Source organism: Pseudoalteromonas sp. MMG013 (assembly GCF_018100885.1).
Classification (GTDB): domain Bacteria; phylum Pseudomonadota; class Gammaproteobacteria; order Enterobacterales; family Alteromonadaceae; genus Pseudoalteromonas; species Pseudoalteromonas aurantia.
The window spans coordinates 1-48,927 of sequence record NZ_JAGJEE010000040.1 but is presented as its reverse complement, the minus strand read 5'-3'; the positions used below and the strand labels follow the sequence as shown (position 1 = coordinate 48,927).

At 42.7% G+C, this 48,927-nt stretch carries 55 protein-coding genes and 1 pseudogene; 32 read left to right on the top strand and 24 right to left on the bottom strand.

Annotated features, from left to right (window positions below; all coding sequences use genetic code 11):
* Window positions 1–283 precede the first annotated feature (283 nt).
* Both J8L98_RS22270 and J8L98_RS22265 read left to right on the top strand, forming a co-directional pair.
* Entirely contained in the window at window positions 284–487 is a 204-nt protein-coding gene (locus tag J8L98_RS22270; RefSeq protein ID WP_348771923.1) for a transposase, read from the top strand.
* Window positions 488–940: 453 nt separating this feature from the next.
* Window positions 941–1,405: pseudogene (locus J8L98_RS22265) on the top strand (extracellular solute-binding protein); the annotation flags it as partial.
* 436 nt (window positions 1,406–1,841) lie between these two features.
* On the opposite strand, the gene J8L98_RS22260 reads toward J8L98_RS22265, so the two are convergent.
* The 9 genes from J8L98_RS22260 to J8L98_RS22220 all read right to left on the bottom strand — a co-directional run bounded on the left by J8L98_RS22260 (window position 1,842) and on the right by J8L98_RS22220 (window position 8,681).
* A complete protein-coding gene (locus J8L98_RS22260) occupies window positions 1,842–2,978 on the bottom strand; it encodes a phage minor head protein (RefSeq protein ID WP_210998275.1) in 1,137 nt (378 codons plus the stop codon).
* 7 nt (window positions 2,979–2,985) lie between these two features.
* Window positions 2,986–3,516, bottom strand: a complete 531-nt coding sequence (locus J8L98_RS22255) for a hypothetical protein (protein ID WP_210998274.1) — start codon at window positions 3,514–3,516, stop codon at window positions 2,986–2,988.
* Window positions 3,517–3,607: 91 nt separating this feature from the next.
* Window positions 3,608–4,072 (bottom strand): hypothetical protein, encoded by a 465-nt coding sequence (locus J8L98_RS22250; RefSeq protein ID WP_210998273.1) that lies wholly within the window; start codon window positions 4,070–4,072, stop codon window positions 3,608–3,610.
* Window positions 4,065–5,552 (bottom strand): DUF935 family protein, encoded by a 1,488-nt coding sequence (locus J8L98_RS22245; RefSeq protein WP_210998272.1) that lies wholly within the window; start codon window positions 5,550–5,552, stop codon window positions 4,065–4,067. The genes J8L98_RS22250 and J8L98_RS22245 overlap by 8 nt, the downstream gene beginning before the upstream one ends.
* Window positions 5,545–7,284 carry a hypothetical protein gene (locus tag J8L98_RS22240; protein ID WP_210998271.1) on the bottom strand — a complete coding sequence of 580 codons (1,740 nt, stop codon included), beginning with the start codon at window positions 7,282–7,284 and terminating at the stop codon, window positions 5,545–5,547. The genes J8L98_RS22245 and J8L98_RS22240 overlap by 8 nt, the downstream gene beginning before the upstream one ends.
* Entirely contained in the window at window positions 7,284–7,787 is a 504-nt protein-coding gene (locus J8L98_RS22235; protein WP_210998270.1) for a DUF1804 family protein, read from the bottom strand. Before J8L98_RS22235 ends, J8L98_RS22240 begins: the two co-directional genes overlap by 1 nt.
* A gap of 5 nt (window positions 7,788–7,792) precedes the next feature.
* On the bottom strand, window positions 7,793–8,041 hold the full coding sequence (locus J8L98_RS22230; protein WP_210998269.1) for a hypothetical protein: 249 nt from the start codon (window positions 8,039–8,041) through the stop codon (window positions 7,793–7,795).
* Window positions 8,038–8,454 (bottom strand): glycoside hydrolase family protein, encoded by a 417-nt coding sequence (locus J8L98_RS22225; protein WP_247682667.1) that lies wholly within the window; start codon window positions 8,452–8,454, stop codon window positions 8,038–8,040. Before J8L98_RS22225 ends, J8L98_RS22230 begins: the two co-directional genes overlap by 4 nt.
* Entirely contained in the window at window positions 8,451–8,681 is a 231-nt protein-coding gene (locus tag J8L98_RS22220; protein WP_210998268.1) for a hypothetical protein, read from the bottom strand. The genes J8L98_RS22225 and J8L98_RS22220 overlap by 4 nt, the downstream gene beginning before the upstream one ends.
* A 388-nt stretch (window positions 8,682–9,069) precedes the next feature.
* Here J8L98_RS22220 and J8L98_RS22215 point away from each other — a divergent pair, with 388 nt between their 5' ends.
* Window positions 9,070–9,468 carry a hypothetical protein gene (locus J8L98_RS22215; RefSeq protein ID WP_210998267.1) on the top strand — a complete coding sequence of 133 codons (399 nt, stop codon included), beginning with the start codon at window positions 9,070–9,072 and terminating at the stop codon, window positions 9,466–9,468.
* A gap of 116 nt (window positions 9,469–9,584) precedes the next feature.
* Window positions 9,585–10,760 carry a DUF4062 domain-containing protein gene (locus tag J8L98_RS22210; RefSeq protein WP_210998266.1) on the top strand — a complete coding sequence of 392 codons (1,176 nt, stop codon included), beginning with the start codon at window positions 9,585–9,587 and terminating at the stop codon, window positions 10,758–10,760.
* An 81-nt stretch (window positions 10,761–10,841) separates the two neighbouring features.
* Here the strand turns inward: J8L98_RS22210 and J8L98_RS22205 are convergent, their stop codons facing one another.
* The 12 genes from J8L98_RS22205 to J8L98_RS22150 are packed head-to-tail and all read right to left on the bottom strand — an operon-like array spanning window position 10,842 to window position 17,515.
* Window positions 10,842–11,042 carry a hypothetical protein gene (locus tag J8L98_RS22205; RefSeq protein WP_210998265.1) on the bottom strand — a complete coding sequence of 67 codons (201 nt, stop codon included), beginning with the start codon at window positions 11,040–11,042 and terminating at the stop codon, window positions 10,842–10,844.
* A gap of 14 nt (window positions 11,043–11,056) precedes the next feature.
* Window positions 11,057–11,284 (bottom strand): hypothetical protein, encoded by a 228-nt coding sequence (locus J8L98_RS22200; protein WP_210998264.1) that lies wholly within the window; start codon window positions 11,282–11,284, stop codon window positions 11,057–11,059.
* Window positions 11,285–11,306: 22 nt separating this feature from the next.
* Window positions 11,307–11,510 (bottom strand): hypothetical protein, encoded by a 204-nt coding sequence (locus J8L98_RS22195; RefSeq protein ID WP_210998263.1) that lies wholly within the window; start codon window positions 11,508–11,510, stop codon window positions 11,307–11,309.
* Window positions 11,507–11,929: a Mor transcription activator family protein gene (locus J8L98_RS22190; protein ID WP_210998262.1), complete on the bottom strand. Its 423-nt coding sequence runs from the start codon at window positions 11,927–11,929 to the stop codon at window positions 11,507–11,509. Before J8L98_RS22190 ends, J8L98_RS22195 begins: the two co-directional genes overlap by 4 nt.
* Window positions 11,922–12,107: a hypothetical protein gene (locus J8L98_RS22185; RefSeq protein WP_210998261.1), complete on the bottom strand. Its 186-nt coding sequence runs from the start codon at window positions 12,105–12,107 to the stop codon at window positions 11,922–11,924. Before J8L98_RS22185 ends, J8L98_RS22190 begins: the two co-directional genes overlap by 8 nt.
* A complete protein-coding gene (locus J8L98_RS22180; protein WP_210998260.1) occupies window positions 12,097–12,504 on the bottom strand; it encodes a phage protein GemA/Gp16 family protein in 408 nt (135 codons plus the stop codon). Before J8L98_RS22180 ends, J8L98_RS22185 begins: the two co-directional genes overlap by 11 nt.
* A 1-nt stretch (window position 12,505) precedes the next feature.
* Window positions 12,506–12,853, bottom strand: coding sequence for a hypothetical protein (locus tag J8L98_RS22175; RefSeq protein ID WP_210998259.1), 348 nt, complete (start codon window positions 12,851–12,853; stop codon window positions 12,506–12,508).
* 46 nt (window positions 12,854–12,899) lie between these two features.
* A complete protein-coding gene (locus tag J8L98_RS22170; protein ID WP_210998258.1) occupies window positions 12,900–14,135 on the bottom strand; it encodes an AAA family ATPase in 1,236 nt (411 codons plus the stop codon).
* Window positions 14,122–15,777: a Mu transposase C-terminal domain-containing protein gene (locus tag J8L98_RS22165; protein ID WP_210998257.1), complete on the bottom strand. Its 1,656-nt coding sequence runs from the start codon at window positions 15,775–15,777 to the stop codon at window positions 14,122–14,124. The genes J8L98_RS22170 and J8L98_RS22165 overlap by 14 nt, the downstream gene beginning before the upstream one ends.
* Window positions 15,777–16,682 carry a hypothetical protein gene (locus J8L98_RS22160; RefSeq protein WP_210998256.1) on the bottom strand — a complete coding sequence of 302 codons (906 nt, stop codon included), beginning with the start codon at window positions 16,680–16,682 and terminating at the stop codon, window positions 15,777–15,779. The genes J8L98_RS22165 and J8L98_RS22160 overlap by 1 nt, the downstream gene beginning before the upstream one ends.
* Window positions 16,683–16,739: 57 nt before the next feature.
* Window positions 16,740–17,168 (bottom strand): hypothetical protein, encoded by a 429-nt coding sequence (locus J8L98_RS22155; RefSeq protein ID WP_210998255.1) that lies wholly within the window; start codon window positions 17,166–17,168, stop codon window positions 16,740–16,742.
* 29 nt (window positions 17,169–17,197) lie between these two features.
* On the bottom strand, window positions 17,198–17,515 hold the full coding sequence (locus J8L98_RS22150) for a hypothetical protein (RefSeq protein ID WP_210998254.1): 318 nt from the start codon (window positions 17,513–17,515) through the stop codon (window positions 17,198–17,200).
* Window positions 17,516–17,646: 131 nt separating this feature from the next.
* On the opposite strand from J8L98_RS22150, the gene J8L98_RS22145 reads away from it, so the two are divergent.
* From J8L98_RS22145 to J8L98_RS22010, 28 genes are all read left to right on the top strand, one after another.
* A complete protein-coding gene (locus J8L98_RS22145; protein WP_210998253.1) occupies window positions 17,647–18,126 on the top strand; it encodes a hypothetical protein in 480 nt (159 codons plus the stop codon).
* A gap of 10 nt (window positions 18,127–18,136) precedes the next feature.
* On the top strand, window positions 18,137–18,661 hold the full coding sequence (locus J8L98_RS22140; RefSeq protein ID WP_210998252.1) for a hypothetical protein: 525 nt from the start codon (window positions 18,137–18,139) through the stop codon (window positions 18,659–18,661).
* A gap of 60 nt (window positions 18,662–18,721) precedes the next feature.
* Window positions 18,722–21,412, top strand: coding sequence for an ATP-binding protein (locus J8L98_RS22135; protein ID WP_210998251.1), 2,691 nt, complete (start codon window positions 18,722–18,724; stop codon window positions 21,410–21,412).
* Window positions 21,413–21,869: 457 nt separating this feature from the next.
* Entirely contained in the window at window positions 21,870–22,088 is a 219-nt protein-coding gene (locus tag J8L98_RS22130) for a hypothetical protein (protein ID WP_210998250.1), read from the top strand.
* 67 nt (window positions 22,089–22,155) lie between these two features.
* Window positions 22,156–22,389, top strand: coding sequence for a hypothetical protein (locus J8L98_RS22125; protein ID WP_210998249.1), 234 nt, complete (start codon window positions 22,156–22,158; stop codon window positions 22,387–22,389).
* Between the two features lie 375 nt (window positions 22,390–22,764).
* On the top strand, window positions 22,765–23,082 hold the full coding sequence (locus tag J8L98_RS22120; protein WP_210998248.1) for a hypothetical protein: 318 nt from the start codon (window positions 22,765–22,767) through the stop codon (window positions 23,080–23,082).
* Between the two features lie 157 nt (window positions 23,083–23,239).
* Window positions 23,240–23,908: an HNH endonuclease signature motif containing protein gene (locus tag J8L98_RS22115; protein ID WP_210998247.1), complete on the top strand. Its 669-nt coding sequence runs from the start codon at window positions 23,240–23,242 to the stop codon at window positions 23,906–23,908.
* The gene (locus J8L98_RS22110; RefSeq protein ID WP_210998246.1) at window positions 23,905–24,315 is read left to right on the top strand and encodes a hypothetical protein; all 411 of its coding nucleotides are present in this window, start codon (window positions 23,905–23,907) and stop codon (window positions 24,313–24,315) included. Before J8L98_RS22115 ends, J8L98_RS22110 begins: the two co-directional genes overlap by 4 nt.
* Complete coding sequence (locus J8L98_RS22105) at window positions 24,278–24,568, top strand: hypothetical protein (protein WP_210998245.1); 291 nt, start codon at window positions 24,278–24,280, stop codon at window positions 24,566–24,568. The genes J8L98_RS22110 and J8L98_RS22105 overlap by 38 nt, the downstream gene beginning before the upstream one ends.
* Before the next feature lie 240 nt (window positions 24,569–24,808).
* Window positions 24,809–25,969, top strand: a complete 1,161-nt coding sequence (locus J8L98_RS22100) for a hypothetical protein (protein ID WP_210998244.1) — start codon at window positions 24,809–24,811, stop codon at window positions 25,967–25,969.
* Complete coding sequence (locus tag J8L98_RS22095; protein ID WP_210998243.1) at window positions 25,969–26,349, top strand: hypothetical protein; 381 nt, start codon at window positions 25,969–25,971, stop codon at window positions 26,347–26,349. Before J8L98_RS22100 ends, J8L98_RS22095 begins: the two co-directional genes overlap by 1 nt.
* A gap of 12 nt (window positions 26,350–26,361) precedes the next feature.
* Complete coding sequence (locus J8L98_RS22090) at window positions 26,362–27,303, top strand: capsid protein (RefSeq protein WP_210998242.1); 942 nt, start codon at window positions 26,362–26,364, stop codon at window positions 27,301–27,303.
* A gap of 103 nt (window positions 27,304–27,406) precedes the next feature.
* Window positions 27,407–27,880 carry a phage protein Gp36 family protein gene (locus J8L98_RS22085; protein WP_210998241.1) on the top strand — a complete coding sequence of 158 codons (474 nt, stop codon included), beginning with the start codon at window positions 27,407–27,409 and terminating at the stop codon, window positions 27,878–27,880.
* The gene (locus tag J8L98_RS22080; RefSeq protein ID WP_210998240.1) at window positions 27,880–28,323 is read left to right on the top strand and encodes a phage virion morphogenesis protein; all 444 of its coding nucleotides are present in this window, start codon (window positions 27,880–27,882) and stop codon (window positions 28,321–28,323) included. The genes J8L98_RS22085 and J8L98_RS22080 overlap by 1 nt, the downstream gene beginning before the upstream one ends.
* A gap of 37 nt (window positions 28,324–28,360) precedes the next feature.
* Complete coding sequence (locus J8L98_RS22075; protein ID WP_210998239.1) at window positions 28,361–28,798, top strand: hypothetical protein; 438 nt, start codon at window positions 28,361–28,363, stop codon at window positions 28,796–28,798.
* Entirely contained in the window at window positions 28,795–28,965 is a 171-nt protein-coding gene (locus J8L98_RS22070) for a hypothetical protein (protein ID WP_210998238.1), read from the top strand. Before J8L98_RS22075 ends, J8L98_RS22070 begins: the two co-directional genes overlap by 4 nt.
* Window positions 28,965–29,864, top strand: coding sequence for a hypothetical protein (locus J8L98_RS22065; protein WP_210998237.1), 900 nt, complete (start codon window positions 28,965–28,967; stop codon window positions 29,862–29,864). Before J8L98_RS22070 ends, J8L98_RS22065 begins: the two co-directional genes overlap by 1 nt.
* Before the next feature lie 4 nt (window positions 29,865–29,868).
* Window positions 29,869–30,195, top strand: a complete 327-nt coding sequence (locus J8L98_RS22060) for a hypothetical protein (protein ID WP_210998236.1) — start codon at window positions 29,869–29,871, stop codon at window positions 30,193–30,195.
* A gap of 20 nt (window positions 30,196–30,215) precedes the next feature.
* Window positions 30,216–30,566, top strand: a complete 351-nt coding sequence (locus J8L98_RS22055; protein ID WP_210998235.1) for a DUF1799 domain-containing protein — start codon at window positions 30,216–30,218, stop codon at window positions 30,564–30,566.
* Window positions 30,523–33,996, top strand: a complete 3,474-nt coding sequence (locus tag J8L98_RS22050; RefSeq protein WP_210998234.1) for a tape measure protein — start codon at window positions 30,523–30,525, stop codon at window positions 33,994–33,996. Before J8L98_RS22055 ends, J8L98_RS22050 begins: the two co-directional genes overlap by 44 nt.
* Before the next feature lie 20 nt (window positions 33,997–34,016).
* A complete protein-coding gene (locus tag J8L98_RS22045; protein WP_210998233.1) occupies window positions 34,017–34,964 on the top strand; it encodes a hypothetical protein in 948 nt (315 codons plus the stop codon).
* 85 nt (window positions 34,965–35,049) lie between these two features.
* Window positions 35,050–35,655 carry a hypothetical protein gene (locus J8L98_RS22040; protein WP_210998232.1) on the top strand — a complete coding sequence of 202 codons (606 nt, stop codon included), beginning with the start codon at window positions 35,050–35,052 and terminating at the stop codon, window positions 35,653–35,655.
* The gene (locus J8L98_RS22035; protein WP_210998231.1) at window positions 35,655–36,242 is read left to right on the top strand and encodes a hypothetical protein; all 588 of its coding nucleotides are present in this window, start codon (window positions 35,655–35,657) and stop codon (window positions 36,240–36,242) included. Before J8L98_RS22040 ends, J8L98_RS22035 begins: the two co-directional genes overlap by 1 nt.
* A complete protein-coding gene (locus J8L98_RS22030; protein ID WP_210998230.1) occupies window positions 36,223–36,624 on the top strand; it encodes a hypothetical protein in 402 nt (133 codons plus the stop codon). The genes J8L98_RS22035 and J8L98_RS22030 overlap by 20 nt, the downstream gene beginning before the upstream one ends.
* A complete protein-coding gene (locus J8L98_RS22025; RefSeq protein WP_210998229.1) occupies window positions 36,617–40,933 on the top strand; it encodes a hypothetical protein in 4,317 nt (1,438 codons plus the stop codon). The genes J8L98_RS22030 and J8L98_RS22025 overlap by 8 nt, the downstream gene beginning before the upstream one ends.
* A 2-nt stretch (window positions 40,934–40,935) precedes the next feature.
* Complete coding sequence (locus J8L98_RS22020; protein WP_210998228.1) at window positions 40,936–42,303, top strand: hypothetical protein; 1,368 nt, start codon at window positions 40,936–40,938, stop codon at window positions 42,301–42,303.
* 45 nt (window positions 42,304–42,348) lie between these two features.
* Entirely contained in the window at window positions 42,349–45,057 is a 2,709-nt protein-coding gene (locus J8L98_RS22015) for a hypothetical protein (protein ID WP_210998227.1), read from the top strand.
* Window positions 45,058–45,066: 9 nt separating this feature from the next.
* A complete protein-coding gene (locus tag J8L98_RS22010; RefSeq protein ID WP_210998226.1) occupies window positions 45,067–45,771 on the top strand; it encodes a hypothetical protein in 705 nt (234 codons plus the stop codon).
* A gap of 357 nt (window positions 45,772–46,128) precedes the next feature.
* On the opposite strand, the gene J8L98_RS22005 is transcribed toward J8L98_RS22010, so the two are convergent.
* From J8L98_RS22005 to J8L98_RS21995, 3 genes are all read right to left on the bottom strand, one after another.
* Complete coding sequence (locus J8L98_RS22005) at window positions 46,129–47,265, bottom strand: phage minor head protein (protein ID WP_210998225.1); 1,137 nt, start codon at window positions 47,263–47,265, stop codon at window positions 46,129–46,131.
* A gap of 321 nt (window positions 47,266–47,586) precedes the next feature.
* The gene (locus tag J8L98_RS22000) at window positions 47,587–47,817 is read right to left on the bottom strand and encodes a hypothetical protein (RefSeq protein ID WP_210998224.1); all 231 of its coding nucleotides are present in this window, start codon (window positions 47,815–47,817) and stop codon (window positions 47,587–47,589) included.
* A gap of 277 nt (window positions 47,818–48,094) precedes the next feature.
* Entirely contained in the window at window positions 48,095–48,892 is a 798-nt protein-coding gene (locus J8L98_RS21995; protein WP_210998223.1) for a hypothetical protein, read from the bottom strand.
* Window positions 48,893–48,927 lie beyond the last annotated feature (35 nt).

Below are 48,927 nucleotides of genomic sequence, written 5' to 3'. Positions count from 1 at the left end.
AATAAATTTTCGAGTTTTTTCAGTGAATTTACTCAAAATTAGAGAACTCGGGCTGGTTCGCGATAAGTACACCTTAAATAGACTGGTCATTGCTTCAGCTGTTGTTCAACATCCATATTCTTATAAATGACTCGAACTATATTGATTCTGTAACTCCCCCAAAAAATGAAACAGTTCATAAGTAGAACTTTCCATTAACTAAAATAGGAAGATTTACGATGAGAAAAAGCAAGTTCACCGAAACTCAAATTGTCAGTATGATCAAAGAAGCTGAGGCGCGGGTATTCCTGTACCTGAAATTTGCCGTAAACAGGGTATCGGCCAAAGTACATTTTACAAATGGCGCTCAAAGTATAGTGGTATGGAAGCGTCTGATGTTAAACGCCTCAAAGAGCTTGAAGAAGAAAACCGTAAGCTAAAAGATATGTTTGCAACGCTTAGCCTAAAGCACTCGGTGCTTGAGGATATCATCGCAAAAAAGCTGTAAAAACAAGTAGGGCAGAGCTTGGGGAGAGCATTTAAGAGCACAATTTAACGTCAGCGTCGCATTTGCTTGTGAAGTGGCAGAGCTAAGCCGCTCAGTTTTTTATTACAAACATAAACGGCCGTTAGATGATGAAGTTATCGATGCATTATTTGCGCTAGTAGAGCGCCATCAAAGGTTGGGGGTTGCCTAAACTATTCAAAAGGCTTCGCAATAAGGGTAAGCCTCGGAACAACGCGTTTACAACATGCTAAAACTAAGCTTGAGACGCAGGGGAAAGCGCTGTGTTCCAACAAGAACACCTGAACCATTAAGTGCACCGACACAACATAATGAATCGTGGTCAATGGATTTTATGAGTAAGGAAAGGTCATTTTAACCTATCCACATACTGATAATGCTGTGCTATATCAATTTTGGAATCTAAAAGAGCAGTATGGATGAGAGTATTTAGAAAAGCTGGTTGCGACAAACCGGACTTGGGTGCGTGGAACTTCTATGCCGTACGTCGCGATCAATAATGGTTGGTACGGTGCCAGCTTTACAACATCTTGGGCGTTTGTACCTTGGCCAAACAGTGATACGCGCCTTATTTTACCTAAAGAAGACTATTTTTTAACTTGGTTTCAAGTTGCTGCAATTCCGAGAAATGCGAAGAATAAAGCGGCTGCAAAATTATACCTAAACTGGATGATATCTAAAGAGTTTCAAAGTAAATGGTTACAATTTCCAGTACGTATGGATGTTAAATCTCCAGGCGGTTATAAATCGGTTCAGCACTACAATACATCACCGGCTGACTTTCATCGATTTATGCTAAAGCGTGACATGGTGGAGCGTTTCCGGTTACAACTAGAACAGTTGATCGGACCATATAAAGGACCAGCACCATTAGAGATGGATTACACTAAGAAGCCATAAAGAATATAAATTGTGTACCTTACAGCAATGTCCGATACTGTCTAGTATTGGACATTTAATGCGTAAATCATTCGCTTAATACAAATCAAAATACCAGCATATTACAATAACTATTAACATCCTATAATTTATATTATGTTAAATAACCTTATTTCCCGCATATTGATGTAAGGGGTCGTTCATTTCTAGATTTAATGATGAAGTGATATTTTAGAATTGATTGCTCTGAAGCCCCTATTAACTAAGGACTTCGCCTAGACTAACTCTAAAATCACCACAAATCAAATTACGTTTGTTTTTAGACAAAACCCGCTCATTTTGACTCATTCCACGATCATTCCTGCTCATTATACGTTTAGAATTAGATCACAATCGTTCACTTTAAAACGTGTTTAAAGCGAGTTTAAATAACGTTTAAACCCAGTTTTAACACCGTTTAAAGTTTCTCTACGGCAACCACACGATTAAAATCAGCCATCACTTGAATTGTGATCAGCGCACTGTCAGTTGTTAGCTTTAATACGCTTTGATTGTATGCCGCTGAACTTGCTTGCTGAATTAGCTGCATTAAATTCGCTGTTTGTTCAAACCCAATTGCCGCCAACGACACACTTATCATCGCGTCATCAATGACCACCAAGGTACTGTGATCTAAAGCTGACTTCGCAATAACTTTATCAACCGCATTGTTATTCAAGTGCCCGACTATCAATTTTGCACCATCATCTAACTGTCGTCCTAATGCTTGTTTAGCAGCTGTTGTTGCTATGTGCTTTTTAAACTGTGACTCACCAGCATTCACCGCATCATTAAACTTTGGGATCAACATCTCTCTAATGTGTTTGTCTTGCTTATAGAGTATTTTGCCTACTGATATGTCACCACCAAGCCATGCTTTGCCTGGATTATAGTCCCAACCCAAATCAATGCCTGGCAAACGTTGTAATTCTTCACCTGTGTTAGCGTCAACTTCTGTGAAGTACTTAGTGTGTTCTTTTAATGTATTTTCAGGCGTGACCGTTAAACCTTGCCGTTTTATCTCGGCTTCACTCAGGTTTACGACCTTGCACCGGCACAGCCAGCCATTTGGCGGATAATGGGTATGCCAGAAATTATGTTCAATTGGCAATAAAATGTAATTCCACTTGCCATGTTGCGGCCTTACGCGTTGATCACCAGCCGTCAAATACAATAAATATGGCCTACGCGCTTTTACCCGTTGCTGTTGTTCCCAACGGCCAGCTGCTCGTGCTGTATTTTTGTTATTACGATAAATCGTTTTAGTTCGCCAGCCTCGTTTGCCATTGTATGACCAACCATGCTTAGCAACGATGTCATCAAAGCGTTTTCTAAATGCTGCTAATGTTTCTCCATCTTCTATGGCATGCGTCACAGCCTTGTGTAAATCACCAAGTAATTCGGTATTTGTTGCTCCTGCAACGGTAAATGCACGCGCATGAATATGGCCCCGCAAATCTTTGTATGACTCAGTGGGTATTTGGATCTTTTGCTTAAAGTGGGAAATGGCCTCGTCAAACTGAATGAGTTGGCCATACTTGGGAGAAATTGGCATAAGCGCCCTACTTAAATTTGCTTAATAAACTGTTGGTTTTATGCTTTGACCCTTGGCTTGACCCATAGAAAAAGTTAAACATGCCACCCAGTGCCGTAGCTAAAATAAAGCCCAGTGCAGTATCTGCAAATCGTTCTGATCCTGCAGGTATTTCTATAAACGTTACCGCTGCTATATATAAAGACGAACTGACCGCCCAAAACCACGAAAATTTATAGATAAAGCGCTTTGACTCGGTATCATCTTGTTCAAGTGCCGCTTTTTGCATATCACGAGCACTGTTTACATTCTTAAAAGCGATTTCTTCTAAATGCTGTTCTTTATTAAGCAGCGCTGTACGAAATTGATATTGCAGCTCGGTGCTTTTACTCATTTTATCAATCACGGTTTCGGTATCTTGAACACCAGTGAGCGTTTGCGCCATATCAACCAGTTTTGTGGCCACATCTGCGCCATTGTCGCCACCAATCCAACGACCAATTTTATTGTCTAAGCCCGTGAGTTTTGCTATTCCAAGGGCTATGGTTATTGGGTCCATTATGCGCACTCCATACAGTGGTTTTCATTACTTATTGCCATATTCCCCCCTAAACGCGGGGTTTGCCCGCGTATACATGTGGTTTAAATCATTACGCGGCTTTGCTGTCTTTTTTGGTTTTTTCACCTGTCCAACGTGCACTTAAAGACTGTGAAATACTAAAACAGGCTTGTAGTTCTGCGTGTTTTGCATAGTCCGCGTCACAAACCATTTCTTTGAGCTTTGCGCTCGCAGTATATGAAACAGATTGTGTTGTTAGGTCTTTAAAGCGTGGGCCAAGGAGTGTTTTCAGTTCTTCTAAGTCAGAGATTGAATACCGCTCGGCTTGCGTGGGTGTGCAGCGCCCTACACCTTCAATGACGAGTGCTTGACCAACCTCTAATTTCTTTAAAATCTCACTGTTAATTTGCTTTACTTGTTTTTGCGCATTCTCAATCTGTGTTTTATATTCCCAGCCCTTTAACGCAAGCGCAGCCAATGCTGCACTGGCTTTGCGCTTGGTTTCGTCTTTACCTTTTTTTGTGATCACAACAATGCTTTTTTGTTCGTTAGTCATTTTGATTTTCCTGTTGGTTGGCTTCACTCATCCCTTTTAAAAACTCAAGCTCAAACGCTGAAGCTGCAACTTCGGCGAGTGCGTTATCGGTTATGCCAGGGAATGTGTTTTTAATGCTGTTTTTTAACTCTGTAAGTGAGTCTGCTTGCTGTGCAAACTGCCAAATCTGTTCGATTTGGTCGCTAGTTGCTTGGTCGAATTCATCGAATGTAGACACGTCTGTATCGGTATTATCATTAGCCGAAAAATCCTGTTTTGCAGCGCTGGCAATACCTGCGCCATCGTCCTGTACTTCTAATATTTTTTGGCCATCTTGAGGTTTCGGAATACCCAGCGTGTTATAAGCGTGATCCTCGGTGACTGGTACCAGCTTTGCGCTTTCACGAACAACGCTTACGGCATCTAAGTTGATGTCTTTTTTGTCACGCCAAATGTATTTCGCGGGTTCACCGCCATCAAAGTTTATTTGGTGAATGGCTTCTAATATTTGATTTCTATACCCAGACACAAGCGCCCTATCTGCTCGTTGATTTTCACCTGCGCGTTTAGCATGGGTTTCACTGGCAGCCCTAGCCCCGCCTTGCTTTTGTTCGGTTGCTAAGGTTTGGCTAGTGAGCGCTTTGCTCATTTCTGAATTACATAAATTGATAAGCTGTAGCTGTACAGGCTCACCGCTCATTTTGCTTTCTAATATTTCCATAGATGTGTCGTCAGGAATAACCGCCACACCGTCACTAATGAGCTTTACCAGCCCGCTCATTAGCTCTTCTATTTGCCCTTCAGGTGTGCCAACGGGGTGTTTACCGATGGGAAATGGCACCCCAAAACGCTCACACAACTGCACAAAAAACTTAAAACCGCCATGCTTAAACGTCCATGGCCAAAAGCAACTACTTAACAGCGGAATACCATATGGGTTTTTGCTGCTGGGCATATGTCGAACGCACGTCCAACGGGCATGATAAGTGCGTTCGCCTTGTGGGTTTTCTTTGGTTTTAACAAGTAGTTCGTGGTCACTGTTAAACACAAAACGACTGGCAGGCCAGCTGTCGATGCTCGATGGCAACCATTGATTATTGGTCTTTTCATACTTGCCCAAATGCGTGACTGAATAACCGTGTAAAATGGCGCTATAGTTGTGCCAATCTAGGTCTAACCACTGAGTATTAACACGGGGCTTACGCGCAAACAGTTGCTTTGCTAACTCATAGCTTTTCTGGCTTGCTGCGTCGTCACCGCCTGGTACCAGCTCTGCATTGAATGCAAACATACCTGAGCGCAGTGAACGTAGCTCACCAATAACATGGGGGTCGCGCGTTATCTCATCATAAATCAGCGCGCTTTTACCTGCTTTGCGTAGTACTGGATCAGGGTTGGGCAACTCCGTCATCATCGCAAACATGTTCGGGTCTGTTGCGCTCATGTTGAATAGCTTTTGTAGCTTTCTATAGTTCTTGTAGCTTAAATGCGGCTTAGACATGGTAGCCCTCAATATTCTGAATAACCTTTGTGCTGCGCGGTTTAGGTACGCCTCCAGCCCCTTTACTTGCTGCCTCCCATAAAAGCGATAGCGCACAACTCAAGTCATAATGGTGGGCACTTTGTTTCGCGGGCCAGTTTTCAAGTTCATCCGTTAACAACGTGCACTTGGAATGAAACGCAATTTGGGCTGGCTCGTTAGTCACATAAGGTTCAAGGGCTTCTATCCGTTCTTCTTGGCTAACCGTTGCGGTGACTCCTCGTAATGGCAATGCGATTTGCTGGTCTAAGCCGCGCTTTATATAGTCATGGCGCATGTACTCAAACGCGGTATTATTCTCAAAGGCCCATACAATGCAGTTGTATTCTTTCTGGGCTCTAATTAGGTCGTTGAGCAATTTGCTGGTACCGCGTACTTTGCGGCTTTCGTACTCAACATGTAACTTGCCAAGTTCCAGTGAATAAAAGCCAACAAGTAACGCACTCGGGTCGGCTTTTTGCGTTTTTCCCATACTTGGATCGCAAGCGCCGTAGGGCTTCCATAAATTTAATCGGTTGATCCATGTTTCAAATTGATAGAAAATTTGCTCTTCATCTGACTTGGCAATACCTTGCATTTCTCGGTTGAACTCTTTCTTATTCGAGGCCCACATTTCCATGGTTTTATACAAAGAGCGCACGCTAGGCCAACTTGTTTTAGCCCCTTTACTCATCTTGCGTTTGTTCTTCAGCCAAAATTTAAAACTGGGTTTATCTTGTGTTCTAACAGCTTCCCCCTTTTTAGCCGCACGTTTTTCAAAGTCTTTGTCGTCATAGAGCATCAATTCACGGCATTGTTTCCAAAGCTCCATGTCTTCTGGATATTCAGAGATGGCTTTGAATCTATGAACAATATGGCCAGGTGCATTTTCGGCACGAGAAATAGGGTCATCGTTGTTAAGTACCGTGTTAATACCTAGAAACTTAACTGAGCCGTCAGGTGGGCCAAGATATTGAACCGCAGCTTCAAGAAATCCCCAACGGTTGTCTCGCTCAGTCGGTGATTTGGCCTCTTTATCTGTGATAATGTCGTCAGACAGTAATAGCTTAGGGCGGCTTGCGCCGTGGAATGTTCCCCTTACGCCTTGTTCAGCCCCTCGGCTTTCAAAACGGACCCCTTGCGGCGTAACAAACTCGCCGATTTTCCAAACGTTTGAGGGAGTGCATATTTCAGGAAAATCTAAAGATAGGTTGTTGTTATTCAGCAGTTCAGTTTTAACCACCTCTAAGGTTTTGGCGGGCATTTTAGCCTCTGCACCAAACAAAATAACATTGTCGATAAACACACTCGGACGCGTTAAGTTAAGTTCGTTGCATATGTCTTCATCTTGTCTGAGCGCTTGTATACAAACGTATATTGGAGCAAGCTTGGCTGCAAGGGTACTTTTACCCTCGCCTCGCGGGGCCACAAACCAATTCTTCCAACCGTTATCAAGGTCAAGCGCTTTAGGAAACCACTTCATAAAGTAATCTTGAAACTCACTGGCCTTTTGGTCGTCATCCAACCACATATGGTGGGGAAAGTACGTATACACAAAAAACGTAAAATCACCGTCAAGCACCCGTTTCCTGCGTGCTGAAATCGCCTTTGGGCTTGGGTCAATATTGCGCTCTTTGGCTTCTATATCGCGGCGTAGAGTGCCAGCTATACTCTCGAGTTCGGTTAAGAACTCTTTAGAATTCATATCGGCCATTAGTCATCCAGTTCTTTGTCTAAACGTGGGCCGAAGGCTTGCAGTATGTCAACAAGTGCGGGGGCAAAATCGGGGTGATGGGTTGAAACAAACTGCGCCAGCTTTTTTATTACCTCAGCTGCAATGGCACGCTTTTCTAGTCGCTTATTCCCGCCACTGACCTTCATAACTTTGCTCATCATATCGGTGAGTGAGTTCAGTGTTTTGGTACGCTGCTCAAGCGTAAGCTCATCGCTTTGTTGTTTAAGCAAAGTGAATGTTTCGTTGACTTGTATCGTGAACTCTTCGATGAAATCTTGAGTAAACTCGCCAGCAGGCCCTTCTGATTTGCGTGATGCTGCGCGAGCTAAATCCCAGTCGTCGCCATCAGCTTTGGCCTCTGCTTTCCAGCGTCGCGCGGTGCCTTCAGACACGTTATTTTTTATTGCCGCGACAGTCAGCGCTAACAGCTCGTTTACGTAGCTGTCGCGTACCGCATGTTTTATATCGGGTGAATGGGCCATACTTACTACCCTCCGCCTGTTTTTAACAGTTCTACCGCCATGGCAACAAGTAGCCCTGCGCCACCGCCAAACCCCGCTATTTTGATGCGGTTATTGGTTACATGGGTTTCAACTTTTTCAACGCGGGCCTCTAAACCATCTACGCGTTTAGTTAGGTCGGTTTTAATGTCGGTCACTTCTTTTAAAATCGCGGTTTGTGTCGCTTGAATTTGGCCGATACTCTGAAACAGTTGGTTCTCTTGCTCTGGTGTCATAGCTGCCACTCCCCGCTTGCCATTTGTTCGGCCAGTTCGTCAGCGCGTGCGCCAACTTGTGAGGCCCAACGGCTATTGAGCATTTCAACTGCGGCGGTTTCCCATTTGCCAGCTTCAATCGCTGCGATGGTTTTTTTGAAATTAAGAAGCCCAGCAATACCAAGGTTAAACGCCATATTGATCAGTACAGCTTTGCGAGCGGGGTTACATTTCGATGTGTCGATATTGCTTTTTACTTGCTCTGTAAACGCACTTATATCATTGCGCAGTAAATACAGGGCTTCGTCTTCTGTAATGCCTCTGTCTTCTAAGTTGCGGCCATAGCCAATGGTTTGTTTATTCTCGGAGCAAAGATAAACCGTGGTCACACACCCTTCGTGCTGTTTTAATTGTTGTTCTAGTTTTTCCATCATTCAGACCTGTGCTTAAGTTTGTTTTTAACTTGCACAAAGCAATCAGGCACAGTTTTGGGTGGTTTCTCAGCACGCTTTTTGGCTAACAGCGCTTTCACACTATTACGTAGCAGCTGTAAATATCGTGGCTCACACAATGCCGCAATCGCTTGTTTTTCTTCTCGCGTATTTGCAGCAACAATGTATTCAGCCAACACCCACACAGGCAATGATTTTGCTTTGCTCATGGGGCTATTTTGGCGTGCTAACTATATGAGGGGTATATGTAAACTAGTTTGCAAAGGTGGGAGTGAATTCACTAAAATAGGCTAAATTAAAAATGGCTGATATGCAAGAACTGGTGATTGAAACTAGAAGAACATACAGAACTTCAAAAGCAGTTATATCCGAATATTTGTCTGATTAAATGATTAAATGATTAAATGATTAAATGATTAAATGATTAATCACCGTTTTGGCGAAAAATAACAGCATTTGAACTTTTCAACGATTTTAGATACTTGTTTACAAAATTAATGATTAGTGAAATTATCAGACTACGTTACATACTCCGTTTTGGTGCGTTTTGAATCACCAGAATGAGATAAAGTAAGGTCTTATACCTAAAAGGAAATAATGGATATTAAACTAATTGTGGCATTAATCGGCATTACTGGGGTTGGGATTAGTGCCTTAATCCAGTATTATTTAGGCCGTCGAAATGAGAAAATTAAAAAGGCCATTGATATACGCGCTCAGGCTTATGTTGACTTGACTAATATAGTTGCTGAAATTGCCTCTTCTAAGGAAAGGAGTTCAGAGCAGTTTCAGCAACTAACTAAAGCCAAGTCCAGAGTGATTCTCATTGGTAGTGAGAATGTAATCCACGAAATGCACTCCTTTTTTACGAATTACGGTATATTAGATTCTGAGGACGCGCATACTTCCTTTGCTAAAATTATAGCAGCTATGCGAACCGATCTATCGGGTGATAATAAATTATCACTTAACATACTCACCGAATCATTATTTTGAAAAGGCGGTGCACAACAATCGCAGGAATTAGGTATGATTAAAAGCCACTCTCGTTTCACAACCAACTTCCATCCGACCGTTGCTGCTGGCGTTTGGATAATTAATAAGGACAGTCGATGCCATTAGGTTATAAACCATCAATTTTTGTTAGTTCTACTTGTTATGATTTGGGGCAAGTCAGGTTGAATATTAGAAGCTTAATTGAGAATCTAGGACTAACACCTGTTCTTTCGGAACATGCGTCTTTCCCTGTAAATGCATCTAACGATACGATTTCAAACTGCTTAGAAAATGTTAGAAACAAAGCTGATATCTTGATTTTAATAGTTGGGGGGAGGTATGGCTTTCAAACCGCGAATGGCAAGTCCGTAACAAATTTGGAATATCTAGAAGCTAAAAAGAAAGGCATTCCTGTATTTGTTTTTATTGATAAAAAAATACTCGATATTTTACCTTTGTGGAAAAAGAACCCAGGAAGTAATTTTTCAGATTACGTTGATAATAATGTACTGTTCGAGTTTGTAGAAAAGTTAAAGCACTATAATGCGAATTGGGTGTTTGGCTTCAATTCTTCTGAAGATATAGAATTAGTAATAAAACATCAAATTCCGTATCTGTTTATGGAATCACTGCTAATTAAGCAAAAATATGATTCAAAAAAGCTAGATTTACCTAGCGATAAATTTTCACCCAAAGCGACTCAAATTGTATTAGATGAAGAAGTTGGTTGGGAATACAGGTTGTTTGCTGAACTTCTAAAGGATTATATAGGCGATCTTTCGGAAAAACGCATGGATTTTAAATATGGTATTTCCTTCGTCAGTAGCATTGATCTCGAAACACCAGCTGAAGTTATTTCATACATTCAAGGTAAGCATCGAGAGCTTGCTCCTTTAGCGCCAATGTTAACTCGCCTTTTAAATGAGGCTTCTAAAGATTCTTTCGGACTGCCTGGTGAGCCTGGTGATTATCATCAAATCCAATATGTCTGCCAAAGGTTTGCTGAAATTTATGGAAAGTTTATCGATTGGCGTCTTTCATTCGTAAATCTAAACGCAGGGCCAGATTTTAATAAGCTATTAGAACACCTTTCTCGTTTTGCCAAAAACGCTATCGAAGAAATTGAAGACTTTGTTGAACAAGCGTATACGGATATTAACGCTGCGCTGGACGATTTACCTTCTGAATCAGAAGAAAAAAGAATTGTGAAGCTGGTTCTTACATTGACTTTGGATGGTGTTGATGAATTTGCACAAGAGCTGGATATACTGGCAGTTAAGTATTTTGAGTAACCCCCCCAACAAATCAATTATAATGTAAAGAAGTTAGCACTAAAGCGGCTGTCATAGCAAGAGAATAAAACCCAATTAACATCAATCAGGTTTAATTCTCTTAGCCTCTTCAAGCTCTTCTTCAAGCTCTTCTTCTAACTCTAAAAGCGGTAGTCCAAGGCGTTTACGTTGTTTGATATGGTTGCTCAGCAAAGCAATACCAGCTTTGAGCATCCACAGTTTTGGTTTGCTGCCACCGCTTAATTGTAAAGCGGTGAGCAGCGCAAAGTTGTTTTTACGCATCCCAATACAACACGTTATTGCTCCTCACTGAATTGATCTAAAAGAACCCGATACAATGGCTTTGAGTCGGGTTTAATTGGGGGCATTGAAGGGTGACCATTTCTCCCTACTCGCTTACATTCAGTTGCTTTAACTTCATCTTGTTCAGGTGAGCTAATGACCGCAATCATATAAACGATTGCTAACAACCCCACTACCGCAAATTGTTTCACTGCTAAATTCATCGCTGAAGTGCACTTCATGCTCTCTTTAAAATTACACATTTTAGGCTCCCGCATACGTCAAATGGTCAACCGAAAAACACCCACTTTTACCACGTAACTTAACAACAACTTCACCGCTACACATCGTCCAGGCTTCACTGGTGGTGTATACCGCTTCACCGCCTCTAAAAGCCATAACAGACTGATAAATGAAGCCGCTACCAATTGTATATTTGGCGTTAAATTGGTCTGCTGTCATTTTCATAACTTAAACTCCATTTGCTGCTCTCGGTAAACTTCGCTTGCTTCATACGCGTTGTACTCATGTAGAATTTTGTTTATCCACTGGCGCGTAATTTTAAAGCGTTTTACCAACTCTTGAATGGTGGTGCCTTTGGCCACTTCATTTACAATGGTTTGGTTACGTACTTGAGCGAGTACTTTGTTGAGCATCGGCACTTGGTATTGCTGCTCTGAATAGCGTGATAATGCCATGCACATATCCATACCAAACACCTTTACAAACTCACACGTTGGCGTGGGGTGCTTGGGAATATAAAACACCTGACCGCCCTGTTCTGTTAGTGCGCCAATGGCTTTTTCAACGCCTAACACGTTTACAAATGCGCGAATGCCTGCGGGTAGCGCTCTTAAGTCGACTTTTAACTCATTTAGCTCACTCATCGATTAAGCCCTCAATGCTATACGCGCGTTCAATGGCCCGTTCTTCTAAAAGTGCTTCGACTGTTCTGCGCTGACGACACCGCACAACATCTTTAGCACTTGGCTTTCTATATCCTTGGTTTTCAGTGAACATTTCTCGGTTCGGGTTTACCGTAATGCGCTGGTGATTAAACTGCATGATTGTCTCCTCGACTCAACCACGCCTTTAGTATTTCAATTAGTCGGCTCCAATGGGCTTTAGCGGTGTTCAGCGGTAATCCGTCGGTGTGTTTTTGGCAAAACGTATCGCATGCTTGTTTACTATCAACGTTTACCAGCCCTGCTTTGGCCAGTAAGCCCCACAGTCTGTAAATGTGCTTAAGCTCTGGCGGCAATGGGTTCTTTTTAAGTGCTTGATTAAGTGATTGAGTGTTCATGCTTCTGTAGCGTCTAAGCAGTTGGTTTTGCTCTTCAACGGTAAGCTTGGTACAGGTTGATACACGGTAGTTACTCACTTGCAGTACATTCTTGCGGTGCGAGTCGTCACAAATGTGTGCGTATTTTTGTGCGGCTTTAATTTGCTGAATTAAGTTCATGCTAAGCCACCTCAATTTTGAATTGGGGTAACACTTCAAATTGCACTAGCTTAAAGTCCCACTTTTGCGCGTTGGGTTTATACATACGCCCATATTTATTACATTGTTTGGTAAATTCTTCGGTAATTTTTACCAGCGATTTAACCTGTAGTTTTTTCGCAATTGCGTATATCTTGGTGCACAGTAAAACCGTGAAAGCAGCTTGTACATTACCGTTGTAGTCATCGAGTAAACGGCCTGTTTTGTCGTGCTCAGCAAGTGTTGCCATCATTCGTGGTTTGCTAATGTTGTCGTTAAATGCCAGTCGCGCATTAAAAAACGACTCATGTATTGTGATTGAAAATGCCATAGTTATTATTCCTGTCGATTTAGACCCCGCTGCAACGGGGTGTGAGTTAAATAGCGGGCTTATTCAGCACGGTAGAAAAAATAGAGTTAACGGTGAGTCGATCGAGTTTTTTGTTTTTGTTTTTACGCGACCAGCTCAAAATGTGTGGTAATAGGTTTTCAACCAGCAAGCGGGCATTGCCCTCTACGCGTTTGTGTAACCATTGCCACCATTTTTCATCGTCTTCACTGAGTGACACGGTGTTTTGCGTGAGTTCAAAAAACAGGGTTTTAATGTCATCAACGGGCATTTCGCCATAGGGCCGAGGCCAAAAACACACGCGGCTTGCTATAAGCTCAAAGCGTTCTTGGCTTTGTAGTTTGTCAATCAGCTGTATGTTACCCACGAGCGTAATGCCTATGCGGGCTTTGTCAGATATGGTTCTAAGGGGGTCTAACGCATTGGGCTTACATTTGTCAGACTCGTCTAAAATAATTAAACGCTCGCTGTCGGCCAGCGCATTAATTATTTTGTTCATGTTTTTATAAGCACTGCCGTTTTTAGGCAAACCCAACTTAACGCAAATTTCTTCTAATACTTGGGTGCTGGATGTTTGCTCGCTCCCGTCAATTAAAATGGTGTCGGGGTGCTTTTCACAATACGCCTTAATGCCTTTGCTTTTACCCAGCCCAGCTTGTCCTGCAAACACACTAAAACGGCGGCGTTCTTTGGCGTGCTCACACGCCAGCTCTATCATTTTTGCCACGCTAGTATTCACAAAAGGCACTTCGCCATAGCGAATACGTATGTGCTTTTGCTCATTCGGTTTGGCTTCTTTTGTTACTTCTATTGATGCGGGCTCTACTAAAGCCCATATATCGTGTAAGTGCTTTTCAGGGCTAGCAGCGTATTTGCCATTAATAATTTGGCTAATTGCACCGGGTGTTTTGTTTAGCTTACGCGCAATATCAGCCGAACTTATACCCTGCTCTTTTATATCCGTTTGCTTTAAGCGCGCCCGTATTTTGGCTGCTAGCTGTAAATCAGTATTTGAGTAAATGCTGCCGTTCGCCTCTGTTGTGAGTGCTGTTGGGTTTAAATCATCAAAAAAGTGCAACCACAATGCATCAACCACTTTTTTAGGATTGATGGGCGAGCGCCCTGCCAGTACTTTTTTAACCGACTCTAAATCCCAGCCTTGTGCATAATCAAACGGGCTTAATTCATAGGTGTGTATTTCTTCGTTAATACGCTGAATTTGTAGTATCTGCTGCTCACTGTAGTGTTCGTTAAATGTCGTCATCATCATTCTCCAGTTCTAGAAAATCAGCGTTCAAAACACGCTTCGTGCTTGGCTCAACGCTAAAATCGGTAATATCAAAATCGAGGGTTTCAGGGGCTTTTTCTTCAAGTACATGCGGGGTGTCTGCAGCCAGTTGTTCTACTTCAGCCACATTTACAACGCGGTCTAACGCAGCGCGTGCTTGTTTTTCAGCTAAATGCCCTTGCAGTCGTTTTGTTTGGTTTGCTAACCGCTTGGTTTGTCGCTCTTCAATACGGCTTGCGGGTATCGCGTTTGATTTGTTTTTAAGCTGGCAAACAGCAATAAACTCCCCTGTTTTTTCATACAAGTTAATGAAGCTGTCGTCGTTCATGTCGTAGCCGGCAACCAACTCTTGGCCATTAAACTGATGAAGGTACTCAGTTGAATACACTCGGTTGTGTAGGCGTACTCGGCCACGTAACACGTTTACTTTTTCGCGAGGCAAAATCACAAAATCAATACATGGTGGTTTGTCTTGTATTAAGCCGTCTTCCCATACTTGCTTACGGGTTTTGTGTTTAATTTCAGGGTGGGCGCTGTTGTGGTAATCCTCTAAAAACGTTTTAAATTCGTTTATCCACATCTCTAAGCTGGGCAGAGTTCGCTTACCTTGCTTTACGTCATTGAGCATAAGCTGCTTATGGCGTTCGTTATGGTCGCGGCCGCAATAGGTTTCAAAGCGTTTGCCTACACGGTCTTCCATATGTAAAAAGAACCGCTCAATCCATTTTGCTCTTGCGTTACCTGGTATCGCAAAAATCACTTCAATATCAAACTGGGCATAAACACCACAGCATTCATCTGTCATCATTTTTGCTTTATAGCCAGAGCCGTTATCAACATAAAGCATTGAGGGGATGTGTTGATGTATGCCAATGGCCCGGGTTAACGCAGTGAGTGTGCTTACAGCACTTTCGGCTTCACTTATCTCCCAGCCGACAATGCAGCGGCTTGCCACATCTTGAAAAGCCGTTAACTCAGCACGCCATGCCTTACCTGTTTTTGGGTGTGCCAAATACACATCAAGCGTATGACCATCGCCGTTGTATATAAAACCAGGCGGTATATGTTCAGTTGAGCGTATTAAATGGTCTTTGTGTTTTTCACGATACAGCTTGTTACCCATTCTATGAGGGCTTTGTGGGCCAAGTTCGTGGGGCAACTCATTAATAAAGCGGCGCACTTGAAACGCCTGAGCATCAAAGCCTTGCTTTTTTAGCTCGTCGGCCACTTGTGCAAAGCTCGGTGAATTAACCGCATGGTAAAGCTCCAGCGCCCGCGTAGCCCAAGGTTTGGTACTTGCCACTTTACCTTTGTGGTTAGGTAACAACCCTTCTAAACCCAAATCTTTATAGGCTTTGCACCAGTTATATAAGGTGGCACGGCTAGGCAGTTTACCAATTGCGGCTATGGCTTGGTTAATGCTCGGGGCTAATAACCCCGTGTTTAAACGCTCTTTTAACTGCGTTAAAGCACTGTCTAAACTGCCATTTAACAGCAAGTGTTTAACTATCGTGGCGCGGTGTTGGGCTAACCTTCGTGCTTTATCAGTCGCTTTTTTCCAATCTTGTACATTAGAAAGCGCGGGTAGCTGGTTGTATTTCGCAACGGCTGGGTGCATTATTTATCTCCCTTGTTTAAGTTGAGTTTGAAGCTTTCAAGCAAACGCTCACGCTCTGTGTCTACGTATTGCCATTCAGCATCGTCAAATTGTGGTAAGTTGCCTATGCCCTGCACTTGCTCACCAAACTCCATATGGAGTTGGCTTAGCATCGTGCCTATCTGCATATAAATACTTGCATAGCTATGGTGTACAACTTGGGCAGCGCTAATGCGGTCATTCAAGTCAAGCGTGCGCAGTTCGCACAGTTGCCTAACGCCGGCTTGGGCTTGTTGCAGTGCTTCATTTAAAAGTTCGGTATGTACAATCGCGTCTTTACGTATTTCGCTAATGAAAATAGGCATATCAAAACGCGAGGTAGGTGCTTTGCGTAAACGCTCGTTTTCAAGCTCGTTGATCGTGTGAGCGAGTGTGTCTTCTAGGTCAGTTTTGCTTTCAAGTAGCTCAGCGACTTGTTGCTTAATAGAACTACCCGCTGTTTCAGCCAACACTTCGTAATCTTGATCATCTAGTTCTTTAAGTGTTTCAATCGGAACTTTGGTGAGTTCGCTTAGTTGATGTTGATTCATATTCAAAAGCGACAATTTGTCGCTTTTGGACTTTGGTAACGAGACCAACATTTTTGCTACAGCAATTGTCCGCTGCGCAGAACGACGATGAATCCCTCTTTCATCAAGTAATTGAATAAACCGGCCATGCTGAACTTGTGCTTTTACGTGTAGCAAGATAAACCCCATTTCCGCAGCATCACTAAATTGCCTATTAGCTAAGAAGGTGGCTCTATCCATACAGTCGTCTATCGAGTCAGGCATAATAATGTTTATAGGGAGCGTGTTACCCTCTATATGGCTTAAAAGCTCTTCAGCCGACTCTTCACCAACCATGGCTGTTAGTTCTTTATTCATAGCAAACCCAAATTTTAAATAGATCTTGGTCTTTGATTGTCATTGCTTAAACCTCGATTATTCTTCGCTGGGTAGCGAGATTGAGTTGATAATGTCTTGCTGGGTTCTTTCTATTTGCTGCTTTCTCATTTCCATTTCAGCATGCTTTTGTAGTAGCTGTGCTCGCTGATCAAAAGCTTTGAACATTAGCGGGTTCAACAATAGATTGATGGGCTCTATGCTTCTTATTGCCCAGCAAAGTGCAGGTAAGTAATGAATGGGCATATGAGCAGTTTGACTTGGGGCAAACCATTTATTTAATTTTGTTTCATCTACTTCGACTTCTAACACTTTTAACGCTTGATTCATACGAGTAGAAAGCCCTGCCCTTGTATACCCACATCGCCTCATACTTGCATTAACACAGTGAACAAATTGATGGTATACATCACAATCCGGTGGAACATCAGCTTCTAAGATATTAATTTTTAAGTCATCGGTATTCATGGTAAAAATCTCCTCAAATTAACCTAGCGTTATCTAACAGTACCGTGCATGCTTATTGGGTCTGGTACGTTTTCCCCAGCCCTAAGCGCTTCAACTATCTGATTTCGTCTTTCTTTTCTGTTGGATCTGCGTTCTGTGTATTCAGTGCCAAACACTTGATTTACTGATAGCTGTAAGGCTTGAGATATTCCTAGGGCTACACGCTGTGAACGACCTTTTCGTTTAGCTATTTGTGTTACATGACTAACAGTTACATCTAGAGCAATAGCAATATCGGTGAAGAAAATATCTTTGCTTTTAAGCTTTTCTTGTATCTCTGGGAATGTTAAGTTTTCAGGTTGACTCATTTGTATGACCTCTAATGTACATATGTATGTTTAACTTATTAAATTAATACATATGTATTTTAAAGAGTCAAATAAAATACAAATATATTTTAAATTAAGATTTAATCATACATATGTATTGACGGTGGATTATGGTTCTTGATACAGTTCGGTTTGTTGATGTTGAAAAAGTGTACGAACAACTGTTTAAGCTATTTAATGTAGACAGCGATGCAGCACTTTCGAAAGCTTTAGGGCTATCTGCTTCAGCGGTCAGAAACGCTAAGAATAGGAATAGCTTACCGTGGGAAGGAGTGATCAACGGGTGCATTTCTAGTGGTATTGACCTTAATGAAGTGTTTACAGGCAGCGCTATAAAGGTCGACAATAACGACGAGGAAGTATCTGCTTCAAATGATACGGGCTCATTAGCTGTTACAGATGTATTAGCAGCTAATAAGTTAGTCGTAGAAATTTTAGATGAAATCCTCGCTAATAAACGCTTAACTGCTGAGCGTGAACTCCTTATACGGAATAAGTTAACACCATTACTGTTAGAAAAAGTTTTCGAATATAACTTTAACGAAGTCATGGTTAAAACCGTTGCAGAGGGTGCGCTTTATATGACTTAAGGAAACTTAGATGTTTAAAAAAATATTACTCCCTCTTGCTGCTGTATTTAGTATTAACGCAGCAAATGCGCTTACCCCTCTTGAAGATCGTGCTCGTGTATCACATATGAATGCTGATTTACTCTTGCCTGATGGTTCTACGCTTAATGTTGATGTGTCGTTTGATTGCGGAAGCGACTACAAAAACACCGCCCTTATGGTTATGAGTGACTCAGGTGCTCAAATACTTGCAGCCGGCTATACGCACTTATACGGCGAAGCGGCAGGTAAAGCGGTAATGCATGCTTGGAACAACAAAAAGCAAGCGTCTGATCCGCGTAAACCTACGTACTTGTTTGTTTTGGCAGATAGAGAAAAGAGCTTTAACTGGCAAAGCGCACAACAATCTTCTAAAAAACTTAACAATAAAGCAAAGTCTGTTACAATTAGTGGGACTCGCACTGAAATGAAACACTCAATTCAAGGTGAGTTTGATGTTCCAGTTGTTTTAGCAGGATGTGGGGTTAGAGACCACAACGCCTACGAAGTTAACTAAAACAAGACTAGGAAGTAAGGGCCAGCTTGATTAGCTGGCCAATTTTGAACGGATTATCTTATGCGCTTTTTTATATTAATAGTTGTTTTGTTTTATGCATGTTTTGCAACAGCATTTCAATTTGAGAACCTAAACAGTATTGAACAAGACGATAACAAGAATTTTTACTTGTCGTCACACGACGGTGTTTATCGATACGATGGACAACACTTTGTAGCATTAAGCGCAGTTACAAGCTTGCCCCGTGGTTTAGTACGCGACATTGAGTACAATCAAAACACCCTATTTACCCTGTATGCTAGCGGTGACATTTGGCGTACAGACTTGCATACCCTTCAGTCAGAAAAAATGACCGCGATTGCAGCAACAAAAATTGCGTTAACGAATACATCATTACTTACCCTTGCAACTGATCAAGTTAAACAAATTGACCTAAGCACCAACGTTATAAGTACGGTTTACAACGGTGCAGGTAAAGTGCTTGATATAGACGCTTTCGGCTCTGACGCATACTTAATGACAAAAGAAGGTGTGTTTTTAATTCAAAACGAAGCCGTTACTACAATAGAAGCTGGTGAAATTCAAAGTGGTGATATAGCAGCAACGCCGCATGGTGTGGTGTATTTTGCTAATGAAAAGCTGAGTTACTATTCAACCATTCAGCAACATGTGATCAGCAATACTGAAATAAAAAACGCAGATAACATTATTTTTGCTGCACCCTACTTTATATATTTTACAGAAAACGAACACGTACATGAGCTAACACTTGCTGATTTAAAGGTGACGCGCCGCTCAATAAACCCAACGAAAAAGAATTACAGTGAGCTATTTGCTGATAGTAACAACAGAATATGGGGCATTGGCTTAAATAAGTTTGAACCCGTTGAAGTTGGCTTAAAATCCACCAGCATTACTTTAGGCTCAAAATATAATGTAATTGAGTCGGTTGATGGCGCTATGTGGCTTGGCACAACAAAGGGCTTGTACAAAAAAGTAGGCCAATCATATACAGCAATAGACTGGGTAAACGAAAAGGTATCACCCAGCAACTATGAAGTAACTGCAATGCAGCACTTTAAAAGTGGTATTGCTCTGGGCACTAGTGTAGGCGCGTTTTATGTTGATACACATTCGAATACGGTAACCAAGTTACATAACGACTATGTAATTAACTTTGCGGTTGATCACAACACTTTAAACATTGCAACAAACGACAGCGGCGTAATAAACGTTGATGAAAATTTAAAAGTTACTGTGAATAAGCGTATAAAGTCATTGATGACGACTTTAGAAGTACTTGATGTAAATGTGAGTGGGCAATCGACTTACATTGCGTCAGAGCACGGTTTATTACACGTAAAAACAGATAACTGGTCAGAAGTTACTTTAGACATAGATACCTTAGTAACCGACAGCTATGTATTAAATTCAACGTTATTTGCAGCCACCTACGGCATGGGTCTATGGCGAAAAGCGGAAGCTGGCGAGTGGGAGCAGCTCAGCTCGCCGCACTTTATTAAAGAGCTTGTGCAGTTTAATAACAATTTGTACTTAGCCACAAACAACGGCGTTCATATTTTAGAGAACGGCGCAGACTACACTAAGTTGATAACCGGAACTGAAGCAGAAGCATTTACCATTGGTAGCTTAAAAGCTTTGGGAGATCGTTTGTATGCAAGCAGCGCTGATCACATATTTGAGCTTACAACGGCAAAGTCAGTGGAGCTATTTGCACCAAAACTTACCAGCGTAACGGTAAACGGGGTAACAAGCTTTGATGTTACAAACTTTGAGACGAACAATTCGTCTATTGACGTAACAATAAGCGACTACAACTTTGTAGGCGACAATAACAATACATTTGAATTTAAGTTGAACAACGGCGAGTGGCAAACATTATTGGCACCTGGCATTCAATTACAAAACTTAAAAGCTGGCACATATAACGCGGTATTTAGAATTGAAAACCAAGGCCGCTACAGCGCAGAAACTAAACTTGAGTTTAAAGTGCTAACATTGTGGTACACCTCCCCTGCTGCGGTATCTGCCTATATAGCAGCGGCTATTTTGCTCGTACTGGCCGTGTTTGCCTTTTGTTATTTTTGGGTGCAGAGCTTTCATAAAGTATATAGGAAGAACCAACAACGTTTTCAACGTGAAGAACTCAGCGATGCAGTGCTTAAAGTACACGAAGCAAAAGCATTATGCGGCGGCGATGCAACTATGGTTACTGAAGGTTTAGTACGATTAGACGATGCGCTGGCAAAGCTAGATCCAATTGCACGAGACCAAGCAGCGCTTGGCAAAGAGCGCTTAACAGTTGCTATTGATATGTTACACGTACACTGCTCATATCAAAGTGACATGGAGCTAAACTTTGATGTATCACTCGGTGACGCTAAGTTAGACCGTCAGCTTGAGAAAGACATATACAGTGTGCTCTATCATTCAGTAAACAATGCACTAAAGCACTCACAAGCCGAGCATTTAAAGGTGAACATTAACAAGTATGTTGATCATATATTGGTATGTATTGAAGATGACGGTAAAGGTATGTCGTTATACTCACGTTTACACTTTGGCGTAGGTATTTACTCAATAAAGCAAATAGCCAAAACATACAAAGCCAGTTTGCAGATCAGCAGCTCAAAAACAGGCACTAAAGTGACTATGTTGTTTCCGTTCACCGACTCGCGCAGACCAACGAAAGAAGAGATAAGACGCGACGTAATGGCAAGAATGGATTGATTTTAAAGTACGTTTGAGTGATAAAAAGCGCCCAATTAAGGGCGTTTTTTGTGAGTATTCAAAAATAAGCTACGCTTAGTGCTCGTCTCATAAAACAAAGGATTTGTTATGAACATAAAAACTATTGGATGGACTGCAAGTGCTCTATTTCTTTTTCTCTCGATGTGGTTGTTATCACTGGACCAAGTAGCAGCGGCACTTGGCTATGTTATTTGTATAGCATTCACTCTGCCGACAGCCAATCAGATCATCAGATCATCAGATCATCAGATCATCAGATCATCAGATCATCAACCATATTAAACAAAATCATAAAGCTAAGAACTCAAACAACATTGATAGAGACATAGCGCTTACAGAAGAAACGGCATTATTTGCTGGCTTAGTACTTAGCTTAATTTTAACTATGCTTGTTTTTAATTAAAATAGTTTTATTAAATTACATTTAAGGATACATATGTATACTGGTTTTTATATTGATAATGGCCAAGTGTTTGGCCCTAATGGCTACACCCAGTCATGGATAGATGAGGGGCAAATCTTCAAATCTAACAGTGGTTACACTAAATGTTGGGTAGACGCAGGTTCAATATTCAGTTTAAACGGTGGTTACACTAAATTCTATATCGACGGAAATGATATATTCGGACCATCAAAAAACTTACCCTGGTTATAAGAGCATTCTCCAGAGACCGAACGAGTACAATGTAATCATTAATTAAATAAATATTTTAAGGAAAATAATGAGCAAAAAATTTGAATGCGAAGTGTACTCAATACATGACAAAGGCCTACATTGTGAATTTGGTCAAAGCTTTACTTTTGACTATTTACCAAGAATCGGTGATCTAATCGGTTTAGAAGGCTTCTACTATCGAGCAAAAGATGTTGCTATTAATCAACAATCTCAGTATGAACCCACGTTGATTGTTACTGCCGTTGGTGATTGGTCAAAAATAGAGACCGGAAACTACTAAACTTAATAATAAGTAATTCACTCGCTCAGCTTTACCGATAATTTTTAAATAACGCATCAGACGCGCTCTAAGCGCTTAAAATGTGTTTGCAGTAGACTGATTCATCTAAAAGGCGTTTAAACAAATTTAAACGCCGTTTAAACACGTTTTAAACATGGTTGCGTTTGATGTTCGGGGCTGGTTTTGGAATTGAATGGTAAAAATCGTGGTAAAAGTTACCGCGCGTAGTTATTTATATCTTTTATTCAGACTTGTTTTTTACATAGCGAGCCAAATTACTTCTCGTTTTCTCCAAGTCAAAGAGTCGTTGAGTGTTTAATTTAAAGTTGATAACCTACTAATATTTAAACAAAACGTATTAGTTAAGGAAAGAAAATGAACGTAGTATCGAATATTGCAGAAATTCAGAAGTGCATGAGTGACCTAGGTATATCACTTGTTCAGAATTTACAAAACCCAGTTAATGCAGGCCTATTTAACAATAAAACTTTAGCGTCGGGTGATATTGTTGTTAACTTTAACAACAACTTTCAGTCGGGAGATGGGCCATTTATTGAGCTCGATGACGTAATTCGAAGTTTTGGAATTCAGTACCAAGTCTTCAAACCACAATTCCAAACATTTTCATATGATCCCAACCAAAGAGAATTAACTGTAAGCGGTGATTGTTACGAGTTTTCGCTTACCTTTTAGTCGCCAGAAAACATAACAAAAGCTTCAAACCGACAAACAATGCGTGGCACTTTTGGCTTGCAGCTATTTAGTGTTTAAGGCGTAGTGCAACGGCTTGTTTTGTGCGTTGTCTGCGGTTTAAGCTAGCGTTAAGTGTAATCATAAATTAGGAGGTAAAATGGCAATATCAGATGGAGATGCGAAGCTCCTATGGGGACGGGCAGCCGGTATTTGCTCGAATCCAGGTTGTAGAACTGATTTAACACAAGTGTTGGAAAAGGCTAGAAGCTACAATGTTGGAGAAATGGCTCATATAATTGCAAGAAGTGAGCAGGGGCCAAGAGGAATAACTGGCGGTGGCGCTGATACGTATGAAAATTTAGTTTTGTTGTGCCCAACTTGCCATCGACACATTGATAAGTCCCCTGAGGGAACTTTTACAGTAGAACAGCTCCACGGTTGGAAAAATGACCACGAGCAGGCAATACGATCTTTATTTAGTGACAAAACATTTGATACATTTGAAGAGTTAAAGCATCAAGTAGCAATGCTTTTAATTGATAACAAGTCAGCATGGGAAAGTTTTGGTCCTCAGTCAGGAGCTGCTGAAGATCCTGGCTCAAATACACATAAGGCATGGGAGTTTCGTAAACTAGATTTAATTATTCCAAATAATCGAAAAATCGTTAACATGATCGAAGCGAATAAACTCTTACTTGACGTCTCTGTTTTAAAGGTTTTTGCAACCTTTAAAAGTCATGTGAGTTCATTTGAGCAGAATCAATATGAACGACTCGATCAATATGTAACATTTCCCAGTGCATTTTCAGAGGTGTTTGAGTTATGAGTAATGGTAATAATGATTGGGGTGTGCCTTTTAGCCAAATTACATGGTTTGATAAGTTATTAAACAATCATAGCAATGTTCAAAGTGTTAACCGTAGTAAAGATATACTCTTCGAAATCACAAGGAAAGCACAGGGCGACACTCTTAAGATTCTTTGTTTGCGTCAATATACTATGGGTCTAACAATGGTTCAAAGAGCTCTAGAAGAGTTTGGGGATCTTGATATTATTTATATTGGTGGTGGTTGGAATGCAAGTACAACGGATGCCAAACAATACGGTATAGGCGATAATATTGGTATTTACGTGTCTGATGAAATGGCTGGAGCACTATGGAAAGATGATTTCTGGAATTACGTCAAGAAAGATCGTGACGGAAATAAGGTTCGCTTTATCCGCGAAGAATGAGCTTTGGGGTGTGTATGGCTTCGGTTCATTTTTTCGTGGAGGAGGCTATAATGACATTGATATCTTATTAGTTTCTACGCTGGATGCAACTTCACCTTTGAGCACATACAAAAGCTGTAGAGAAACATTGAAAAAGCTGTCAAAAAAATGGAATGTTGAAATTGATATTACATTTTTGACATATGGTGAGTATCTACAAAAACCTTTACGTGAACATGACTCATTATTTGAAATATGGCGTCTAGGAACTTAATGCTGCGTTATCAACTTCTGAGTTTGGCACATATGCAACTGTCAGATTTAATTGCACCCAATTAATTACATCTGACAGTCTAAGTTCAGCCTTATTCACTTAAATACTTGTTGATCGTTTTGCTTGAGGTGTTTAGTCTATTTAAATGCTGCAATAGCACAGTATGTAAACCACTTTCCAACTCCTCATCTTTTTTCAAATCGCTAATCTAGCTGCATGTTTTAAACATGAGCAAATGCAATGGCTAACCCCACAAATAAACCAAACACGCAATTTAAATGGTTCGAAATATTCAGAGCTGGTAAACATACCGACTCAAAAGGCAATGAGGCTGAGTTCAGTCAAAGTGACTTACAAAGCGTTGTAAGTAGCTTTGCACCAAAAACCGCCCCGCTCGTTATTGGTCACCCTAAAACCGACGACCCTGCTTGGGGTTGGGCCAGTGAGCTAAAAATTGAAAACGATACGCTCTATGCAAAAGCCGAAGAAGTGAGTGCCGATTTTGCTGAAGCAGTCGAAAACAAGCGTTACCCCAATCGCTCTGTGCGTTTAACCAAAACAGACGACGGTTACAAACTGGCGCACATTGGCTTTTTAGGGGGTAAGCCCCCCGCTGTTGACGGTTTAGCATGGCAGTTTAATGAAGCTGAAGACCAAGCCGCTGTTGAGTTTGAATTTGCTGCGAGTGAGCGCATTGAAAGCGTTGCACTCGATGCCAGCAATGTACTCGTGAATTTAATTAATAACCTCAAAACCTTTATTACAGACCGATTTGGTGCAGATGAAGCCCGAAAAGTCGTGCCTGAATATGATGCCGATTGGTTAAACGAGCAAGCCATTTTAGCCCGCCATGAAAAACGCACTGAACAAGAACAACCAGGCGCGGAGTTTTCTGCGCACTCAAATCAAGATGAGGACAACACCGTGACTGAAGAACAAAGAAAGGCAGAAAGAAAAGCCCTTGAAGACAAACTCGCTGCGTCGGAAGCAGCTAACGCCACCCTGCAATTTAATCAGCGCAAGTTTGATGCGCAAACCTTCATAGACACCAAAGTAAACGGTGGCAAAGCGCCCCGCTTAACTAACACAGAAGGAATCGCTGAATTTATGGCGCACCTCGAAAGCGGTGAAGCCCAAACCTTTGAGTTTGCTGCAGCGGATGGCGAGCAAAACAAAACCGTTGCACCAGGTGAATGGTTTAAGTCGTTCTTAGAAGCCCTACCCGAACAGAAAGGTTTAACAAAAGACTTCAGTCAAGATGATGGTAACGAGACCGACATTGATAATTCGGCTGAAGCACTTGCCGCCAAAGCCATTGATTTTCAAAAGTCGCTCGCTGAAAAAGGTATTACGGTGAGTATTTCCTCTGCCCTTGAACAAGTTCAAAAGGAGGCAAGCTAATGGCGATCCCAGGACTCATACGTAACTTTGAAGCAACCAATGAGATTTTGCCAAACCGAATCGTTGTGGTTGATACCGGTGACTTTATGGCAGCACAAGCTACAGGTGTCGCAGATAATGCCCTTGGTGTAACCGAACAAGGCACTGATAACCACTTACGCGTTGATGTGGTGATGGACCGAATTGCCCCTGTCGAATTAGGTGGAGTGTTCTTTGGTGGCGAGTGGGCGGTAAGTGACGCCGAAGGCCGTGCAATCCCATTTGATAAAGCCACGTTCGCCGAAGACGACACCATCAATATTGTCGGCAAAGTGTTAGAGACAGGTGATGCAGGCACGATTGTCGATATACACCTCACCCCTTTTATTATTGTTAAGTAGTAAGGAATTGTTATGAGTGATGGTATGCCTTTTACCCCCAGTGTAGAACAAACAGCAGTCGCGATTGCGTATAAAAATAAACGCCTAATCGCTGACAGTGTTTTACCCTACGCCCCCGTTGGAAAGCGTCTGTATGAGTGGACTGAATACAAAACAGAAGAGCTTTTCACTGTTCCAGACACAAAAATAGGCCGAAAATCAGAGGCTAATCAGGTTGAGTTTACGTCGGAAAGTAGAACGGGTTCTGTTGAAGATTATGGTTTGTCTGATGTAGTACCAAATGATGATATTAACAACGCACCTGAAAATTATAACCCGCTTACACATGCAGCTGAAAATGTAACAGATTTAGTGTTGCTTGACCGCGAAGTGCGTGTTGCCAAATTCTACAACACCACAACCAATTTCGGTAAAAACCATAAGCTAGTGGGCACTGGTGACTTCAGACATATAGATGATCCAGAACACAACGTTTTAAAGTTCTTATTAGAAATCATTAATGAACCTTTAATGCGGCCAAACTGTTTAACCATGTCTCGCAATGTCGCAACAGCTTTAGTCACACACCCTAGACTAATTAAAGCGTATAACGGGACGTTGGGTGACGATGGTTTGCTCCCTATGTCGTGGTTAAAAGACAAGCTTGAAATTGAATATATAAATATTGGTGAGGCCAGAGTCAATATAAAGAAAAAAGGCCAAGGCATGAAGCTTGAGCGTGCTTGGAAAGATTCAATGTCACTGACGTACCATGACCCGTTAGCTAATTTTCAAAATAGTCGAATGACGTTTGCACTTACTGCACGGTACGGAAGTCGCGTATCGAGTAACAAACCAGTTGCAGCTGGCTTACGTGGTGGTGTGAAAGTGCTGGTAGGTGAATCTGTTCAAGAACAATTGATAGCTAAAGATTGCGGCATATTGCTAACCGATGTTTTAACGCCAAAAGCTTAGGCTTATTTGTATAAAAATTTCTCCCTTGTTTCATAGGGTATTGCGCTTGCGCTTTTATTCGTGAGTAGCGCCCTATTTTCTTTTGCACGTTGTGAGATGAGTTATGTATGTAAGTACGCAGCACACGGTAAATACTATCGGCCTACATTCGCTATTGCTGTTTGCACAAGCGCAATTTAACCCGGGCTTTAGTCATGATGTTGAGTTAACAAGCGACGATATCGCCCAAGCATTATTAAACGCACCTGAAACCGAGTTACAGCAACAGATTTACGACTGGTTTGATACAGCCAAAACAAACGTAGATGCGTTGATATTCGGCTACGTTGCCCGTTTTAGCTTGTCTGTAGATGAGACAGAAAAAAGCGTATTGCCAGGACTGGCTGCAGATTTGATGCGTTACGAGCTGTGCACCAACGATGGTGATGAAAGCATTGTGAAGCGTCGAGACGATGCAATCAAAACGCTCGATAAAATTGACAAAGGCGTTATTCAGCTAAAAGCCCCTACAGCAAAGAGCAGTACCACGATTAAAACCGCTAAACCGATTTCGCAATTTAATTGGGAACGCTACTAATGGCGGGTGTTTACATCAATATATCTGGCGATGCGCTTGAGTCACTGCAGCTCATCAATAAAAAGAGCATTGCACCGAAAGATGTGCTGGATGACATAGGCGCGTATTTAGACAGTGATGTAGTGCAGCGCTTTGTTGATGAACTCGCGCCTGATGGTACACGCTGGCAGCAATCAGAAGCAGCTAGAACAGGCAAAGGCCGTGACCCAGAAAAGCCAGGGCTGACACTCACTGATTCTCGCGACTTGGCTGACTCAGTTACACACCGCGCTGATAACGGCGAACTTGAGCATGGCTTAGGGGAAATATACGGCGCAATACACCACTTTGGGGGTAAAGCGGGCCGTAACCACTCGGTCACGCTACCCGCTCGCCCAATCCTTGGTATTGAGCAAAAGCAAGCCAAAGAAATTATTGAAATGGTGACAGGTTGGCTTATTTAAAAGCCATTCGTACAAACGTTTAAACGGGGTTTAAAGCATGTTTAATTTTGATTTAAACAAAGTCGAAGTTGTATTAAAAGCCGCAAAAATTGCAAAGGTTGGGTTTTCAGCTGACTTCAGCGAAGCCCGAAAACGTGCCGTGCAAGGCCCTGTACTTTATGTATTGCCACTAGACGAAGACTACGAACTGGCTCAAAGCGTTACTGGCCAAGATGAATATACAATCACAGAGATATTTGCTGTGATGATAGTGATCCCCTGTAAAAGCGGTAACAAGCCAAGTGATGACCATATTAAACACCTACGCGATAAAGTGAAAACCGCTGTTGCTGGTATGACGTTTAAACCATGGGAGCCTATTCAACTACACCGAGGCCGTATCGTTGAGCTAAGCCGCGACACCAATAACCTTATTTACCAGTGCCAGTTTAAAGTCACTGGCTTTACAACCGTAACCCCCAAGGCAGCATCATGAAAAACCCTGATAAAGAGCCGATAAAACCAAAGTTAACCCCTACACAAATAGCCGAACAAGCACGTGCTGCTTTGTCAGAGCATGCAGCATTAGAAAAAACAGAGCGCCAGAGTTTAGCTGGTGCCTTTACGCTCGATGACAACACACTAATTTCAGGAGGTAAGTAATGAGCGGATGGCGATATAAAGACAAAATACTGTTGGCTGACTCCCTCGGTACAACACTCTCAGGGCTGCATGCGATTTATGCCTCCGACATTGAATTTAACATTGAAAGCGAAACAGACACAGACGAAGTTGAAACAGCACACAGTGGCGCAAGCCTGCAAGTGTATTACGGTCAACATGTGTCGCTTAACTTTAAAACGCCCTTGGCCATGTGTGGCACGGCTGGCAGTTCTCCCGCTATTGCGCCGTTGCTTTTAGCGTGTGGCATGGTGCAGGTTTCGACGGCTTCAAGCGTGACGTTTACCAAAGGTGCAGCCACAAAAGCAAAGTGTATGCTGCGTTTTGGCAGCAATACCCACGAAATCAGCGAAATGCTTGGCAATGTCAGTATGAGCCTTGAAAAAGGAATACCCAAACTTAATTGGCAGTTTAAAGGTTTGTTTAGCCCCCCTATTCATTCAATTACTGCCCCAACGGTTGATTGGGCGCGTTGGAAGCGGCCAGAGGTACTGGGCGTTGCCTGTAATTCTGCTTTTAAGCTTAACAACACCGCACGTACATTACACAAGCTCACCATTGATGTTGGTAATAATGTGATCTTCGACCGTGCGATAAACCACGAAGAAATAATGTTAACGGGCCATGAGTCGAAAGCGCAGATGACACTCAGCGCCGACACTATTGCAAATTTTAACCCGTTTGATGCCACGGGCGACATACAAAACTTTGAGTTTAGCCACGGCACAAGCGCAGGTAATAAGTTTACCGTGCTAGGTCGCTTTCAAATGCCCGTTCCAAAATATGCATCATTAGAAAGTGAGTTAGCTGGCTATGAACTAGATGGAAGCCTCGTGCCAAGCGGTGCAGGCTATGACGAATTAACCTTAGTATTTGAGTGATCTTATGAAACTAAAATTATTAAACGCACTACAAGACGCCGTAATTAAAGCCCCGCTTCACTTTGAATTCGGCGGTGTTACCTTCAAGTTTACCGCCCATATTAAGCTGCTTAATACGCAGCAAATTGACGAATTGACATCGAACAACACAAAAACAGATCAACAAATTGCCCGAGAGTTATTAGTGGGCTGGGATGGCTTCATAGACGAAGGTCAACCCGTAACATTTTCAAGCGATGTATTGGATCAACTGTTAATTTATGGCGGTATCGCTGGGCGCATTACCGCTGAGTGTATTAACGCGCAATATAGGGTTCAAGAAAAAAACTAATCGATGTTGCTAGGTGGTTCATGGGGGGCCTAGCAACACAAAGCAAAACACTCGATGACGACTTAGCCCACTTTGGTGGACCTGTTACTAAACAAGAGCAGTCAGCGCAAAGTGATTTGTATGTACTGCCGCAGAACTGGCCCGCTGTGAATGCATTAACGCTTGCCAGCTCACAGTGGCAGTACTGCAAAGACGGCATAGAAATCGCGCTTGATTATGCTCGTGCTGAAATTGCTTGGCGCTATGCAGAGCTAAAATTAACCCCTACCGACTTTAATAAACTGCAGTTTTTAGAGCGCACAATTATAACAATAGCGAGACAACGCGATGAAAGATTTGAATCTAGCATTACGCTTGAAGTACGACGGTAAAGCAGTCACTACAGGCACCGCAAAAAATGTGCGCGATTTAAAAGCAATTCATCAAGCTGTTAGCACCCAAACCAAAGCGCATAATGCAGCTCAAAAGCCCATTGCCAAGCAAACAACCGCTCTTAAAGCGGTAGTAAGTGAGACTCAGCAAGCGTCAGTAGTATCTAAACAACTTGCTACTGTTACGCAAAAACAAACCACAGCCAATAAAACCGCAGAAGCTGCACAAACAAGTCATACCGCGTCATTAAAGCAACAAGTTAATAAATCTGCAGATGCAGCTAAAGCAACAACGGCTGCAAAACAAGCAGTTGAAAAGCAGACTATTGCCACTCAAAAAGCCGCGAAAGCACACAAAACAGTAGCGGCAGCTGTTAGCGCTTCAGCCAAAGAGAACGCAAAGTCACGCGCTGCAATCAATAAACATGTTGATGCAAACAAACGACTGGGCGCTAGCAATAAAAAAGTTGTTACCGAGCAGTTAAAAGTGAACGCTGCTTCCGCTCAAGCGGCAAACACTATTCAAAAAGTCCCAATCGCAATTACACAACAAGTTGCAGCCAACTCAAGGCTTGTATCTAGTAATAATCGAGTACAGCAGTCACAAGCGTCGGTTGTGCGCAGTAGTAGAGTCATGAGTAATGCATACGCAAGCATTACCGCTGCCATGGCGGGTGTTGTTGGTATTGGCTCAGGTGCGATGTTTGTGCGCGATACCGGCAATGCGCAATTGCTCGATACCCGCTTAAAAGGGTTAACTGGCTCTGCGCGTGAATACAATGCAGTGCAAAATTATCTGTTTACCACTGCAGACAAGCTCAATACCAGCTATACAACCCTCGCCGACTCGTATTCCAAAATCTTAAACTTGCAAGAAGCAGGCGTTGTTACCCAAAGCCAAGGCGTTCAAATATTAGAGGGCTTTGCGAACGCTGCAGCTAAAACAGGCGCAGGTAACGAGCAGTTAAAACAAAGCTTGTTCGGGATGACACAAGGCATGACTGCAGGTGTACTGCGTGCTGAAGAACTCAACCAAGTAACCGAGCCGCTACCTGGCCTAATGCAAAAACTTGATAAAGCAGCCGGCACTGCAGCGGGTGGATTCAGGCAACTTGTGAATGATGGCCGCATTACCAGCCAAATGTTTAAGCGCTATTTAATAAAAGCACTGAACGACTATGCGGGTGCCGCTGAAGCCACCGAGGGTAAAATCAACGCGTCATTCGCTGAAATGGGTAACGAGTACCAGCGTTTAATTCGTGAGTATGAAAAGCCGGTTAATTTTGCTGTAACAAGTGTTGTGAGCAGTATCACAAGCGCTATGAGCGAATTGCGCGAGAATAAAGAGTTAGTGAGTGGGCTAACAAAGTCGGCCACTGCACTCGCAGTTGTCATTGGTAGTCACTTAATTGGCTCACTCTCAAAGTCAGCAACCGGCTTTGCTGCAAATGCCATTGCTAAAAATAGAGCGTTGCAAGCAGATTTGGCACTGGCCGCGCAGCAAAAACGCTTGGCAGTACAGCAAAACCAATTTGCGATTCAAAATAAACTCGCAGCACAACGCCAACTTGAAGTTGCGCACAATACGGCACTGCGTGCAAAAGCCGTTACTCAACTTGCTCTTGCCAATCACAAAGCAACCGCAAGCCAAACGGCACTCACTGCAGCAACTAATACTTATACTTCCGCAGCGTCGCGAGCAAGTGTGGCAGCTCGGGCTGCATCTGGTGCAATGGCTCTGATGGGTGGCCCTGTGGGAGCTGCTATGATGGCAGGATTAGCGATTGCTTATTTTGCAACCCAAGGCGATGAAGGTGCTCGCTCAGCGAGTGATCTAAAAAGTAGAGTGAATGAACTGGCTGGCGGTTTTGAAGCGTTGACAGACAAAGCGCGTGCAGCTCGCTTAGTGCAAGTTAACCGCACGTTTGAATCTACCAGTGAGCAAATAGCCAACGCTAAAAAAGAAATTCAGCAACTTAAGCATGAAGTAGAAAACGGGATCTTAATTTCCAACAACTCTATATTTGGTATGAGTCAAATGGCTCGCGTATCTTTATCTAAGCAACAAATAAAAGAGTCAAACGACAAAATTACATTACAAGAAGCCAAAGTAGAAAAGTTGATTGTAGAGCAAAACCGTTTGCTTAAGCTTCAGAAAAAACTCAAAGGCGATGTTGCCAAGCCAAAGCCTACAGTTAAAAAGCCCGAAGTTACCGCCCCGGCTGCACTCCCTGAAAATATCCGTCGCCTGCAGGTTAGCTTATTAGATGAAGAAGGTCGCATAAAACACAGCTACGAAAAGCGTAAAAAAATGTTGGTCACGGCACGTGAAAACGATACAGCGAATGCAGCCAAGTACAATCAAATATTGGCTCAACTGGATGCTAAGCACGCTGATGACTTAAATAAGCTAAAACAAAAAAAAGAAGCCGACAAAACACGCATACAAAATGAAGCAGAACAAAAGCGACGCAATGATTTACGTAACGCACTAGAAGCGCGTATCGCACAAGCGAAAGGCTTTGCAACACGTGAAGCACTCACTGCTTACAACACAACATTACAGGTTGAGCAAGCAAGGCAACAAGCACGCGTAGATGCAAAGCGCCGTTCGCAATTAGGCTTAGCTGCAAATGATGGTGTTGGCGAACTAAAATACAATGCCGACAATGAAATAAAAGCCCTTGAACGACAGCAAGAACTTAACCTAGCTCAGGGCTTTCACAATCAGCGTGAAGCCGACGAAGCAGCGCACCAAGAGCGCTTGATGCAAATTCGCTCGCGTAATACAGGCCCCCTTCAAGCTCAAATAATGGCTTTTGCAAACTGGGAGAAGCAAACCGCACTTGAAAAAACCAGTGCCGTAATTGGGCTGGGTGAAGTGGGCTTAAAAGCCATGAGCCAGCAAAGCAAAACTGCGTTTAAAATGTATAAAGCGTTTGCGATAAGCAACGCCTTAATTAAAACCTATGAGTCTGCAACAAGTGCCTATTCGGCCTTGGCATGGATAAAACCCATTGGTCCCGTTCTTGGCGCAGCGGCCGCAGCAGCTGCAATATCAATGGGCATGCAACGTGTACGAGCAATAAAGTCTCAACAGCCAGCGGGTATAGCCCACGGCGGTTTAGACTACGTACCAAACGAAAGCACCTACATACTGCAGCGCGGCGAACGGGTACTTTCTCCTAAGCAAAATATCGAAATTAGCTCAATGGCCCGCAGATATAACGCAGGGAGCCAAGCAAATAGCGGTGCGAGCAAGGGTAATATTAGCTTTAACATTACAAACCAAATTGTCGTTCAGGGCACACAAGATGATACAGCAGCCACGCGCACCGGCGAAAACATCGGTCGTCAAATTACTGCATTGATTTTAAATGATATTCAAGAAAATGGTGTTATTATCAAGTCAATTAGGAATGCAGCTTAAATTTTAAAAAGGAAAATGTTTTGACTCAATATCTTTTGTTCGTTGTCACAATTATGCTTGGGTTACTCTTTTTAATTGGCTCGATTGTTAAATTAATTACTTACAAAAAGTGCTTTCTTACTCACATAAAGTGCTTTCTTACATCTACAATCACACTTTATATATCATTAATACTTTTTATGTTTAGCGTTTTCCTGTTGGTTTTTTTGCATTACTTTGAATGGAATGAGCGGCCAACACTGGAAAGTTGGGCACAATTCGCCAGTTATTTTAATGGCGTGCTTTCACCTGTTTTATTAGCTGTCACATCAATACTTATTTTTCTAACTTGGCAATCCAATCAAAAAGAGTTGAAGGAACTTGTAGATTCATCGCATACTGACCGTGTACACACTCTAAACTTCAGGCGTCTCGACATGTTAAAAGAAGCACTTGAGCGCCCTTTATCTAAAGAACTACTCAGACTTGCGGTCGATTACATTTATCGTAATATATCAAAAGATCCAAAGAGGGTTGCGGGACTTGATGAAATGGTCAAAAACAATAGTAACCTTCCCAGGCGAATACTACACAATGATCCTTCACAGGATAAAGAGCTTTTACATAAGATAATAATATTTGATATAGTTGAAGCTGATAGGAAGTTATCGAACTTGAGGGGGTGTTTAGATTACTATTATCATAATGAACCACGTCTTACCAAAGAGCTAGCAGCTGAAAAATGCCTGAGCGAACAGCCTGAACACGTTGTACAAAATGCTTGGGTTGGCAATTTAATCGTTATTTTGATTATAGAAAAATCCTCTAACACCCAACAAGAAAGAGCAACCTTAGAACTATTCAGAAATCTATATAACTCAGTAAGCACTTATAACAGTAAACTAAAAGAAGAGTTCACCTTAGATATTCGCTCTCTTATTGGCAAGGATATATATAAAAAACTAGAATTTTTAGAACCCGATATCTAAACCCATGTAAACCACTTTCCACGCTCCCTGCGGCTCCATAAATTTTTAAACTCGTCACATCAAAACATCGACGAGCGAGAAAACTATGGAGTTTTTACCACTCCCCAAGCAGCCTAAAACCTGTGTATTTAGGCTGGTACCAAATAGCCAGTTACACGTTAATAAAGCCAATAATGCGGCAGAGGTATTCGACAACGAGGGCGCGTATTGGGAGTTTGACGTTGAATTTGCAAATGTGCCTGAGTCTGCAGCATTGGAGTTGGATGGCTTTTTGGCAAAACTACGGGGCTCCGTCGGTGCGTTCTTGCTGCATGATGCGCGTTTTGAGCAAACCAACTTAGACACGGTTGCTTATGTGTCTGGCTCAAATCAAGACGGTAATACACTGGCGGTGACTAACCTGCCCTCTGGCCAGGTTTACGCACGTGCGGGCTCTAAAATTCAAATTGGTTCAGGTGGCAGTGCTGAGCTAAAAATACTCACTGAAAATGTAATACCACATCGCACGGGGGCGACGATGTTGCACTTTGAGCCCCCGCTGCGCCGTATTCCTGCCCATAACACCCCAGTTTCTTTCTCAAAACCTGCTGGTGTATTTCGCCTGGCGAACAACAAGCAAGGCTTGGCAGACGCACAGTACAAAAATGGGGTTGTGACAAGCTGGAAAATCAAAGGGCGGGAGGCGTTTTAATGGAAGCAATTAAACCTTCTTTGATTGAAAAAATGGCCAACGGCCGGATGCGTTACTTTGTACGCATTAATTTAAAAGCCGGCGATTTAAGGTTACACACTGGCGTAGGTGAGCGCCGCTTTTTAAGTGCCACGTGGCTGGGCCTTGGTGCGCTTGGTCAAGTGAGCGAAATACCTGCGAATGATAACAACACCGTAAACCGTGTGCGTTTAACACTCACAACGCCCAACTCTGACATATTAGGTGAAGTTGCAGTGAACGACCCAATCGGCGATGCGGTTGAAATCTATTTGGTGAGTGTTGATGAACATTACCGCGTTGATGATTATCAGCTTATTGAAAGTGGTTTTATTGTCTCGTGTGACACCGAGCGTGGTGTGGTATCAAAAATCACCTTGGCGGTTACGGGTGAATCTGAGCGTTGGCAACAAGCACGATTACACCAACGTTGGAATGACTCAACACAAAAAGCACTACACCCGGGGGATGCGTTTTTTGCTGAGCACAGCGCAACCATTGGTACGGTATTACATGACACCCAGCCAGGTGGCCGCGTTGGAGGTGAGAATGAATACCGTCGCCACTAAGTTAAATGCGTATTTAGAAAGCTGCGCTGATAAATCATTTAGCCTGGGCGAATTTGATTGCTGTTTGTTTGTGGCTGACTGGATTAAATGTATTCATGGCTTTGACCCAGCGCCTGAGCGCGGTAGCTACTCAACATTTAAACAGGGTTTAAATGTCGTTAAAAGTGACTTTAAAGGGGTGTTTAAAGCGCGTTTAAACACCGTTGAAATCGAAATTGATTATGTAAAACGTGGTGATATTGCGCTGTGTCGTTTTAACGATGAATTAGTTGGCGGCATTGTGGGCTTAGGCGTTGTGCACTGCGTTTCAACTGTGGGCTTAACCACCCTTCCCTTTGAAGCGATTGAGTGTGCTTTCTCGTTGGAGGCCATTCATGAGTAAAGTTGTAGAGGTTGTCGGCGATATTGTTGAAGGCGTTTGGGATGCAACCATTGGCGCGCTGTTCGATGGACTCAGCCCTGACATTGACCAACCAGAGCAAGAGACCGCGACACTCGCCAAAGGCTTACAAAAAGGCATAGATAAACCACGGCGTATTACGTTTGGCCGCGACCGCGTTGGCGGTGTGATTGCGCACCAAGCAACCGTAACTCGCAGTGATAAAGAGTTTATACAGCTGATAGTGCTTATTAATGGCGCGCCCATCGATGCGTTAGAAGACATATTCATTGCGAACAAGCGCCTTTCAACATACCCAAGTGAAAGCTATGACTATTCATTGAGTAATGGCCATCATACTCAAGCAAATGCAAAAGCCATCTCAAAAATGCAGGGCTGGACCAGCAAGCACATTGGTTTTAGACAAGCCCATGTGTTTATTGAGTTTGAAAATAACCGTGATGTATTTCCCGATGGCATTAGCGATTGCGAGTTTTTAATACGCGGTGCACGAGTATGGGACCCGCGCGATGGTGTACAAAAAAGCGATAATGAAAGTACGTGGAAGTGGTCGCAAAATGCGGTGCTATGTACCCTGCACTACGTACGATTTTATGGCGCGAACCAGGTGCCACTGCAAAACCTACCACTGACTTGGTGGAAAGCCGCTGCGAGTGTGTGTGATGAGCAAGTGCCTTTTACCGAAAGTAATATAGAAAAGCACGAAGCACGTTACACCATCAATGGTACGTTTAGTTTTACGTCAAAGCCCCTTGAAGTATTACAACAGTTAGAGCGCAGTTTTGCCGGTAAAGTATTTCGACAAATGGGTCAGTGGTATGTGCGCGTAGGAGCCTGGTATGGCAACCCAACATACACAGTAAAAAGCGACGACATACGCGGTGATGTAAAAATAAAATGGCACGCAGATTTAAAAGCCAGAGCCAACATTGTACGCGCGCAATTTGTTGACCCAAATCAAGAATACGAGCGCACTGATGCGCCACCGGTGATTGCTGAAGGTTACTTACAACAAGACGCTCAGCCTCTTGAACAAACGCTCAGCTTGCCATTTGTTCGCAGCAGTGCCACGGCCCAGCGCTTAGCCGCAATCAAACTTGAGCAAACACGACTAGGGAGCATTGAACTTCCACTTAAGCATGTTGGCTTACGTGCTGCCGTGGGTAGAACCATCAAAGTTCATATACCCGAGTATCACATCAATAATAAAACCTATCGCGTGGTCGGCCGTAAATTCAAACTCGATGGCGCAGTGACTATCCAATGTATTGAAGACAGCGCAGCGCTTTGGGCTGACAACATGGTGCCAGGCGTAAACGATTTAACGCCAAATACGGATTACGTTGCTGGCCAGTTAAAGCCGGTTGAAGATTTAGCGCTTTCTATTCAAAAAGATGCCTACATCAAAGTAACCTGGTCGCATGATGCGCCTGACGCTGTAGACCATTATTTGCTTGATATCTATCAGCATTACAATGGCCAAAACAATCAACTTCATCGCTTAAAATACAGCTATTTATCAGCCATTTTACCCACATTGCAGGTGGGCAGTTACATCGTTGAAGTACGTGCGGTTAACGTAAGAGGTAAAGCAAGTGTGGTCAATAGCATTGATTTTGTTGTAGATAGACCAGCCAAACCAAGTGTCGTGACTGACATAAGCCATAACACTGTGACGCTGTCTGCAGTCATTAATGATAATACGCTTGGCACTCAAATACAGTGGCAATGGTTAGGCACTGATGAAGAACCGAGCACTGGCCCACTCATTAAAAGCCCGATTTATACAAAAACAGCGTTAACTCCCGACACGCTTTATAACTATCAAGTCAGAGCTATAAACACACTTGGAGAGTCGCCCTGGTCTAGTAAAGTCATCAAAACCCAAAAAGCCCCCAAGCGACAAGAGTTTGCTGCGCTTAATTTTGAGCTTTCGCAATCCCCCATGTGGATCGGGCTTGGCGATGGTTGGCTCCCAGCCACGCTTAGCAATACTGTACGGGTATCACTTAAAGACAAACAAACGCACACCGAGCTTGCTTACCAAGTTATCAAAGTCACACTCGATGACGAAACAGGCTTCATAACAGCACTGCTTACAGACGATAAGTTAAATAAAACGGAAGATGAGTTAGTTGTTGATATCGATGGCCAAGGCACCCCTGCTTTAACAATCACCGCTATTCACAACAGTGACGTAGTACATCAAACATTCAGTGCGACGGGTGTAAACCCGCAGGACATAAAAGACATTAAACAAGATATGAGCGATATTGACGCTATTGCTCAATCTGTACTTGAACAAGCATTAGATAGCGAACACGTATTCGACGCTGATTTAACCAGTACCCTACATCTAGAACAAAAAACCGATACCACCAATGCTGTCGTGAGTGAAGCGGCCGCTGCACAAGCCACAGTCAATGAAGCAACGGCGATTAAAATCAGCACTGTAAAGTCTGAAGTAGATGATAGTAAAGCGCAGATAACGCAAGTATCACAGACGCTTGCAACAACGGAACAAGCCCTATCAACCCAAATTACGAATGTGAGCGCTGAAGCAGACAATAGCAAAGCACAAATAACGCACGTATCGCAAGCGCTCGCAACTGCAGAGCAAGCGTTATCAACAGACATTACAAATCTGACATCAACAGTGAATGAAAATCACAGTGAAATAAAGCACTACTACATTACAAAAGTTGATTCTCAAGCTGCGGTATCTCAAGCAAAAACAGAGCTAAGCAGTGAATTTAACGGCAACTTTGCAAGCTTAGACCAAACGTTTTATACAAAGTCAGATGCCAACGCAGCTATTGCAGCCGAGAGTACACGACTTGAAGCTAGTATTGATGGGCGCTTGGGGGCGGTTAGCGACTCAATTAATGTCGTTAAAAGTGACGTAAAAGGTAACAATTCGGCATTGAGCGCTTTAACGCTGCGTGCACTGGATATCGAAGGAAATATCACAGCAGTGAATAGTCGTGTAGACATCGCGCAATCCGATGCCGACGGCAATGCCAGTGCGATTTCAGCACTCGCTTTACGAGCTGAAAACATTGAGCAAGGCGTGGACGCTAACGCCAGTCAAATCTCAGATGTTAAAACCACGGCCGAGGGCGCAGCAACGGCTACGCAAAACCTCTCAACGCGGGTCAGTAATTCAGAGGGCCGAATTAGCAGTGCAAACTTAATTCTACAGTCTCATGCGGGGACGTTGGGGCAATTAAGTGCGCGCGCGGAATTGGGCGTTGATGTGAATGGCACGGTGACGGGAATGACCATCACACCCGGTAAGATGCGGATTAAAGCCGGCACGTTTGAGTTACTTGATAATAGCAATAACAGCGCGGTTTATTTTGACTCAAGTAGCGGAAAATACACGTTCACTGGTCATATTGTCGCGAATAGTGGTTCTTTTAGCGGTCATGTCAATGCGACAAGCGGCACGTTCACAGGGAACGTTTATGCGAACAGTGGAACATTCAAAGGAAGAGTTGAGGCTACCAGCGGTGTTTTTAAGGGTCGAATTTTAATGCAAGCAGGCACAGTCTATACGGACGCGATAAACATAAGTGCAAAATATTCAGGCCGTATAGCAACAATTATTAATTTCTCCCCTACATCGAGCGCAAAAGGCCTTTACATTGGTACAGGCGGTAATAACGCATTAGAGATTAGCGGCAAAGAAAAAGCTTTTCATGCTCACGGTACAAAAAATGTCATCACAGTAACTGCGAATAACACATCGGCCACGGCACTTTGGGCTGGAAGTTTAAAATTGTATGCCGGTGGCGGATATTTACCTTTTACCGGACAGCACCGAGTTTGTGTAAAAAACTCGCTTATTTCGCAACTCATTCCTGGTGATTTGCTAGTCGAAACGCAGCTAGTTGGCATAGAAGATATATCAAACGCACTGTTTGAAGGTGCACTAAGTAATCATGACAAGCAAACTAACGTGATTGGTGTTTACGTTAGGCACCGTGAAATTGAGATCAACTCAGGCTTTGAAGAATTGGGCGTCTATCAGGCATGGGCAGAACAAAATTTGCATGATTTTCAGGTCGCTGAGGTCAATAGCGTTGGTGATGGCATGATGAATGTCGTAGGTACCAATGGAAATATACAACAAGGTGATTTGTTATGTGCTAGCACAATACTAGGTAAGGCGCATAAGCAAGACGATAATTTAGTACACAATTACACAGTAGCAAAAGCACGACAAAATCTTAACTTCGAGTGCAGTACAGACGTTGCACAAATTCCCGTTTTTTATATGTGTGGTTAACAATGGCTTACTCAATCGGCACAATCTCAATACAAAAAAATAGCTCAATCATTACGGGCTCAAACACGTTATTTGAACGGGTGGCAAAAGCCCAAAATGGCGATTTACTGTACTTTCGTATTAGTGAGCAAGACCACATTTTACAAGTGTTTGATGTTAACAGCGATACGCAAATAAAAGTAAGCTTGCTCGATGGCACCCCGTTTAACCCAGCATCCAATGCCAACAACATTGGCTATGGCTTGGTGCAGAACTTTGCGGCAACAACGCCAGCAAAGTTGGCGAAAGGCATTGCAGAGTTACAGGCCAAATGGCACCGACGGGAAAGTGAGTTAACTGGCTGGTTTACCAGCACTGATGATACACATCCAATCACCAACTTTTTAGGTGAAGCCTCAGCCATTCCCACACCCACCAAGATTGCAGAGTTGGCCCAAGTAGCCATGACTGCCAGCAGCGACTTGGCCACCATGGCGCAAGAAATAGCAAGTAACCAGCAAAGCTTAGCGAGCGTTGCACCGCGTATTAATGCCTTTAATGCAGTTTATCCGCAAGTCATAAGCGCTAATAACAACGTCATTACTAAGCACGATGAAATAGTGCTTGCACATAATGAGGTTATGGCAAAAGCAAGTGATGTTAACGCGCATGCAGAGCAAATCGCAGTGCATAAGCAAACCGTATTTGAACTTAAACAAGGTGTACAGCAAGCCGCCGAACTGGTGAGTTTAGACAAAACCCACAGTCATGCCGCAGCCGCCATTTGCGCTACGGCCCAAGCGCAAACACACACCGAAGTGAGGCAAGTGCAAGCAGATAAGACACACATTGAACAGGTCAAAAATGACCTGAGTGTATTGGGTGATTCTCTGAGCAATGCTGTCACTAACGCTAAGCTAACAATTAACACCAAGGCCCACACCACAGAGCAGCACATTATTAATGTCGGTGCACAAGTAAGCGCGCATGCTGACAACACAAAAGCAGATATTACCCGAACCGCACAGCAGTTTGATGCAAACACAGCAAAGCGAGCAAGCAGCACCGAACAGTATGCACACAGTGCGATACGGGCAAACAATAATGTAACGATTACGCATGACCAAGTGGTGCAAACCGCACAGCAAGTCAGCGATGATGTAGCTCAACTGACAACGCTTAAAAACAGCGCAACCAATGCACAACAGCAAACTGAACGTCACAGCGCACAAACATCGCTAGATGCACTGCACAGTAAAGCAAGCGCGGCGTTGTGCGCCCTGAGTATTAACACCCTTGCACAGCAAAACGCCAAGCTAAACACGGCACTCAATGCAGCATTAAACAACACGCTTACAGCACAGCAAATTAACCAATTATTCTCTGTTTAACTTCGAATAAATACAGATAAATACAAATAAATACAAAGGTATATTATGACCACTGAACTCACCAACGCAGTCACCGCGCTCAACGATGTAACACAAAAACACGAGCAGCTAAACACACAATACCAAGGCACACATGACGCATTAGCGAGTAATTCTAAAGCCATGACGGATTGGCAGACCCAGCAAGGCACGGTAGAACTCACCGACCAAAATGGCAACAAACACCCAACGCCGACACTCAAAACACTGGTAGAACAAGCGCAAAGCGTAAACCCCCACCCGCACGCCATGACCAAAGCCCAGTTTGATGCCCTGCGTGATATACGAAAACAACAATATGCGGGCAGCGGGTTTGTTGAGTGGGGGAAGCAACTCGCCTCATCACAATCGATTAACGAAGGCTTGTGGGAGCGTGTAAGTGAGTCTAACGCATTACGTTTAGGTGCAGGTTATCAGGCGTCTGGAGCCTCAAAATCATCGGAACCATTGGTATCAGTTGATGGGGTTTTACATCACATATCCCAAGTTTCCAACACTGATTTTGGTTTTAACAATTTAATGTTCCCACACGCCCCAGACGGCACTAAAACCTACGATTTAGCCACAGGTACAGTGACCCAACATACTAATGCTGAGGTTGCATTCGCTTCAGAAATAGCCACCAGTAAAGTCATTACCTCACGTAAAGACTTGGTGTTTTTAGAGTCATGGCATGAAAAAATTGCAGACAAAGACGTAGTTTACCCGCTCGGCAACGTGCAATTCGGCGCAAGCAGCTATGAAGGGGTTACGCTACTCAATAACTTGGTTGCGCAAAGCTATTCGGCGTTTGGTGAATGGGATGAAAACACCAAGGGTTATGGTGTTAAGTGGTCGTCATTAACCGACGCCCAAAAAGTCCTATTTTTAAGTGAGCCCGAGCATAATATTTATTTTGATCCAAAAGCCAATGCGTATATTCAAGTGCGTTACAGAATACGGGTTGTTGAGGGAATTGGGGATGAATTTGACTACACCTACGCATATAGAGGTATATCTAGAAGTTGGAGACCTAAGATAGATAGCGCTAATGTCCCTTTCTTCAACGTTAGAGGTCAGAATGTATTATCTGATGACTATTATGATTCAGACTCTACGTCAGCTAACGGGTACTTCAATCCACCAGATAATAGCCAGCGTTTGTCAATTAACGACGGTGATTTTGAGGGTTTAGCTTCAAAGAAGGGAATAGGACACAATAACAGATGTTTAGCAGTACCTATCGCCCTCGTCCAGCGCATGAACCAAGGCGCTTATCACCCTGTTTATAATCCGATGGGGTGTCTATCGTGGTGGGACGGAGTTGGACGTAACTCTTGGTATGCTTTAGCAAGTAATGCAGTTACCTCAGAGTCACAATGTTTTGATGTTAGGACTGGGGAGATGAACTATCCAGATTCTCGCTCAGGTAATCTTGGTAATCTTAGTGGGCGTAGTGACCAATATGAGTTTTACGATGCAATCTACGCAGGTCAAGTGGAAGATTTACGCCTCAATGCCCGCAAGCTTAATGTGAATCAGTTACGTGAAGAGAGCATGCGTAAGGCTGTAGCTGGTGAAATGCGAGGTAAGGGAAAAGTACCTTTTACGGTTGTTACAGATATGGGTCTACATATATCTACAGAGTATCATGCGAATAATGCAACTCGCATAGAGTTTTCCGCTAATACAGCAAGGTATACGTCAAAATCAGATAAAATTCCGAGAAATCAAACCACAGATATTCCTTATTTTGGCTACTTGGTAGGTAAAACCTCAGGGTTAATGTACTCAGTAAGTGCTGTGCAGAAAAATGAATCCGGTCTAGATAGAGTTTATATACCTAATTATGATTATCGAGCGGAGGCGGCTACAGAAAATTTGGGGTGGTACCTCGTGCAGGGGGCATACCATAACTACGATACAAAGGATTTTCATAGTTTACATGATTTGCCTACGTTACCTGCTGAATTTGACTCACTCCCTTGGATAGATATAGTCGGAGACCCGGAACGAATTGCCGCCACATTCCCTAATGGGGTTGTTGGGCAGTGGGTTCCTTTGATCCCTGATGGTGCACATACCGTGGTAGATCTAAATAGAAAATCAAATGTAACGTCCTTAACAAGTATCTTTACACAAGATAATGGGGCTACCTGGAGTACGGATACTCAAACTGTATCATCGACAAGTAATCAGATAACACAAGGTGCTCAACCAGCGGAGAGGATCAGGCTGCTTACATACGAAGTATCTTCAAACTTCACAGGGCCTTCAACTAACTCTGTCGTCGTGGGTGATGTGGGTAATGTATGGGCAGGTAATGATGCAAGGGTTAATTTTGGTAATAGATTACAAAGTTCTTTTAGTGGTGAAATAGGAACTACAGTAGCATATACGACAAACAGGAATGTCCCTGTTGATGGTTATGCTTTATTAAGTGCGGGATATGTTTTAATGCCTGACGAATTTCCTTCACATGTTCCCTTGCCTAACTTCGCGGGTATTGATGGTAACTCAGGAGTGAAAGCGCTTCCTACTATCACAGAAAAAAATGGCTTATATTACTTACAGCTTCATGGTGCTGAGCTTAAATATAAAGAGCTTGGCTGGGGCGATGACCAAACCATCCCAATTGTTGATGGTGAAAACGTAAAAACTGACCTCAACGGCAACACCGTTAAAGTATTCTGCCACCACAGCCAAATCCCACTTGGCATCGCCCACAACGGCTAAGGAACACTCATGACGCATGAACAAATCGAAGCAATAGCTAACGACGAACCAGTCCAGCAGGCGGTTGTCACATACCAAAACGTACAAACCAAAATCGCGCTGCGTCACCCGCAAGCTCAGATTAATGAAGCGCTCTTAGTGGCCATTGCGCACGAGCAAACTACATTTGATGATGCTCATGCAAAGTGGGTGATTGAGTGTGAACAAGTGCAGAAAGCAATTGATGCGGCTAACACACACAATGATACAAATCCAGAAGAGCCAAAGCCTATCCCCGAGTTACCTGCCGAGCCGGTGATTGATTTAACACTGCGCCGCGCGTGTTATAACAGCGAACATGTGGCCGTGGATTTAGCACTCACCATCGAAGCAGAGCCCGCCAAAGTAGTGTTTGATGATGATGCATTGATTGCCTATCACCACCCTGCTACTGAGGCGCACAGCGCTGAACACATTGAACAAGTTAAGCGCTCGCGCTTTAAAGCCCAGCGAAACATTAACGTGTCGAATATAGCTGTGGAAGTTGATGGAATGGTATTCGATGGTGACGAGGTAAGTCAGACACGTATGTCGAGAGCAATACTATTAATGTCCGATACTGATTCATTAACTTGGGTTTTAAATGATAACTCAGTAGCTTCAGTATCTAAAAAGCAACTTACAGATGCGTGCTTATTAGCAGCGGCAAAACAATCTGAGTTATGGGTAATTTAATCGGATTTTAAGGCGTATTTAACATAATTTTATATGTCTAGTTTCATGCGTCTTTTTTTCTAATTTTCAGCGTCGCATTACAATTGATGTAAGGGGTCGTTCATTTCTAGATTTAAGGATGAAGTGATATTTTAGATTTGATTGCTCTGAAGCCCCTATTAACTAAGGACTTCAACCAGACTAACTCTAAAATCATCACAAATCAAATTACGTTTGTTTTTAGACAAAACCCGCTCATTTTGACTCATTCCACGATCATTCCTGCTCATTATACGTTTAGAATTAGATCACAATCGTTCACTTTAAAACGGGTTTAAAGCGAGTTTAAATAACGTTTAAACCCAGTTTTAACACCCTTTAAAGTTTCTCTACGGCAACCACACGATTAAAATCAGCCATCACTTGAATTGTGATCAGCGCACTGTCAGTTGTTAGCTTTAATACACTTTGATTATAGGCCGCTGAACTTGCTTGCTGAATTAGCTGCATTAAGTTCGCTGTTTGTTCAAATCCAATTGCTGCCAACGACACGTTTATCATCGCGTCATCAATGACCACCAAGGTACTGTGATCTAAAGCTGACTTGGCAATAACTTTATCAACCGCATTATTATTCAAGTGCCCGACTATCAATTTTGCACCATCATCTAACTGTCGTCCTAATGCTTGTTTAGCAGCTGTCGTTGCTATGTGCTTTTTAAAATGTGACTCACCAGTATTCACCGCATCATTAAACTTTGGGATCAACATCTCTCTAATGTGTTTGTCTTGCTTATAGAGTGTTTTGCCTGCAGATATATCACCACCAAGCCATGCTTTGCCTGGATTATAGTCCCAACCCAAATCAATGCCTGGCAAACGTTGTAATTCTTCACCTGTGTTAGCGTCAACTTCTGTGAAGTACTTAGTGTGTTCTTTTAATGCGTTTTCAGGTGTGACCGTTAAACCTTGCCGTTTTATCTCGGCTTCACTCAGGTTTACAACCTTGCACCGGCACAGCCAGCCATTTGGCGGATAATGGGTATGCCAGAAATTATGTTCAATTGGCAATAAAATATAATTCCACTTGCCATGTTGCGGCCTTACGCGTTGATCACCCGCCGTTAAATATAATAAATATGGCCTACGCGCTTTTACCCGTTGCTGTTGTTCCCAACGGCCAGCTGCACGCGCTGTATTTTTGTTATTACGATAAATCGTTTTAGTTCGCCAGCCTCGTTTGCCATTGTATGACCAACCATGCTTAGCAACTATGTCATCAAAGCGTTTTCTAAATGCTGCTAACGTTTCTCCATCTTCTATGGCATGCGTCACAGCCTTGTGTAAATCACCAAGTAATTCGGTATTCGTTGCACCTGCAACAGTAAATGCGCGCGCATGAATATGGCCCCGCAAATCTTTGTATGATTCAGTGGGTATTTGGATCTTCTGCTTAAAGTGGGAAATGGCCTCGTCAAACTGAATGAGTTGGCCATACTTGAGAGAAATTGGCATAAGCGCCCTACTTAAATTTGCTTAATAAACTGTTGGTTTTATGCTTTGACCCTTGGCTTGACCCATAGAAAAAGTTAAACATGCCACCCAGTGCCGTAGCTAAAATAAAGCCCAGTGCAGTATCAGCAAACCGTTCTGATCCTGCAGGTATTTCTATAAACGTTACCGCTGCTATATATAAAGACGAACTGACCGCCCAAAACCACGAAAATCGATAGATAAAGTTGCGACCATAGCCAATGGCTTGTTTATTCTACGAGCAAAGATAAACCGTGGTTACACATCCTTCGTGGTTTTTTAATTGTTGTTCTAGTTTTTCCATCATTCAGACCTGTGCTTTAGTTTGTTTTTAACTTGCACAAAGCAATCAGGCACAGTTTTGGGTGGTTTCTCAGCACGCTTTTTGGCTAACAGCACTTTCACACTATTACGTAGCAGCTGTAAATATCGTGGCTCACACAACGCCGCAATCGCTTGTTTTTCTTCTCGCGTATTTGCAGCAACAATGCGATTTGCTAACACCCAGATTGGCAATGATTTTGCTTTGCTCATGGGTGTATTTTGGCGTGCTAACTATATGAGGGGTATATGTAAACTAGTTTGCTAAGGTGGGAGTGAATTCACTAAAATAGGCTAAATTAATAATGGCTGATATGCAATAGCGTATGGTCGGAATAAGTTAATTGCACTGAATTTAGATGACGGTTATGAGCGAAGAACAGACAGTCGATCTCACTCATTTTTGGACAAAAACGTGTTAGAGTATTTATTCTGTAACGCCGCAATTTGCGGCGAGCGTAGCGAGTCCGACAACACTGCCTTGTTAACACTATAGTAATGCCGAGAGACCAGCTAAAAAAGGAGTAAAAACAGTTATATGTGCGGAGACATTTTGCATAAAATCTTTATAGGCTTCAGAGAAAGTACCGCTCTCGTGGCTAACAGCCAGAGCTTGCGTATTGTCAATTAACTCTTGCTTGGTAACATCATCTAAATCTGCCGATTTGATTTCAGAAATTATTTCGTTAAATATATCAGGTTCATTATAAGTTTGACTAACTGATGCTGTTGCATTGTCAGAGTTAATATTTATGCTTGAAGAAGAGTTACCTGAAACATTAATTGTAGTTTGGTCTTTGCTCATTATTTCAATTCCATTTTCTAATTTATATAAATCGCTATTCTTTAATATATTTAGAGTGCCCCTTATTGCTGAAAGAAGCTTTTCCTGCCTTTTAAATAAGTGGTACATTTGGTTGACAGACCAAAGGTTTACATCATGTGTTTTGCAAGTTTCAATAGCTGTATCAGGTACTTCAGGGTCATAATTTCCATTTACCCAACTTTCATTGAAACCTTCCACGATTGAAGTTAACGTGGGAAAGCGAGTAAAGTCATAGTTAACCTCCGCAAGAGTACTAGCCATATAAATGGCCATATCTCTACCACCGCAATATAAGGCTTCAACTTTATGCCTATCGTTATCAGGGACTTTATGAATAAACTTGAAATCTTCTTGATTCTTCAAGTGACCCCAGTCTTTATTGTTATCTGAAAACTCTTTTGAAAAAGAAAGCAGTCTTGCAATATAAGGACTGACTTCTTCTAAGTCTTTTCTGATTTCCACTAGGACTCCATTAGTGTTGTAGTGTTAACGAGCCT

Excerpts from the sequence above, each read along its gene's own strand:
- J8L98_RS22260 (WP_210998275.1), bottom strand. The coding sequence starts at position 2,978 with ATGCCAATTTCTCCCAAGTATGGCCAACTCATTCAGTTTGACGAGGCC.
- J8L98_RS22255 (WP_210998274.1), bottom strand. The coding sequence starts at position 3,516 with ATGGACCCAATAACCATAGCCCTTGGAATAGCAAAACTCACGGGCTTA.
- J8L98_RS22250 (WP_210998273.1), bottom strand. The coding sequence starts at position 4,072 with ATGACTAACGAACAAAAAAGCATTGTTGTGATCACAAAAAAAGGTAAA.
- J8L98_RS22245 (WP_210998272.1), bottom strand. The coding sequence starts at position 5,552 with ATGTCTAAGCCGCATTTAAGCTACAAGAACTATAGAAAGCTACAAAAG.
- J8L98_RS22240 (WP_210998271.1), bottom strand. The coding sequence starts at position 7,284 with ATGGCCGATATGAATTCTAAAGAGTTCTTAACCGAACTCGAGAGTATA.
- J8L98_RS22235 (WP_210998270.1), bottom strand. The coding sequence starts at position 7,787 with ATGGCCCATTCACCCGATATAAAACATGCGGTACGCGACAGCTACGTA.
- J8L98_RS22230 (WP_210998269.1), bottom strand. The coding sequence starts at position 8,041 with ATGACACCAGAGCAAGAGAACCAACTGTTTCAGAGTATCGGCCAAATT.
- J8L98_RS22225 (WP_247682667.1), bottom strand. The coding sequence starts at position 8,454 with ATGATGGAAAAACTAGAACAACAATTAAAACAGCACGAAGGGTGTGTG.
- J8L98_RS22220 (WP_210998268.1), bottom strand. The coding sequence starts at position 8,681 with ATGAGCAAAGCAAAATCATTGCCTGTGTGGGTGTTGGCTGAATACATT.
- J8L98_RS22215 (WP_210998267.1), top strand. The coding sequence starts at position 9,070 with ATGGATATTAAACTAATTGTGGCATTAATCGGCATTACTGGGGTTGGG.
- J8L98_RS22210 (WP_210998266.1), top strand. The coding sequence starts at position 9,585 with ATGCCATTAGGTTATAAACCATCAATTTTTGTTAGTTCTACTTGTTAT.
- J8L98_RS22205 (WP_210998265.1), bottom strand. The coding sequence starts at position 11,042 with ATGCGTAAAAACAACTTTGCGCTGCTCACCGCTTTACAATTAAGCGGT.
- J8L98_RS22200 (WP_210998264.1), bottom strand. The coding sequence starts at position 11,284 with ATGAAGTGCACTTCAGCGATGAATTTAGCAGTGAAACAATTTGCGGTA.
- J8L98_RS22195 (WP_210998263.1), bottom strand. The coding sequence starts at position 11,510 with ATGAAAATGACAGCAGACCAATTTAACGCCAAATATACAATTGGTAGC.
- J8L98_RS22190 (WP_210998262.1), bottom strand. The coding sequence starts at position 11,929 with ATGAGTGAGCTAAATGAGTTAAAAGTCGACTTAAGAGCGCTACCCGCA.
- J8L98_RS22185 (WP_210998261.1), bottom strand. The coding sequence starts at position 12,107 with ATGCAGTTTAATCACCAGCGCATTACGGTAAACCCGAACCGAGAAATG.
- J8L98_RS22180 (WP_210998260.1), bottom strand. The coding sequence starts at position 12,504 with ATGAACTTAATTCAGCAAATTAAAGCCGCACAAAAATACGCACACATT.
- J8L98_RS22175 (WP_210998259.1), bottom strand. The coding sequence starts at position 12,853 with ATGGCATTTTCAATCACAATACATGAGTCGTTTTTTAATGCGCGACTG.
- J8L98_RS22170 (WP_210998258.1), bottom strand. The coding sequence starts at position 14,135 with ATGACGACATTTAACGAACACTACAGTGAGCAGCAGATACTACAAATT.
- J8L98_RS22165 (WP_210998257.1), bottom strand. The coding sequence starts at position 15,777 with ATGCACCCAGCCGTTGCGAAATACAACCAGCTACCCGCGCTTTCTAAT.
- J8L98_RS22160 (WP_210998256.1), bottom strand. The coding sequence starts at position 16,682 with ATGAATAAAGAACTAACAGCCATGGTTGGTGAAGAGTCGGCTGAAGAG.
- J8L98_RS22155 (WP_210998255.1), bottom strand. The coding sequence starts at position 17,168 with ATGAATACCGATGACTTAAAAATTAATATCTTAGAAGCTGATGTTCCA.
- J8L98_RS22150 (WP_210998254.1), bottom strand. The coding sequence starts at position 17,515 with ATGAGTCAACCTGAAAACTTAACATTCCCAGAGATACAAGAAAAGCTT.
- J8L98_RS22145 (WP_210998253.1), top strand. The coding sequence starts at position 17,647 with ATGGTTCTTGATACAGTTCGGTTTGTTGATGTTGAAAAAGTGTACGAA.
- J8L98_RS22140 (WP_210998252.1), top strand. The coding sequence starts at position 18,137 with ATGTTTAAAAAAATATTACTCCCTCTTGCTGCTGTATTTAGTATTAAC.
- J8L98_RS22135 (WP_210998251.1), top strand. The coding sequence starts at position 18,722 with ATGCGCTTTTTTATATTAATAGTTGTTTTGTTTTATGCATGTTTTGCA.
- J8L98_RS22130 (WP_210998250.1), top strand. The coding sequence starts at position 21,870 with ATGTATACTGGTTTTTATATTGATAATGGCCAAGTGTTTGGCCCTAAT.
- J8L98_RS22125 (WP_210998249.1), top strand. The coding sequence starts at position 22,156 with ATGAGCAAAAAATTTGAATGCGAAGTGTACTCAATACATGACAAAGGC.
- J8L98_RS22120 (WP_210998248.1), top strand. The coding sequence starts at position 22,765 with ATGAACGTAGTATCGAATATTGCAGAAATTCAGAAGTGCATGAGTGAC.
- J8L98_RS22115 (WP_210998247.1), top strand. The coding sequence starts at position 23,240 with ATGGCAATATCAGATGGAGATGCGAAGCTCCTATGGGGACGGGCAGCC.
- J8L98_RS22110 (WP_210998246.1), top strand. The coding sequence starts at position 23,905 with ATGAGTAATGGTAATAATGATTGGGGTGTGCCTTTTAGCCAAATTACA.
- J8L98_RS22100 (WP_210998244.1), top strand. The coding sequence starts at position 24,809 with ATGGCTAACCCCACAAATAAACCAAACACGCAATTTAAATGGTTCGAA.
- J8L98_RS22095 (WP_210998243.1), top strand. The coding sequence starts at position 25,969 with ATGGCGATCCCAGGACTCATACGTAACTTTGAAGCAACCAATGAGATT.
- J8L98_RS22090 (WP_210998242.1), top strand. The coding sequence starts at position 26,362 with ATGAGTGATGGTATGCCTTTTACCCCCAGTGTAGAACAAACAGCAGTC.
- J8L98_RS22085 (WP_210998241.1), top strand. The coding sequence starts at position 27,407 with ATGTATGTAAGTACGCAGCACACGGTAAATACTATCGGCCTACATTCG.
- J8L98_RS22080 (WP_210998240.1), top strand. The coding sequence starts at position 27,880 with ATGGCGGGTGTTTACATCAATATATCTGGCGATGCGCTTGAGTCACTG.
- J8L98_RS22075 (WP_210998239.1), top strand. The coding sequence starts at position 28,361 with ATGTTTAATTTTGATTTAAACAAAGTCGAAGTTGTATTAAAAGCCGCA.
- J8L98_RS22070 (WP_210998238.1), top strand. The coding sequence starts at position 28,795 with ATGAAAAACCCTGATAAAGAGCCGATAAAACCAAAGTTAACCCCTACA.
- J8L98_RS22065 (WP_210998237.1), top strand. The coding sequence starts at position 28,965 with ATGAGCGGATGGCGATATAAAGACAAAATACTGTTGGCTGACTCCCTC.
- J8L98_RS22060 (WP_210998236.1), top strand. The coding sequence starts at position 29,869 with ATGAAACTAAAATTATTAAACGCACTACAAGACGCCGTAATTAAAGCC.
- J8L98_RS22055 (WP_210998235.1), top strand. The coding sequence starts at position 30,216 with ATGGGGGGCCTAGCAACACAAAGCAAAACACTCGATGACGACTTAGCC.
- J8L98_RS22050 (WP_210998234.1), top strand. The coding sequence starts at position 30,523 with ATGAAAGATTTGAATCTAGCATTACGCTTGAAGTACGACGGTAAAGCA.
- J8L98_RS22040 (WP_210998232.1), top strand. The coding sequence starts at position 35,050 with ATGGAGTTTTTACCACTCCCCAAGCAGCCTAAAACCTGTGTATTTAGG.
- J8L98_RS22035 (WP_210998231.1), top strand. The coding sequence starts at position 35,655 with ATGGAAGCAATTAAACCTTCTTTGATTGAAAAAATGGCCAACGGCCGG.
- J8L98_RS22030 (WP_210998230.1), top strand. The coding sequence starts at position 36,223 with ATGAATACCGTCGCCACTAAGTTAAATGCGTATTTAGAAAGCTGCGCT.
- J8L98_RS22025 (WP_210998229.1), top strand. The coding sequence starts at position 36,617 with ATGAGTAAAGTTGTAGAGGTTGTCGGCGATATTGTTGAAGGCGTTTGG.
- J8L98_RS22020 (WP_210998228.1), top strand. The coding sequence starts at position 40,936 with ATGGCTTACTCAATCGGCACAATCTCAATACAAAAAAATAGCTCAATC.
- J8L98_RS22015 (WP_210998227.1), top strand. The coding sequence starts at position 42,349 with ATGACCACTGAACTCACCAACGCAGTCACCGCGCTCAACGATGTAACA.
- J8L98_RS22010 (WP_210998226.1), top strand. The coding sequence starts at position 45,067 with ATGACGCATGAACAAATCGAAGCAATAGCTAACGACGAACCAGTCCAG.
- J8L98_RS22005 (WP_210998225.1), bottom strand. The coding sequence starts at position 47,265 with ATGCCAATTTCTCTCAAGTATGGCCAACTCATTCAGTTTGACGAGGCC.
- J8L98_RS22000 (WP_210998224.1), bottom strand. The coding sequence starts at position 47,817 with ATGAGCAAAGCAAAATCATTGCCAATCTGGGTGTTAGCAAATCGCATT.